The following is a 57,671-nucleotide window of genomic DNA, read 5'->3' as shown; positions in this document are numbered from 1 at the left end:
CTATTATTATCAAAATAATATAAGAATTGATTAGTTTACTTTATGGAATTTAGACTAAGAGGGAAGTACATAAGTAAATATAATAATTCGGATTATTTATTATATATTTCATAAATATAAAAACTTTAAAATAAAACAAAGTTAAATTAATAAGTTATATTTATATCTTCATTAATTAAATAAGATAAAATAACCCTGATTAATCGCTATAATCTATTATGGGTAAAATAATGATAGGTTGAGAGAAGGATCACAATTTGAGTAAATGGATTATTCACCAGATAAACAAAAGGGAGCGGTTGCTCCCTTTTGGTCATAGTAATTGACTGCCGTTAACTATTCCGCTTTCGCTGGCAACCCTTTCTTTTCGTGTACCATCATCAGTGCTTGTTCAACACTGCGCTCGATGATAGGGCGACGTTGGTCATTCTCTGGCAGTAGTTTTAACATCATTTGCCAAGCAGAAATGGCTTCAGCGTAGCGTTCTTGCTCAAACGCATTGAATGCAAAAATGCTCAACGCTTTCACATTGGTACGGTCTTCTGCAATCAGCTTTTTAAGTAGTTCCGCACCTTGACGGTTATCTTCTGGGTCAGAAGAGCGCGTCAAAACTTCCGCATAGCCCATCACTACATTTTCATTTTTAGGTGCTAGGCGATAAGCACGGCCATAGGCATCGGTTGCCATGGTCGCATTCCCCAACACCATACCAATACGGCCTAGCATTTCCCACGCTTCTACATTTTGCGGGTCTTCTTGAAGGCGAGTACGTAGACCTAAGGCGAGGTGTTCCATTTCCGCATTATTAAGTGGCGGCTCTGACGGGTCTAGCGCTCTATCTAGCAAGGCCGGAGCTTGTTGGTAGGCATTATTCCAATCCGCCACTTTCTCGTAGCTACCTACCTGATAATAAGCACCACCCGCAACACCTAATGCAATGATAAAACCGGGTAAATAAACCCAATTGCTAGTGCGAGAGGCCTCAGGTAATGATTCTTCATCACCCTGCTCAACCTGTTTTAATCTAACGCGTTTTTTAGAACGGGCAAAAATGATCCAACCGCCTACCGCTATCGCAACAAACGGTAATCCCCACAGCATAACCGTTAGCGGTGTCAGCGGTGGGTTATAAGTGACGAAGTAACCATAACGGGCAACCATGTAATCAACAATTTCATCACGGTTCTTGCCTTCTTTCATTAACTCATACACTTTTTGGCGCAAGTCCAGTGCAATCATTGAGTTAGAATCTGCAATGCTGTTGTTTTGGCATTTAGGACAGCGCAGTTCCTCGGTTAATTTACGGAATTGCTGCTCTTGTTGTTCATTATCGAAAGTAAAGACTTCTGTCGATGCATATGTCACCGTTGCACTTAACGTTAACATCAATAAACCCAGTAAATACCTCATTGGTTCGCCTCCTGATTATAGCGCTCCCAAAGGGGTTTAAACTCTTTTTCCCAAACGCGCTCGTCCATTGCCCCTGCGTGACGATAACGGATCACACCATTACCATCAATTAAGAACGTTTCAGGTGCCCCATATACCCCTAGGTCAAGGCCTAACATCCCTTCACCATCAAATAAGCTTAAGGCATAAGGGTTGCCCAACTCACGCAACCACACAATGGCTTTATCCCGTTTATCTTTATAGTTCAACCCAACCACACGAACACCCTGTGCAGACAACTTATTCAAATATTGATGTTCTGCTCGGCATGTTGGGCACCATGTTGCCCAAACATTCAATAAGATAGGTTGCCCTTGTGTTAATACATCAGATTCGTAGTGCTGCCCCGGGTTTTCTAATGACTCAAGACGAAAAACAGGCACTGGCTTACCAATTAAAGCAGATTCTAATAAACGAGGGTCATCCCCTTCTGCATTACGCATCAATTGCCATAACAGAACCGCGGCAATTCCTGCAAAAATAATAAAAGGAATTAAGAAGACTTTGCGGTTCATGCTGTTTCCCCTTGTAATTTACGACGACGATAACGTGGGTCAAACAAGCAGAATAACGCACCAATAGCCATTAATACGCCACCAGACCAGATCCAACGAACAAACGGTTTATAATACAAACGCATAGTCCATGTATCTTTAGCAATTTCCTCACCCAATGCAGCATATAAATCGCGAGTAAAACCACCATCTATCGCCGCTTCAGTCATAACAGCTCGACTAACACTATAAAAACGTTTTTCTGGCATTAAAACACCGATGACTTTGTCTTTTTCCTTCACTGAAATACTGCCAATGACACCTTGGTAGTTAGGGCCATCAGCTTCTCGTACTCCATTAAATACAAAGGTATAAGCACGAATTGAAATGCTATCACCCGGCTTCATTTTCACGTCACGCTCAATACTGTAATTTTGGCTAAAGGCAATACCGACGATAGTTACCGCCAAACCTAAGTGCGCCAGTACCATTCCCCAGTAACTTGGTGTGAGCTTGATTTTCTTACTGATGCGGACTCGCATTTCTGCGAAGGCAAGAATAGCAATCCAGCACGCCATCATTAAGCCGACAACCGTTAGGGCTTCTACCCTATCTTCCATCAATAATGGCAGAGCAAATGAGAGAATAACGGTTAAAACAGTTGCAATGATTAATAACTTTTTAATCGCCGCAGGGCGGTCACGCCCCCAACGTACGAGTGGCCCAATTCCCAGTAACAAGGCAAATGGCACCATCAACGCGATAAACATGGTATTAAAGAACGGTTCACCAATGGAAATCGTACCTAGACCAATTTGTTTATGAACCAACGGTAGCAAAGTACCGAGTAACACGACTAACATCGCGGCTGTTAGGATAACGTTATTGCCCAATAACATGGATTCACGGGACCATAGCGCATTGTTAACTCTTGAGCGTACTTTGTGCCCACGCAGTGCAAACACTAATAAAGAGCCGCCAATCACTAACACCATGAAGGCTAAGATGAATAACCCTCGAGATGGGTCTGAGGCGAAGGCGTGTACGGAAACCAGTACCCCCGAGCGGACTAAGAAAGTCCCGAGCAAACACAATGAGAAAGCAAAAATCGACAATAATAGTGACCATGCTTTAAAAGTGGCTCGCTGCTCAGTCACGGAGAGTGAGTGGATCAATGCTGTTCCCACTAACCATGGCATAAAGGAAGCATTTTCCACCGGGTCCCAGAACCACCAGCCCCCCCAACCTAATTCATAATAAGCCCATGCGGAACCTAACATGATCCCTAGCGTTAAAAAGAACCATGCTGCCATCGTCCAAGGGCGAGCAAAACGCGTGAAAGAGCTATCTAACCGGCCACTTAACAATGCAGCAATCGCAAAGGCGAATGCCACTGAAAAACCGACATATCCCATGTATAACAATGGTGGGTGGAAAATCAGCCCTGGATCTTGCAGTAATGGATTGAGGTCACGCCCTTCAATCGGAAAGGCGGGTAGCGTACGCGAAAACGGATTTGAAGTGAAGATGATAAACAGCAAAAAACCAACGCTAACCATCCCCATAACAGCTAAAACACGAGCAACAATATCGAGAGGCATGCGATAACTACAAATTGCCACCGCAAATGTCCAGCCACTCATTAATAATACCCAAAGTAATAATGAGCCTTCGTGAGCTCCCCATGTTGCCGCAACACGATACCAAATAGGTAATTGCGTATTCGAGTTATTGGCAACATAAGTGACTGAGAAATCATTAACAACAAAGGCATTCACTAATACTAGGAATGCCCCTGTTACACAAAGAAAAAGTAACCATGCTAATGGACGTGATGATGCCATTAAGCGTGCATCATTGCGCGCCACTCCCCATAGCGGGTAGAAAGACAGCAAAACGGCGAGACCTAATGCCAAGCACAGTAAAACGCTACCAATTTCAGGGATCATGATGCATTGTCCTTATAGGCAGCAGCTGGCCTGCGATGGTTTTCTTGCATCGCTTTTTCAACCTCTGGTGGCGTATAGTTTTCATCATGTTTCGCAAGCACTTCTTTCGCTAAAATATGATTATTCTCTTGTAATTCCCCTTGAACAACGACACCTTGCCCTTCTTTGAATAAGTCGGGCAAAATTCCATGATAACTTACGTTAACCTCACCTTCGGCATCATAAACAGTGAAAGTGATATTGACAGCGTTAGAGACAGGGTCAGAATCACGTACTACACTACCTGGCATGACCATGCCACCGACACGTAAGCGTTGCCCAACTTCAGGGATTTGCTGAGTTTCTCGCTTACCATAAATGATTTCACCGGGGGTATAAAACAAGTCAATGCTTGAGCGTAATGCATAGAGAATTAATGCGAGGGTTAGCCCCACACCAACCAATATGGAACAGATCAGCCAAAGTCGGTTACGACGACGAATATTCACACTCCCTCCCTACGCGCTCTTGCTGCTTTTTGCCTGACTTCACGAGCTTGCTGTTGAATAATTGCATTTATTATCATTTTTCTTTGTATATACGTATGCAAACAGAGTAACAAAATAGGTATTAATGTCAGCGCAACCGCCAGCCATACATAAAAACCATAGCCGCCCATCGCCCAAAATTCACTCCAAGATGCAAATGCGCTAGTCATGATTGACGTCCTTTTTTATTCACAATATCTAATACCCATGGACGGTTACGTTCTAACATCAATAATTGGCTACGTAAACGGATTAACGTTAATGAGATAAAAAGAAATAGGTAACCAAGGATAGCTAAACGAAGTGGTGTACGCATAGCAGGGTTGATGCTTTCTTGCATGCGAGTCGAAGGTTGGTGCAAGGTTTGCCACCATTCAACTGAATAATGAATGATAGGTAAGTTAATCACACCAATTAATACTAAAATTGCAGCGGCCTTTCCTGCGGTGCGACGGTCATCAAACGCATGCCATAAAGCAATAATCCCCACATACAGAAAAAATAGAATTAATTCAGAGGTTAAACGTGCATCCCATACCCACCATGCACCCCACATTGGTTTACCCCATGTCGCACCTGTAACTAATGCAATAAAGGTAAATACCGCCCCTATTGGTGCCATCGCCGCTATCGCCAATTCCGAGACTTTCATTTGCCAGACTAGCCCAACAAAAGCAGTAATGGCCATCGTGGCATAAATTCCCATCGACCACATTGCGGCAGGAACATGAATATACATAATACGATAGCTTTGGCTTTGAACTTTATCGGTTGGCGCAAAACCAAATCCCCAAATCCATCCCACCGCTAAACAAATTACACTCAATATAATAAACCACGGTATTAGACGCCCACATAACCGATAAAGGTTGACTGGGATGGCTAGTTGATGAAGCTTTTTCCACATAGTTTAATTACCCTGATTTATTATATTGTTAGTAAATGCTGCGTGACAGCATCATACAATACACATTAAAAAAGCAAATATATTGATTTAACACAAATATAACTTAGGCTGATCATACTCAAACGCATAACCAGCCTATTTATTGATCATTACTTATAATTCATCTATGTAACTCATCATAAAATGATTACCTTGAATTAAAAGCCAGGTTCAACTTCACGCATGTCCGGCAACTTATGGGCGATCCCTTTATGGCAGTCAATGCAGGTTTTACCATCCGTGATGGCTTGGTCATGCATTTTGGCTGCAACTCCTTTTTGTGCTGTAAAGTCCATATACTCAAAGTTATGGCAGTTACGACACTCTTGTGAGTCGTTATTTTTCATTCGTCGCCACTCACTTTGCGCCATCGCTAACCGATGGTCTTCAAATTTTTGTGGCGTATCAATGATGCCAAAAATTTTTCCGTATAACTCTTTACTCGCTTGAATTTTACGCACCATTTTGGGACCAAACTCATGCGGTACGTGACAATCAGGGCAAGTTGCGCGGACACCACTACGGTTAGTATAGTGAATAGTATCCATATATTCTTCATAGACATTCTCACGCATTTCATGGCAGCTAATACAGAACTCTTCCGTATTGGCCATTTCCATACCGGTATTGAAGCCGCCCCAGAAAATAACACCACTCACGAAACCAATCAGCAATAAGGTTCCTAATGCTAATCGGCTTGGCCTACGCCACCAGCGCCATACTCGGCCGATTAACCCAAACAAGCCCTTTTTCTTCGGCTTGTCATCATTTGTTTGCTTATCATTGTTATTTGACATAATTCCCCCTTATTTCCCAAAACCTTTGGATGGGGTAAATGTGTTATCAACAATCGGTGCTGTGTCTGACTGAGGCACGTGGCACTGTAAACAGAAGTAGCGATTTGGTGCAACTTCGCCAAGGACTTTGCCTGTTGCATCCATAAAGTGCGTTGGGCTGACTCTTGGTGCCCCTGTCGTGCGGTAATTTTCCACACCATGGCATTGCAAGCAACGATTAGTATTGGTGGTAATTTGATAACCTTCAACACTATGAGGGATCATTGGTGGTTGATTCACATAGTTTAATGCCATTCTTTCTTGCTCTTTCGGAATATGAATGCTTCCTTCTGACGTACCGGATACTTCTGGTGATTGGGTCAGGTCTACACCATTAGCAGCCCAAACAAGACTGCTTACAACAAAGGCCATTCCAGCCACCCAACGGCTGATCGTCTTTTTCAGGACAGGATTTTTCATGATTTTGCTCCCGAACTCCATCTTAGTGTTATTTTAAAAACATCCTCAGAACAAACATCGATGCAACGACCGCAAGTGATGCAATCTTTATCGGATATCTGCGCTGGAGCTTGTTTATCTAGGACCGGTGCGCGCAGAACTTGCGGCTCCGGACAAATATGGAAACAGTCCATACAACGGCTACAGTTTTCTTTATTTTCCGCTGTAACAACCAATGCGCCCTTGCACCCTGCCACGCCATATAGCGCACCTAATGGGCAAAGGTGACCGCACCAACCATGTTCCACAACTAATAAATCGAATAAAAACAGTGCAACTAAAACCAATGCACCGCTGCCAAAACCAAAAATTAAACTGCGCCCCATTAATGAAACTGGATTAAGCCATTCCCAAAGTAAGGTACCTGTAATAGCAGAACCGATCAGGATCACGACCAGCAATACATAGCGAATATTGCGCGGTATTGTTGCGGATTGGTTAAAATCAAATTTACGTCTTAACCACGCCGCCGCATCCGTCACTGGGTTTACAGGACAGACCCAACTACAGAAAATGCGCTTACCCAGCAGTGCATAAACCCCGAATACGATAGCAGCCCCAACTAATGCTGAGATCCCCGGTAAGTAACCACTTGCTAAGCTCTCTAAGGTGATTAATGGGTCAGTCAAAGGTACGGTGTCTAACAATAAGCTACTGCTGTAGTTACCATGTAAAATCCATACCCCAAACCATGGCCCACTCAAGAACATCACTAACACCAGCAATTGGCTTATACGTCTAAACACCAACCATTTGTGGCTCTGCCACCAGCCTTTTTTTGCCTGAGCTTCACGTCCGGCATCACGTTTACGATTCGCCATTGTTACCCTCCAGCCAACCAAAGCGGTAATGGTGTCCTAACTCACCTTTCGCCAGCGACCTTGGTAATACCTTGATAGCTGCCTCTTCCAATACACATGCCTGTTCACATTTACCGCATCCCGTGCAGTAGTTGCTATTGACGGTGGGTAAGAAGCGCGCGTGCTTACCTGTTCGGTGGTTTTGTTCAAGTTCCAATGTGATGGCTTCATCAATCAGTGGACATACGCGGTAACATACATCACACCTTAGCCCTTGAAAGTTCAGGCAGTTTTCCTGATCGAGTAAAACGGCTAACCCCATGCGTGCATCGTTAATCGACTCAATGTCTTTATCCAATGCACCACTTGGGCAAACCTTGGCGCAAGGAATGTCCTCACACATTTCACACGGATTTTCTCGGGCGATGAAGTATGGCGTTCCAGAAGCCAAACCGGATGCCAATGTCGCTAATTTCAACATGTCATACGGGCAGGCTTGAACGCATTGTCCACAGCGGACACATGCACTGGCAAATGCTTTTTCATCAAGGGCTCCCGGCGGACGAAGCTTGACGCCACTCGCACGGGAAGTTTGTTGCTGAAGCCCCAGCACCACACCAACAGCCGCCAACCCACCCGCAGTACGGGCGACATCGCGTAAAAAGCGACGACGACTATTCTGGGACTTAGCCTGTTGAGACTTAGCTTTCTGGGGCATGAGCAATTACACCTTTTCCAGTTTAACGGCACATTTTTTGTAATCCGTTTCTTTTGAAAGCGGATCGGTTGCATCCAGTGTTAAGTTATTCACTAGCTGCGCAGCATCGAAGAACGCCATGTAAACTAAGCCTTTTGGTGGTCTATTACGGCCACGTGTTTCGACAATCGTGGTCACATCACCACGGCGTGAAACCACTTTGACTTTATCACCACGGCGTAAACCTCTCTCTTTCGCATCGATTGGATGTATAAACACAAGAGATTCAGGGAAAGCACGGTGCAGTTCAGGAACACGGCGTGTCATACTACCGGTATGCCAATGTTCTAATACACGGCCTGTTGATAACCATAAGTCATATTCTTTATCTGGCGATTCCGCAGCAGGCTCAAATGGCAGAGCAAAAATCACCGCTTTACCATCTGGTTTACCGTAGAATTGATAACCCGCGCCAGCCTTAACGTAAGGGTCATTTCCTTCGCTATAACGCCACTGAGTTTCTTTGCCATCAACCACTGGCCAACGGATACCGCGCGCTTTGTGGTAGTCATCAAAATCAGCCAAATCATGACCATGACCGCGACCAAAGCCAGCGTATTCCTCGAACAGCCCTTTTTGTAAGTAAAAACCTAATTCACGAGACTCATCATTAAGTTGGTCTTCTGCTAACTCGCTCACAGGGAACTTCGTTACAGCTTGGTTAGCGAATAACACGTCATATAGGGTTTTACCGCGTAATTCAGGTTTTTTCGCGAGTAACTCTTCAGGCCACACTTCATCCGTTGTAAAGCGTTTAGAAAACAGTACCATCTGCATTAAGTCAGATTTTGCTTCGCCTGGTGCCTTAACTTGCTGGCGCCAAAATTGGGTACGACGTTCCGCATTACCGTAAGCCCCTTCTTTTTCTACCCACATGGCTGTCGGTAAAATTAAGTCGGCAGCCAATGCGCTGACCGTTGGGTATGGGTCAGATACCACGATAAAGTTACGTGGGTCGCGCCAACCAGGCATACGCTCTTGGTTGATATTCGGGCCCGCTTGCATGTTGTTGTTACACATTACCCAGTAGAAATTCAATTTACCGTCTTTTAAAGCACGGTCTTGGGCAACGGCGTGTAAACCCACTTTTTCAGGGATCGTCCCAGCAGGTAACCCCCACACACCTTCTACTTTTTCACGGTGTTTTTCATTGGTAACCACCATATCCGCAGGTAAACGGTGTGAGAACGTACCGACTTCACGAGCAGTACCACACGCTGATGGCTGGCCTGTTAATGAGAACGGCCCACAACCCGGTTGAGAAATTTTTCCTGTCAGTAAGTGCAAGTTATACGCTAAGTTATTCGCCCAAACACCGCGAGTGTGCTGGTTAAAGCCCATGGTCCAATAAGAAACCACTTTCGTTTTAGGGTCTGCGTAAAGTTTAGCGAGTTCTTCTAACTGATCTTTTGGAACCCCGGTCATTTCTGCGGTTTTGTCTAACGTATATTCTGCAACAAAGGCTTTATACTCGTCCCATGTCATTGGCTCAGACGCATCAGAACCTGCATTTTTCGCATTTTGTTCGAGTGGGTGAGTTGGGCGTAATCCATAACCGATATCTGTTGCACCACGACGTAAATTCACGTGTTTATCGAGGAATTCCTGATTAACTGCGTTGTTTTGAATGATATAGTTTGCAATATAGTTCAGGATCACCAAGTCAGATTGTGGTGTAAAGACGATGCCGTTATCCGCTAATTCAAAGCTACGATGTTTGAAAGTCGATAACACCGCAACACGCACGTCAGGGTTAGACAGACGACGGTTGGTGATACGAGACCACAAGATTGGGTGCATTTCTGCCATGTTTGAACCCCAAAGGACAAACGCGTCAGCATGTTCAATGTCATCATAACAACCCATTGGTTCATCCATACCGAAAGTACGCATGAAGCCCACTACCGCAGAAGCCATACAGTGGCGTGCATTAGGGTCTAAGTTATTAGAACGGAAACCACCTTTGAACAGTTTTGATGCCGCATAGCCCTCCCAAACTGTCCACTGGCCCGAACCGAACATACCAATCCCTTCAGGACCTTTTTCTTTTAATGTGGTTTTGACTTTTTCTTCCATAACATCAAAGGCTTGCTCCCACGTAATCGGTGTGAACTCCCCATTTTTGTCATATTCGCCGTCTTTCATACGCAACATTGGCTGCGTTAAACGGTCTTTTCCGTACATAATTTTTGGTAAGAAATACCCTTTGATACAGTTTAGACCACGGTTTACAGGGGCTTCTGGGTCACCTTGGCTGGCCACAATACGACCATTTTGAGTGCCCACCAGTACCCCACAGCCTGTACCACAAAAACGACAAGGGGCTTTGTCCCATTTAATACTTTCTTGTTGACCAACCACTGCTTTCGCAATGCTCGGTGCGCCAATACCTGCCGCCGCAGCAGCGGCCGCTATCGCATTGGCTTTCATAAAGCTACGACGACTGAGTTTCATAATCTTCCTCACCTTGCTCTTCCTGCTGATGGTAAACCAGCGAAACATCTAGTACGCCGTCAATATCGCGTACTAAATCAATAGTATCTAACAACGTTCTACTACCTTGCCCTTCAACAACCACAATCAGTTTTCCGTTTTCCGGGGCGCTTAGCGCCACTTCACAATGGGAAAGTTGATTAATTTCTTCGGCCACAGTAGACAGTCGCTCACTTTTTACTTGTACTATTAAACTGCACACTTGATAGTTACTGTGCATGTTCATGCTCCACGGTAATGGCTGAAACTGGGCAACCTGCGACGCAAGCACCACAGCCTGTACAACCTGGTGTTTCTACTTTTGGCTGGTATATACCGGCCATTGACGGACGAAAAGAGATGACTTCAGGCTCACAACTGTCTTGGCAACGACGACATTCAATCGAAAGATAAGCAAGACAATTTTGGCCAATCGAAATTGAGATATCCCAAGGTTGGGAATGTTTTGGTAGGAAAATAGGTTCTGGACATGCTGTTGCACATGCATAGCAAAATGTACATTCACCACGCTTAAAATCAACAACAGGGTAGCCCCCTGCTCCTGGTTGGATAATTGCCGTTTCGCAACTTTCAACACAGGCATTGCAACGGGTACACAATTCGATAAATTGCGTTTCACTACCACTCCATGGCGGCCGAACCACTGGGGCTGCACTACGCCACGCACCAGTTAATACTCCCCGACGGGTGAGATCAACCATGTTTTTTTCCTTTACATTGCCAACAAAAAAACTAAAACGTATTGATAAACCGCATTTTTTATATGTGTATTTATGAGAAATATTAACGATAGAGGTTATAAAAATACATACTACCAAGTGGGTAAAAGAGGTAATTACCCGTATACGACTAGAAATGACAACATTTACGTTATTTACTCACCATTAGCTAAAAGTAGCACCAAAATGATAACCAAGTAGGCCTTTTTAATTATTTATTAACATTTTTTTAATATGTATTATTAATTTAAACTCAAGTTTTAATTTTTTAAATTATAATTCCAGCTCAAAACTACTACTAAAGTGGTATGTGCAATGTCATTTAGCAAAAAAATATCTGTATTTTTTTTGATATTAAACAACTTTCATTTCTAACTTTATTTTAAAAACAGCACTCAAATATTTAAAATAAAAAAATTATTTTAAAATCAATAAAATAAAATCAGATAACGCCAAATATCAAAATAAGAATCATTACTAATTAATTATTAAAAGTAACAGTTTAAAACTACAGAAAAATAACTATATCAATTTCAATAATACCTATTTTTTATTATTTCCTCACATTCTATTTCCTTATTACAAATTATCTTTTGATCAAAAACAATATTTTTAGTGTGGTTTTTTGTTACACATATAAATTGGCAATGTCTTGGTAGCAGATGAAAGCTTGCTATCAAACCTAAATAACAAAAAGATACCCAAAATAGTTCGAGTCACAGGTCACATTACAACAACAACTCGAAAAATGAAGGGATGACTGGCTAAAATTACTCGAGGCCCTTTTTATGGCAAACATAAGAAATAATGCACTATGCTTATTGAGTCTGGTTGCAGGAATATTTCTCTTTACCTCTGTTCATGCTCAAACTCCGACTAAAGATAGTACATCTACCATCAACGCTCGAAATGAAACTTTCGAAGCTGCTCACCCTGATCAATACCACTCTTGGCGAGCAACATCCGAGCAATCAAACCGAGAAGACGCATTAGCGGAAGACCCTCGCTTAGTCGTTCTCTGGGCTGGATACCCATTCTCACGCGACTACAACAAACCTCGTGGTCACGCCTATGCCATCATCGACGTCCGTGAAACCTTACGAACTGGTGCTCCGAAAGATGCCCAAGATGGCCCGCTTCCGATGGCATGTTGGAGCTGTAAAAGTCCCGATGTGGCTAGGCTTATCCAAGAACATGGCGAAGATGGCTATTTCGAAGGTAAGTGGGCAAAAGGTGGCCCAGAAGTGGTGAATGTCTTAGGTTGCGCAGATTGCCATAAAACCGACTCAGAAGATTTTGCAAAAGGTAAACCAGAGCTAACACTTTCTCGCCCTTATGCAGAGCGTGCAATGGAAGCGATTGGCAAACCGTTTGATAAAGCCAGCCGGTTCGACCAACAGTCCATGGTATGTGGCCAATGCCACGTAGAATATTATTTCTCTGGTGATAAAAAAGCCGTGAAATTCCCATGGGATAACGGCACCAAAGTGGAAGATATGGAAGTCTACTACGACAACATTGGTTTCTCTGACTGGACCAACTCACTGTCGAAAGCTCCAATGCTAAAAGCCCAACACCCAGAATATGAAACTTGGAGTGCGGGTATTCATGGCAAAAATAACGTGACCTGTATTGATTGCCATATGCCAAAACTGCAAAACGAAAAAGGCGAACTGTATACCAGCCATAAAATTGGTAATCCATTCGACAATTTCGAACAAACCTGTAGCACTTGCCATACCCAAAGCAAACAACAACTGCAAGATGTGGTTGCTGAACGTAAAGTCGCTATCCAAGAGATGAAAATCAAAGCGGAAGATCAATTGGTTCGCGCTCACTTTGAAGCGAAAGCCGCATGGGATGCAGGCGCAACAGAAGATGAAATGAAACCAATTTTAACCGATATTCGCCATGCACAATGGCGCTGGGATTTAGCTATCGCCTCCCACGGTATTCATATGCACGCACCAGATGAAGGCCTACGTATGTTAGGTGGTTCGATGGATAAAGCGGCAGATGCACGTACCAAACTCGCTCGCCTGTTAGGCTCTAAAGGCATCACCCATGAAATTGCCATTCCAGATATTTCAACCAAGGAAAAAGCACAACAAGCCATTGGTTTAGATATGCAAAAAATCAATGCGGAGAAACAAGAGTTCTTAAAAACTGTCGTTCCGCAATGGGATGACCAAGCTCGTAAAAATGACCTATTAGCCAAATAACCATGATTTGCCCCAAATAATGGGGCAATACAACCAATGGAGTGAATATGAGCGTACTACGTTCGTTATTAACTGCTGGGGTGCTGGCAACAGGCTTATTATGGGCAACAGCCGCATCCGCAACCCCACAAATGGCACAAGAAAATGCAGAAGGCCGTTGGGTTGTCACGCAGCAACGCAGTGCTGACAGCGCCTGCTTAGACTGTCATAAACCAGACCAAGAAGGCATGCATGGCACTCACGCAGAAGTGATTAACCCTAACAATAATTTACCCGTGACTTGTACCAACTGCCACGGTAACCCAGGGCCTGATCACCGTGAAGGCGTCAAAGATGTCATGCGCTTTAACAACCCAATGTATAACGTTGAACAACAAAACAGTGTCTGTCTGTCATGTCACTTACCAGAGCAACTACAAAAAGCGTTCTGGCCTCATGATGTCCACGTCACCAAAGTGGCCTGTGCCAGTTGCCATGACCTTCATCCGAAACAAGATACGATGAAGGTACTGACTGATAAGGGCAAAGTAAAAATATGTGTCGACTGTCACTCAGATCAACGCAATAACCCTGATTTCAATCCAGCAGCGGTGAAATTGCGTAAGGAGCAGCCATGAGTTGTTCTCGTCGTCAATTCATTATCTACACAGGAGCACTGGCGGCGGTAGGAGGGGTTGCTAGCCATACGCTAGCTAACACCATGAAAATAGATGGCGTTCGCTACGGCATGGTGCACGATGAAAATCTGTGCATCGGCTGTACGGCGTGTATGGATGCGTGCCGAGAGGTTAACCAAGTACCGGAAGGTGTTTCACGGTTAACCATCATCCGTAGTGAGCCCATAGGCCAATTTCCTGATGTTAAATACCGTTTTTTTCGCCATTCCTGTCAACATTGTGAAAGTGCGCCTTGTGTTGATGTTTGCCCTACTGGTGCCTCTTTTATCGACAAAACAACGGGGATTGTTGATGTAAACCCTGACTTATGTGTCGGCTGCCAATACTGTATTGCTGCCTGCCCTTATCGTGTCAGATTCATTCACCCTATCAATAAAACTGCGGATAAATGTGATTTTTGTCGTAAAACGAATCTAAAAAAGGGTAAGCAACCAGCTTGTGTCGAGTCTTGCCCGACCAAAGCATTAACCTTTGGTAATTTAGATGATCCTAAGAGCGATATTTCGTTGATGCTAAAAGAAAAACCGACTTATCGATTCAAGATTGCACTCGGTACTCACCCCAAAATGTATCGAGTCCCGTTCAAATATGGGGAGGTTAGCCAATGACAACAGCTTCTGCTTTCCATTTTGAATCCTTAGTGTGGGACTGGCCCATTGCCGTTTACTTATTCTTAATTGGTATTTCAGCTGGGATCGTGGTACTTGCGGTACTTATGCGCCAGTATTATCCCACTGCGGCTGGCAGTGATAGCACTCTCATGCGCACAACACTGATTTTAGCTCCGACAACAATCATCTTTGGGTTATTGATCTTAATTCTCCATTTGACGCGTCCATGGACATTCTGGAAATTAATGTTTCATTACAGCCCAACTTCGGTGATGTCGATGGGGGTAATGTTATTCCAAGTGTATATGGCTGTACTTGTTATTTGGCTTGCTAAAATTTATGAAAAAGAGCTCATGGTTTTACAGCAAAAATGGCTGCCTAAGTTTACGCTTATCCCAAGAATATTAACCCTGCTAAATCGTGCGATGCGTTCTCTGGATATTGTAATGCTAGTCTTGGCTGTTTTGCTTGGGGCTTATACCGGATTTTTACTTTCAGCATTAAAATCTTATCCATTCTTAAACAATCCATTATTACCAGCTTTATTCCTATTTTCAGGAATATCGTCAGGTATCGCGGTATCATTAATGGCAATAGCATTACGCTACCGTAAAAATATCCATAACGACGAAACCGCATTTTTACACCGTATCGAAGGCTTTGTTATTTGGCTCGAGATATTCCTATTAGCAGCCTTTTTTGTCGGGCTAGCGTTAGGGGATGACGGGAAAATTCGTTCATTAATTGCCGCATTAGGCGGTGGTTTCTGGACTTGGTGGTTTTGGATTGGCGTTGTCGGGTGTGGTTTTATTATTCCTCTGCTATTCAAAAAATGGATGGATAAAGGACAAGGTGCAGCAAGAGTATTGATTATCAGTGGTGCAAGCTTACTGGGTGTCTTCTGCTTACGCTTCTTTGTGTTATACGCTGGGCAGTTGACCGTCGCATAACTCACTCAAAAATAAGGGTAATCATTGGAACTAATACTCCCAGAAATTGGCTTTCTCTGCCTCGCATTGGCACTCTGTATTGCCTGTTTCCAAGCATTGTTTGGAGTTATTGGTTTCTTCCGCCATATTCCGAGGCAAATGCCTCGGAATATTCTTTGGACCTACTTACAGTTTCTTTTCTTGCTCGTTGCCTATGTTTGTTTAACTCTCAGCTTTATTCAAAGTGATTTTTCAGTCGTGTATGTGGCGCAACATAGCCACCGGCTATCGCCGCTATATATTAAAATTGCCGCAGTATGGGGAGGCCATGAAGGCTCAATATTTCTTTGGCTACTGTTTATCTCTGCTTGGAGTTGCCTATTTGCATGGTGTTATCGTCGGCAAACTCACCCCGTATTTCCTCTCACATTAACCCTACTCGCTATTATTAGTACCGCATTATTACTGTTTATCGTCTTTTATTCGGACCCCTTTGTTCGCATTTTCCCTCCTGCTATTGAAGGGCGAGATCTCAACCCAATGCTGCAACATTGGGGGTTGATATTACACCCTCCACTACTTTATTTAGGTTATAGCGGGTTAATGGTCGTGACCGCCTTAGCACTTGCATCCACGCTGTGCACGCAATTTAACCAAACAGTTGCAAGGCTCTGTTGGCGCTTTGTCGTTCCTAGTTGGTGCATACTCACTTTGGGTATCACACTGGGTTCATGGTGGGCATACAGTGAACTTGGTTGGGGGGGATGGTGGTTTTGGGACCCAGTTGAAAATGCATCACTGTTACCATGGCTAAGTGCAACTGCGTTATTCCATAGCCTTACCATTTCATACAAAACGGGTCATTATCGTCATTGGTCAATATTACTGGCGATCCTCACGTTTATTTTATCTCTATTGGGCACGTTGATTGTACGCTCAGGTATTTTAATGTCTGTCCATGCGTTTGCTTTAGATAACGTTAGGGCTGTCCCCCTCTTTTTACTATTCAGTTTCCTGAGTTTCGGTGCTTTATGTATATATGGTTGGAAAGCTAAAAACATTGATAATTTACCAACCAAAACTAATCGCCGTCAGCTTTATTTATTACTCACTTTAATCCTATTTTCTACTGTATTATTCATTGTCCTGACGGGCACACTTTACCCGATGATTTACACGTTATTTGGTTGGGGAAAAATATCGGTTGGGGCACCTTATTTTAACCAAGCATTACTACCATTTGGTATTTTGATGCTAATCATAATGGCGGTAAGTGCCATTTATCCGCTTAACAAAACTCGGATTAAAGCCCAATGGCGTATTCTTTTCATTATACCTCTCAGTGTATTAGTAAGCTTATCTCTTTGGTCTAAAGGGATTATTATCGCTCTTTCTTGTGGTTTTTTATTTGCTATTTTACTTATCTTTTGGCTACGACCCATCGATGCTATTCGTCAACAATTCCCTTCCCTTATCGCTCATACAGGGGTTGTGATTTTTGCGGCTGGCATTGCCTTATCCATTGGTAGTCACCATGAAACCAGTGTTAGTCTTTCTGTTGGGCAATCTATCTCACTCGCAGATTATCAATTTCAATTCAACGAGTTGCAACTTGAAGCTAAATCTAATTACACTACCGAAAAAGCCATTATACAAATTAGCAAAGCTAACCAACCATTACACCAGCTAATCACCGAGCGCCGCTTTTATACTGCTCGCCAGCAATTAATGATTGAACCCGGTATATATTGGGGGTGGCTACGTAATTGGTATGCGGTATTAGGTGAGAAAACGGGAACAAATAGCTATGCAATACGCCTTTACGTACAAGATGGCATTCAATGGATTTGGAGCGGTGCGTTTGTAATGTGTTTTGGCCTATTAATAAGCTGGATAAAAGGGAGGATAAAAAATGCTTAAAACCCTATTAGCACTATTTTTCCTATGTTGCTCTTTTATATCCAATGCTCAGATTGTTGATGTGTGGCAATTTAATTCTATTGAAGAACAAGAATATTCTTTGCAAATAGCCTCACAATTACGTTGTCCGCAGTGCCAAAACCAAAACTTACTCGAATCCAATGCACCCACTGCAGTAAGTATGCGCCACCAAGTTTTTAAAATGGTTGCAGAGGGGAAAGATAAAGCGCAAATCATGCATTATATGACCGAGCGATATGGCGATTTCGTGCTGTATAACCCTCCCTTGACTATTGGCACCGCACTGCTTTGGGGATTACCGGGCATTGCTCTAGTTGGCATTTTTTATTTCATTTTCAAATTTTATCGCTCACAAAAACAGCCGATTTTAGAGAACAATTTTCACCATCAGCAGGTATTCGAGCAATTATTGTCAGATGATGTAACAGCGCCATCAGTTGCAAAGCAATGGCATATTAATAAATTACTCGCCATATTAATGGTGTCAGTTGTTATTGGTTACTTTTTTTCGCCTCGGTTTGAATTAGCCTACCAGGAATACCAACGTATTTCAGATCCTCTACTCTCATTCACACCATTACAGCAAGAACAAAATGATTTATTCCGCTTGCAAGATGATATTCGCCAATCTCCTAAAAATAGTGAGCTTTGGGCTACACTAGGTGAATACTATCTCTATCAAAATAGTTATGATAACGCATTAATTGCTTATCATAGAGCGTTAAAATATGGAGGAGAAAATGCTCAGATATACTCAGCGATTGCAACCGTTTTATATTACCAAGCAGGTCAACAACTAACAGAAGATGTCAGAGCGGTAATCAACAAAGCATTAAACCTTGATAAACAAGAAATTACTGCTTTAATGCTAGTCGCTTCAGATGCTTTTATGAATGCAAATTATGAACAAGCAATTGATATTTGGCAAAAATTATTAGATAGTAATAGTTCTCGTATTAATCGTTCTCAACTCATTGAAGCTATTCATATGGCAAAAATAATGAAGAACAAAAAATAATAATCTTATTCTATATATTTTCGTTACTCTAGGGATTAATACATACTGAATTATCACAATAGTGATAAAGTATCCTTTTATGAAATGTCTATTTATTTAAATGTGTAATTTTTCGTTTCTTATTGGTTACCATTGTTTCCCTTCTATATTACTTCAAATAATCTTATGTTAGATTGGTAACCGTTAATTATCCCAAATGTAATCCAAGTATATCTCCGTAAGTGAAATCACCAATTAAAAGTTAGCCTATGGCAATGAATTTTTATTCAATTTTTATATTTTGGCATTCATTGGGAGATTCAAAACTAATAACATAAGAAATAAATACTATGAAAAATAAAATATTTTCATTTTTAGTCGTTGGCCTAATTGCAGGCGCTTCCTTTATAGGAGGCGTTGTAAGTAACTATACACCTGATTTAGATATTGTAGAAAAATCTCAAAAAGCGGTTGAGGATTTTTTAGCATTCCCCAAAACGGCCGAGTATAAAAATGTTAAATATCATGAGATAAGAGAAACCTTAGACCATGGTATGCTAGGTTATGTATGCGGTGAAGTGCTTATTTTCACTAGCCAAAACTCATATTCATTTAAACGTTTTGTGGTCAAAACCTATCTTCATAATGACGGCCGTAATGTTGTTTCTATTCCATTAATTGATAGAGATGATAAAGAATTTCCTAATAATGATTTTAATGTAATTTGGAATAAGTATTGTAATAGTTAAAAATATATAAAACCTAACTGTTTAAATAAGATATTTCCGAGAACCTCTTTAACATTACATTAAAATGTTAAAGAGGAGGAAAAATAAAATATTACATCACAAACCCCATTCTATATAAAAATAGCTTTAAATAACCTTAATATTATCGATAGGTATTTTTATTTATCCACCTTAAGCTAAATTAATTACGCCCTTTTTATGAACATCAATAAATCAATCTTTCAATAATGCTTGCATTTTGTTATAGAGCCTCTGTGCTTTCAGAGCATCTAGACAACATGCAATCAATTCAAGCTATCTCCTTTTGAGTTTTCCCCTTCATATCGAACTATTTTTTCGATAGTAATTCATTCCTGCTTGATATAAAGTCTCTGCCTTTTTTCAAAGTCGTTACTCTTGGAGGCGAAATGTTTATTGGTTTTGATTACGGCACATCTAACTGTGCTGTCGCAGTCATGAAAAGCGGGGTACCCACACTATTACCATTAGAAGGCGATAGCGTTTATATTCCATCAACCTTATGTGCGCCAACAAGAGAATCAGTTTCTGAGCATTTATTTCGCCATTGTAAAATATCCCCCTCGAATGAAATCGGACAACAAATTTTAAAAAGATCTATCGCGTTTAACCGTGATGAAGGGGTCGATTTACTACCCGAGGACATTGTATTTGGGCAAGCTGCTTTAGATTTATATCTGAGCGACCCTAGAGATGTTTATTATGTAAAATCCCCAAAATCTTTTTTAGGGGCTTCAGGCTTACATGATACTCAAATTAGTTTTTTTGAAGACCTTGTCTGCGCGATGATGAAAAATATAAAGGATACTGCAGAACATTCTTTACAGCAGGTTATTGATGACACAGTCATTGGCCGGCCAATTAACTTTCATGGGCGTGGCGGGGAACTTTCAAATCAACAAGCAGAATCCATACTCTATCGTGCGGCAAAACGCGCAGGTTTTAATCATATTGCTTTCCAGTTCGAACCTGTTGCTGCCGGGCTTGAATATGAATCCACATTAAGTAAAGACCAGATCATCTTAGTCGTTGATATTGGCGGTGGAACAACAGACTGTTCATTAATTCAAATGGGACCGACTTATCGAGGTGCACAAGACAGAACACAATCCTTACTTGCACATAGTGGCCAACGAGTGGGTGGAAACGACCTTGATATTTACCTAGCATTAAAACAATTGATGCCACTTTTTGGGATGGAAAGCCAATCTTTATCGGGCATTAAAATGCCATTTCTACAATTTTGGAACCCGATTGCTATCAATAATGTTGAAGCGCAAAAAGAATTTTACTCACGACAAAATTTGACGGCGTTAACACGCTTAAAGCAAGATGCAAAAGAACCTCAAATAATATCTCGATTGTTAGAAGTTTATAATGAAACATTAGGTTATAGCTTAGTACGTAAAGCTGAAGAAGCTAAAATTGCTTTATCGGACACTTCCAGTTATTTAGCTCAAATTAAATTAATTTCTGAAAAACTAGAAGTGAATATTCCACATGAACAAATGGTGGAATCAATTGAATCACCAAAAAGTAAAATGATTGAATTAGTTAAAGAGGCTGTCAATCAAGGTGGGGTCAAACCTGATGCGATTTACGTTACAGGTGGGAGTGCTCGCTCACCAATATTACACCAAGCAATTAGCCAAGAATTACCTAATATTCCTATAGTACGTGGAGACGATTTTGGTTCCGTTACTGCTGGACTAACGCGCTGGGCAGAAACCTGTTTTAAATAAAGCTACAATAGAGCAATAATGCCGCAGAATAAATTACTCAATCAATGAGCTTTATATCTAGACTGCGGCATTGGTTTAAATGTTATTTTTTAACTTTATGGACAATATCAAAGTACTTATCTTTGCTATCTTGCTCTGGATAAATACGATACGTATATTCTTCAGGTGTTACTGTCACATTTTCAACAACACGAGTAAATAAAACTTTACCGTCATCATCTTTCGCTGTTAATGAACGGCTTTTGCCATTTTCATCAAATGACCAGTCACCTTTCATTTTGGGTTTGCCATCGAACGTGGTCATATTAAAAGTCCCGTCTGGATAATATTCGGCAACCCCAAAGAAGTTTGCAACTTGTTTATCTTCTGCATTAACTTCTTTTTTATCTTGATCTAAAGCTTCTGTCGTTACCCAGACTTTGCCTACCATAATTTCTTCGTAAGCATTTAATTTATGTTCTGCCTTCTGTGATTGGCTTGCTGCTGGAGTTGTAGCTGCATTAACAGCAAATGACATAGTAGATACAACAGCAAAAAGTGTAGGTACTAATAATTTTTTCATTTTTATCCTCTAATAAATTAACTCAAACAACAACTTGATTAAGTTTAGATTAGCGATATAAAGCCAACTTTAAAAATTATATTACGTTTATTTACAAGATAACATCTTATTACATTTAATATAGACTGTTTTACAAAATAAAATATAGCACAAACACATTGATTTTAAAATTAATCTCCTTAAATTTAGCTATTAAGTAATTTATTAATCAGCCAGTAACCCGCTTTTCCCGGTGGATTATTCTTAGACCAAACTAAATCCACATCAATTTTACGTGGCCATAAATCATAATTAATACTCACTAAACGGTTATGGCCAAATTGCTTAACTAACCATGTCGGTAATATTGCCCATCCAGCTCCTTGTTCTGCCATTTCTAATAATAGTAAATAATTTGGCGCAAACCAGTTCTTTTCACTATTAATAATAATTTGGCTACTACTGCTTAGCCGTAGTTGGCGTGTCATTGTTAAATGCTGATAAGTAATCTTTTTCTCTTTAGCTAATGGATGGCTATTTAATACATATAAACCTAATTCACCTTGAATAGGTAAACGAGAAAAAGAAATATCTGCAGGATATTCTGTTCGAGATTCCATCATACCAACATGAGCCTGTTGGTTTTGGATCATTTCAATAACGGCATTATTTTCTGCAATTAAAAACTCGAACTCAAGATGCGGAAATTGTCTATCTAATGTCGTTACAATATGTTCAGCATGAGGGGGCTGATAAATATCTGAAAAAGCGCAGCTTAATCTTGGTTCTATATCTGGTAGCAGTTCAACTCGAAGCGCTTGAAGACGCTCATCTGCCGATAAAATATCCTCAACTAAACTCAAAACTTTTCTACCTGCAAAAGTTAATGTTGATTCACGTCCCTGCCTATCGAATAACAAAAAGCCCAAGTCGTCTTCAAAACCACTGATTGTCGTACTCACAGTTGATTGGCTTTTATTTAATTTACGAGCCGCAGCAGAGAATGACCTTAGGGATGCCGCCTCCACAAAGGTACGCAATGTTTCTATAGAATAATTCATAAGGTATCGCTTTTTCCGATGGCTGCCATTTTGTATATATATAAAAAAAAGCAAATAATTGCACCCGATTTTTACCCAAAAAATAATTTTCCATATCTTTGAGGTAGTTATGAGCAAGTATACAAAAACATTAACTGAACGAATTTTTCATGCAGTTTCATTTGAAGTCATCGCGATCGCGATAACTGCACCGGTCAGTGCGTGGCTTTTAGGACGCTCAATTTTCCAAATGGGAACAGTCGCTATTGTCTTGTCGACACTGGCAATGCTATTAAACTTATTTTATAACATGGTCTTTGATCGTTATTGGCCCTTATCCAAAGGGCCTCGCCCAGCCAAAGTACGCATTTTTCACGCCGTTGGATTTGAATTGAGCTTTGTGATCATGGGTGTACCAATGCTGGCGTTTTTACTTAAAATGTCATTCTTAGACGCATTCTTACTTGAAATCGGCTTTTTTGCCTTTTTCTTATTTTATACTTATGCGTTTAATCTTGGATATGACATCTTACGTGAGCGTTGGTTTGCGAATAAAGAAAATGCAATACGCGTCTCAGAAACAGCGGTTAAACGTTCTTAATTTTAATTAAATATTCAAACACCGTGTAGCTTATCTATACGGTGTTATTTATGTATCATAAATACGATAAACACGCCGAAATAATTCTCTCTTTTTTTTTTGCAAAATGATGAATGCGTTTTATGCACTCATCATATGCATAGATGTCAATTTCATCATTGAACATGATCACCTATATTGACGCCATCGTCATGATGAGTTCTACGATAACTTTATAAAAATACTACTTAGATGCGTTTATCTATCAATAACAGACCTAAGTTCGAGTGCAGTAAATAGAAGTTAAACATTAAATTCCTTCATTTTTTAGAACTCATTTATATAAAGTTATCCATTATTTTGTCCAAAGTTTAGGCAATGTTATTTAAAGGTATTCAGATGAACAAACTATTTATTTCTTCTGCACTTTTTCTGGTATTTAATTTAAGTGCTCAAGCAGACGTAACCACCCATAAAAATGCCATTATTTCACTCAGTTTTATTGAAAATAATACCGCTTATGCAAACCAAATCGCTATTGCTAACCATGCAAAAGCCGCTAATTTATCACCTAATGGTATCCAAGGTATTACGAAATCTTTTGCACAGATGAATTCGCATGAAAAAGCCGCTACTGCATTAAGTTTTAATGAAAATAATATGTCCGCAGCGAACCAAGCAGCCATTAATTCACATCTAAAAGCTGGTAATTTAGCAACAGATAAAATTAATGGTATCAGCAAAAGTTTTTTAGCAATGGATGGACATGAAAAAGCCGCAGTCGCGTTGAGTTTTACCGAAAACAACCAATCCCCTTCTATCAAATACGCTGTACAGCAACACTTAAGCAGGAGCCAGACAAAATAATAAAATAGAGAATGATATTTAACTGATTTATCACACAATTAATCTTATTAAGGCTTGGTGACTCACCAAGCCTTTTTCATTTTAAAATTATATTATTAAAAATCAATGCATTAATAGTAAATAACATATACCCATCAAAGTTGATAATAACTATCATTTGCAATTGATAATTATTAACATATAATTCGAATCGTTATTTTATCTTATGAGTTATAACTCAAGCATAACTACTTAAGACCTGTTTTGGTCTACCCTCTTTAGGTTCAACAAGAAAGAATATTGAGGTCTTATGATGAGTCGAAAATTAATCACTTTTACGCTATCCATAACCCTGCATATTCTTGTTATTGGGTACTTAACCTATGTTACGGCTCAATCATTATCCTTAAAAAACCAAGCACAACAGGATGCGCCGATTATATCGATCGCATTAACTCAAGCGGTTAACGTTGCAGAACCTGAAGAGCTCCTTCAACCGATAGAACTCCCTAGTGAGGTAAAAATAGAACCCAGCCCAATTATTGAAAATGCCGCCGTTGTTGTGCCTAAAAAGCAAAAAAAGGTGATCAAAACACAAAAAGAACCCGTAAAACCCAAAGAACTCACTAAAAGAACTGAAAACCCCAGCAAACAAGCTGATTCCGAAATTAAAAATGATTTGCCAATCGCACAACAACAAAAAGCCGGTGACCTTGTTTCTTCTCAATCAGCAGGAATTAAAGGCCCCAAAAACCAACATGCGACTAGTGACACTAATAGCCAACTAATTAATGCCTATCGAGAAAAACTGCGCCAAGAAGTTGAGCGAAACAAGCAATACCCTCGCCGCGCAAAAAAAATGAAAAACCGTGGTATCGCAACTATTCAATTTCAATTAAGCCAAACCGGAGAAATTAGTTTAATTCGCTTAGCAAGCAGTTCAGGAAATGATTTATTAGATCAAGCCGCTTTACTTGCAGTACAAAAAAGCCGCTCTGTCGGTAAGCCACCAGCAGGTTTTGCTCAATCTATCACTCTCAATATTGAATTTAATTAACCAACACTGATAATAACAATTATTTTCAATAAAAAAGTACACCTTAATTGGATATTAGATGTTCACTTTATAGTTAGTTATTCTGTATTTATTTTTCATTCCAAAAAATAATAATAAATTTTATTGTTTTTTCAGAGCAATCAATGATCCTAGAGAAATTTATTATTATTTTCCAACTATATGACTAAAAGTCTTCTCCCTATTTTCCGAAAATGGCCTTACCGAGAGAAATATTTTCTCTACAAAACTCAATATTAACATTTCTAAATTTTTAGACACGAGCAATAAAAATAAAACCTGTTTTTATTCATAATGTTATAATGATATCAATTATCATTAATATTTATTTATTATAAAAAAGTTACCAGTTTTGCAAATATAACTTCGTTGATATGGCGCAAAAAAAACTAAATATGTCAGAGTAAGATAGCCCCTGAATAACACTATATTTAATATGGTCATAAAGGCTAATATCAATGAATACAAAAAATAAATTATTAAATAGCCCTATCTCAAGGCGCAATGTCGTGAAATCTGGCGCTGCTGGCGGTTTATTTGCTGCAGTTGGCGGTTTATCACTTCCTTTTAATGCAAAAGCAATCGATACCTCTCAAAACTCAACATCCCCTGAAGAAAAAGCCGTTTGGAGTTCATGTACCGTTAATTGTGGTAGCCGTTGCCTATTACGCCTCCATGTGCGTGACGATGAGGTATATTGGGTTGAATCTGATACCACGGGAAAAGATGAATATGGTAATCATCAAGTCAGAGCTTGCCTGCGTGGTCGCTCAATCCGCAGAAGAATGAATCATCCAGATAGATTGAAATACCCAATGAAACGTGTGGGTAAACGTGGTGAAGGCAAATTTGTCCGAATTTCATGGGAAGAAGCCCTTGATACTGTTGGTAATAGCTTACGCGATATTCTAAAAAATTATGGTAATGAAGCCGCTCACGTTTTATATGGTACTGGCGTTGATGGCGGTAATATCACCAACTCAAATGTTCCTTATCGCTTAATGAATTCATGTGGTGGTTTCCTGAGCCGCTACGGCAGTTATAGTACTGCACAAATTCGTGCAGGTATGAATTACCTATACGGCTCCCAAGAAGCAAATAGCCCCGATGATATTGCAAATACAAAACTAGTTGTGATGTTTGGTAATAACCCTGCCGAAACTCGTATGAGTGGCGGAGGTGTCACTTATTATGTCGAACAAGCGCGCGAACGTTCAAATGCGCGCATGATAGTCATTGACCCTCGTTATAATGACACTGCTTCTGGTAGAGAAGATGAATGGTTACCTATTCGTCCTGGTACTGATGGTGCACTTGCTGCCGCATTGGCTTACGTGATTATTACTGAGGATATGGTCGACCAAGAATTTGTCGATAAATACTGTATCGGCTATGACGAAAAAACCTTGCCAGCTTCGGCACCTAAAAATGGTCACTATAAAGCGTATATTTTAGGCCAAGGTGCTGATGGTATAGCTAAAACACCACAGTGGGCCGCTAAAATTACAGGTATCCCAGCAGATAAAATCATTAAGTTAGCCCGTGAAATAGGCCAAGCAAAACCCGCTTATATTGTTCAAGGTTGGGGTCCTCAACGTCATTCAAATGGTGAACAAACCGTTCGAGCAATTGCCATGTTAGCCATTATTACTGGTAATGTTGGCATTAGTGGTGGAAATTCAGGCTGTCGTGAAAGTACTTATGATTCCGGTGTTGAATGGTTCCCGATGCTCGATAACCCAGTAAAAACTCAGATTTCTGTTTTCACATGGACTGATGCCATCGAACGCGGTACCGAAATGACAGCTATTCATGATGGTATCAAAGGGAAAGATAAATTAGATGTTCCCATTAAATTTTTATGGTGCTATGCCAGTAATACATTGATAAATCAGCATAGTGATATCGCTCGCACCCATGAAATTTTACAAGATGACAGCAAATGCGAAATGATTGTCGGCATCGACCACTTCATGACGGCCTCTGCAAAATATTGCGATATTTTACTACCTGATTTAATGCCTACCGAACAAGAAGATCTTATTCCTAGCGAGTCCGCAGGAAACATGTCGTACATGATCTTAGGCCAACCAGCCACTAGCGCTAAATTTGAGCGTAAGCCCATCTATGAAATTTTGTCAGAAATAGCTAAACGCTTAGGCCCTGATGTCGAACAGAAATTTACCGAAGGCCGCACCCAACACGAATGGGTTAAATATTTATGTGAAAAAAGCCGCGAGCGCTTCCCTGATATGCCAACTTATGAAGAAATGAAAACCGTGGGTATTTTCAAGCACAAATGCCCAGATGAGCATGTCATTGGATTTAAAGCCTTCCGAGATAACCCTCAAGCTAATCCACTGAAGACGCCTTCAGGAAAAATAGAAATTTACTCAGAAAGCCTAGCTGAAATAGCAAAAACATGGCAATTAGCACCAGATGATGTGATTGACCCGCTGCCAATTTATACCGAAGGCTTTGAAAGCCATACCGATAGTCTTAATAAAAAATACCCATTACAAATGACAGGGTTTCACTATAAAGCCAGAACACACTCAAGTTATGGCAACATTGATATCTTAAAACAAGCTTGTCGCCAAGAAATATGGATTAACCCTATAGATGCCAAAGCACGTGGTATTAAACAGGGTGATATGGTCAAGGTTTTCAATGACCGAGGTGAAGTTCATATTCCAGCGAAAGTGACACCACGGATCATGCCAGGCGTGACTGCTATGGGCCAAGGGGCTTGGTTAGATGCCGATATGTTTGGCAAAAAAGTAGACCAAGGCGGGTGTATTAATGTCCTCACGACTCAACGCCCTTCACCGCTTGCTAAGGGGAACCCTCAGCATACTAACTTAGTTGAAATTGCAAAACTATAAGGAGCCCGGTATGTCACAACAATATGGTTTTTATATTGATACACAACGCTGTACGGGCTGCAAAACGTGCGAACTCGCCTGTAAAGATTTTAAAAACTTATCCGCTGATGTTCATTTCCGTCGTATTTATGAATATGCAGGCGGCGACTGGACAGAGCAAGATGGTGCATGGCATCAAAATGTATTCTCTTATTATCTTTCCATTTCATGCAACCATTGTGAGGACCCTGCTTGCGTTAAAGTTTGTCCAAGTGGCGCGATGCACAAACGTGAGGACGGCTTTGTCATTGTCGATGAAAGTGTTTGTATTGGTTGCCGTTATTGCCATATGGCATGTCCTTATAGTGCACCTCAGTTTGATGCAGTTAAAGGGCATATGACTAAATGTGATGGCTGCTATGAACGTGTGGCTGAAGGCAAAAAACCCATTTGTGTTGAGTCTTGCCCGCTACGTGCATTAGATTTTGGGCCCATTGAAGAGCTACGTGCAAAATACGGCACAATCAATGAGATAGCACCTCTACCCGCTGCACATTATACCAAACCCAATATTGTGTTAAATCTCAATGCAAATTGCCGTCCTGTTGGTGACACCACAGGTTATTTAGCGAATCCGGAGGAAGTTTAAAATGGGCGCAGGCTTACATGAATATCCGTTAATCTTCTTCACCGTTATAGGTCAAAGTGTTGCCGGTGCATTTATTCTCATGGCTCTGGTATTGTTAATGAAACCCTTGCAAGAGCAGCATCATAAAATAGTGATGAGCATGTTTGGTTTATGGGCGTTAATGGGAATTGGCTTTTTACTATCCATGCTGCATATGGGCTCGCCGATGCGTGCATTCAATTCAATGATACGTGTTGGTCATTCCGCTCTTAGTAACGAAATAGTTAGTGGTTCAATATTCTTCGCCTTAGGTGGGGTATATTGGTTACTGTCATTATTGAAAAAAATGCCTAAGTCTATTGGTACTATTTGGTTAATTATCACTATCATTTTTGCGGCAATATTTATTTATGCCATATCCCGCGTTTACCAAATTGATACCGTCCCAACTTGGTTTAATCACTATGGTAGTTTGCAATTTATCCTAACCAGCTTTATTGCAGGGCCTGTTCTTGCCGCATTTTTATTACGCATAGCAAGCTATGATATCAATAACGTCCGTTTCTTTACATTAATCAGTATTGTTGCAGTGGTTGCGAGTAGTATTTTGGTGACGGCACAGGGGTTTGAATTAGGCTCTATCCAAAGCTCTGTACAGAAAGCATCAGAGCTTGTTCCAGATTATGCTTCACTGATGGGTTGGCGTACTGTTTGCTTAACATTAGGGCTAGCTTTCTGGATTTACCCACATGTTAAAATGAAAAACCCTTCAATTATCGGGCTATTAGTCGCCGTATTATTGGTGATTTTTGGTGAATTGATTGGTAGAGGCATTTTCTACGGGCTACATATGACGGTAGGTATGGCTATCGCCGGATAACGACTATTCCATTGTTTTTACGATGATAAGGGGGCTAATTACCTTCTTATCATCGACAACAATCGCATGTTTCGCTACGATCGCACCAAAGCGTCATCATCAACATAGCAAGTGGACAAATATGGAACAAAAATTATTGGCCGATTTTTCGCTTTGCGCGCAAACTTTGGGGGCATTATTTTATTATGACCCTTCTGATGCACGCGTAAATAAACTAATTGATTTATTTACGACGAGCGAATGGTTAGCTGAGTGGCCATTTACTCAGGATTATGATTGCCAACGTATTGATAAACTTTTTCAAGATAGTCTTTCTGAATCAGAAACTTTACAAGAAGCCTACCAGCGCTTATTTATTGGCCCTTATGCATTACCTGCACCACCTTGGGGTTCTGTTTATCTTGATAAAGAAAATGTTATTTTTGGTATTTCGACACTTGAATTAAGAGCATGGCTTCGTAATAACCAAATCAATATTGAATTAAATCAAAAAGAACCCGAAGATCATGTGGGGCTAATATTTCTTCTCACTGCCTGGGTGATTGAAAATAAACCAGAACTGTTACGTGAATTACTAGAAATACATTTTTTACCTTGGGTATATCGCTATTTAGAAAAAATGCAATTGCAAAGCGGGAATGCTTTTTATGAAGCCACTGCGCTGCTGGCGACAGAAACTTTAAGACATATCCAACAAAGCGCTCAATTAACCCCAGCGAATAAAGAGCTTTGTCTTTAGTTTTATATCGTTCAAATAAGCATTTTGTGAAGTAAAAACCCTCTAAATAAATCAGACTATTTAGAGGGCTTAAAATATTATGGGCGTTTTTTAGGTGTGTGGTAGGTATCACTCAGAAGTAAAAATGCGTTACTAATGGCCTAATTACTGTACCTGCGATAAAGCAAAATCGGCATCAGCGAGTAAATCATCTATATCTTCACAGCCCAATGAGAACCGCAATAATCCATCCGTTACGCCTTGCAGTAATCTTTCCTCTTCAGGGATACACGCATGAGACATCATTTTAGGGTAGGAAATAATTGATTCAATTCCCCCTAAGCTGACCGCAACGAGTGGAATACGAATTGCTTCTAAAAATTGTTTTACATTGTCATAGCTACCCAAATCAAAGGAAACCACCATTCCGCCATTTTTGGACTGTTGCATATGAATCATATGGTTTGGGTGTGAAGCTAACCCCGGATAAAAAACGCGTTGTACTTTTGGGTGCTCATTCAGATATTCTGCAAGCTTTTGCGCATTTTCACTAGCTCGTTCAACTCGCATTGCCATTGATTTTAAACCACGCATCGTCAGCCAGCTATCAAATGGAGCTGCAATACTGCCAATAGCCACCGCAGACTTATGTAACCACCTCGCATATTCAGGGTTATTCGTTGCTACTGTCCCCAAGATCACATCACTATGGCCATTTATAAATTTAGTCGCACTATTAATAGAAAAATCAATTCCAAGAGAGATAACATCTGATAACAATGGCGTCATAAAGGTATTGTCACAGATGGTAATAATATTATGCTGTTGCGCAATTTCAATAACAGATTTTAAATCAGTCACTTGTAATGTGGGGTTAGATGGCGTTTCAATATAAAACGCTTTGGTATTCTCCGTTATTGCTTGCTGATAGTTCATTGGGTTAGTCGCATCAACAAATGTCACTGAAATGCCATAACGAGGCAGAAATTCAGTCATTAACTGGAAAGAACCACCGTAAATATTTTTGCAAGCAACAATATGGTCACCCTGGCTAAAATTAAGTAATACTGCGCTTATTGCTGCCATTCCTGATGAAAAAATCTCAGCAAATTTCGCGTTTTCAATCGCGCAAATTGCCTCACTTAATGCATCTCTTGTTGGATTGGAAAAACGCGAATAAATATGGTCGTAACTTTCCTCAATATTGGCTTGTGAAAATGTGGATGATTGATATAACGGAATAGAAGAACTTCCGGTATATTTATCTGTCATGGGGTAACCATGAATAACCTTGGTATTAATTTTCATAAGTAAATCGCATTATCAAAAGTCTATTTAATCGTTGCTACATTGATTTCAGAATAAGCAAAAATAGCGGGTGCTCCGCCAGTATGAATAAAAAGTAATGGCTGATTGCCATCAATACTTTCTTTTAAAATATGATCAACTAAACCCGCCATGGCTTTACCGGTATACACAGGGTCAAGTAGTATTCCTTCTTTTTGAGCTAATAGCTCAATGGCTTGTTGGCCCTTGTTATTCGGCTGACCATAGCAAGGTGAAAAATACTGATCCCACAGATTCACTTTAGGAAAATCTGTCAGGTTTAATAATTTACCAATTTCCTGCTGTAAGGTTTCTACCTTAGGTTGTTGCTGCGCAACTGTTCTTGAAACGGTAACACCTATCACTGGAGTTTGAGGAAATACCGATTGTAATCCCATAGCTAGCCCTGCATGCGTTCCTGCGCTACCAGAAGCAACAATAACTGCGGAAAATTCAATATCTTTAGGAGTCTGCTCGGCAACTTCTAATGCACAATTAACATAACCTAATGACCCTAAAGCATTAGAACCACCAATAGGTACAATATAAGCATCTTGCAATCTAAGGGATTCAACTAACGCTTGCATTTGTAAGCTTGGGTCGGTTAACTCATCACAAAAATAACAGCGGGCATTAAATAAATCTGTCAGTTGTTTATTACCATTTGTTAAAAATAATGAATTCAAACTCTGTAATGGGTTTTCTAATAATGCGACACATTCCAGACCATACATTGATGCTATTGCAGCTGTTTGGCGAACATGGTTTGATTGAATAGCCCCTGCCGTAACAATCACCTTAGACTTTTTTTGTATCGCATCTGCAATAATATATTCCAATTTTCGCAGTTTATTGCCCCCCATTGCTAGGGGGGTCATATCGTCACGCTTAATATAAATATCACGGCCTAAATATTCTGAAAGATTATTTAATTTTGCTAACGGTGTTGGTCCTCGAAGTAGATCTATTTTATTTATTGCAGCTAATCGTTGTCTAATGCTCATTATATTATTCACCTTATTAATATGTGAAACCTAAATAGAGATAAACCATCAGCGCAAAAGCGGCAGTCACCGTGGCATAAGGCATTTGGGTACGAATATGCTCAATATGGTCACAATCTGTTGCCATAGAGGCCACAATCGCATCACTGGAAATGGGTGATGTCATATCCCCATAAATTGAACCTGCTATTGCGGCACCAATCATATATTCAACAGGCATTCCGACTGAAAGCCCTAATTGCACACCGATTGGGATCATAATCGCAAATGTCCCCCACGATGTTCCAGTTGCTAATGACATCACCGCACTAATTAAAAATATAAAACCGATTGAGAAAGCCGGTGAAATGACACCAGAGGTAATTTCAGCTATATAAGCACCAGTGTTTAAATCTGAAGAAACGGTTCCCATTAAAAAAGCGAGGATCATCACTGAACTAATTTTTACCATGCTGGCATAGCCGATGTATAACTCTTTAAAGAAAGTCTCAATATTAAGCACACGACGCGCTAAGAACCACACAAAAGAGACTAAAGTTCCAAACATGACTCCCCAATATACCGATGTTGAGCCACTACCTTTACTAAAATCACCATTACCAGTGATATAAAGCGCAATAGGTACCATTAATACTGTTGATAAAATTGGAATAAAAAAGTTAAGAGAGGTATGGCAATTAGGATGCTCAATAATATCTTCATCATCCTGCTCAGTTTCTTCAGCAGACAATAAAGTTAAAGCTTGCTGCTCTGCGCGTAAATCCGCTTTTTTCATTGGTCCCCAAGAAACATTGGAGAAAATATAAAATAATACTGAAGCTAAAGAAAACCACGCCATGATATTAAATACCATTGAGCCTGCTAAAATTTCAAATGGCTCTCCAGTAATTAAACCTTTAGATATTTGTACACCAATAACACCCATCATTGCCGCTCCCCAGCCGTTAATCATGGCTGATGAACAAACTGATACGCAGGAAGTTTGTACAATATAGGACATTTTTTCTGGCGAAACACCGTATTTCTTCGCTAATGTTTTTGTTGATGCTCCAGCAATTAATTGGTTAATTGAACTTTCAATAAAAATTAATGATGTAATAATCATCGCCATTAATTGAACAGCTTTTTTATTTTTAATTAGCCTTGTTTTATTTGTTAATAATTTAACTAATGATCGCACACCACCAGTAACAACGACTAGCCGCATAATACCGCCAATCATTACCATAAATAGAATAGTTTTTGTATTTCCCGGTGATGCAAACGTATTAATAATACCATCGAGCGTTCCGTTTATACCCAATAATATATTATGGTCATATATAACGGTAAAACAAACTAGAATCCCCAGCAATAACGATAATATAACTTGTCGTGTAAAAATGGCTAAAAGTATCGTCACCATTGGCGTGACGATGGTCCAAATTCCATAATCATTCATTAGATGCTCTCTTATTATATTTTAATTTTATTTTGATTTTAATAAATTAAGATAGTGCGTTTTCTAAATCATTTAATAAGTCAGTGATATCTTCAATACCTACAGATAAACGTAATGTGGTGTCATATACATGGATACTTTCCCTTTCTTCTTTTGTCATCGACCCATGTGACATGGTTGCCGAATGGTTTACCATGCTTTCAACACCACCCAATGATTCGGCTAATACAAAGTAATTAACTTTAGATAAAAACGTTTTAGTATCTTCAATATCCCCTTTCAATTTAATTGTCACAACTGCTCCACCTGTACGCATTTGCTTTTTACATAATTCATATTGAGGATGTGAAGCTAATCCTGGGTAATAAACCTGTTCCACTTTCGGGTGCGTAGACAAATAGCTAGCAACTTGCGCTGCATTGCTGCATTGTGCCGCCATACGTAACGCTAATGTTTTTAATCCACGTAAAGCAAGGTAGGCGTCAAAAGGAGAAGCAATTGCTCCTAAAGTCGTTTTTAGAAAATCAAGGCGGCTGGCTAAGTCTTCCCTTTGGGTGATCACAGCACCACCAATTAAATCGGAATGACCGCCAATATATTTACTTGCCGATAGCATCACTAAATCAGCACCTAATTCTAACGGCTTTTGGTTCCAAGCTGTTGCAAATGTATTATCAACACAAGTCAAAATATTATGTTTTTTTGCAAGTGAACAAATCGCATTGATATCAACTAACTCCAATAATGGATTAGTTGGGCTTTCAATCCAAATTAAACGCGTATTCTCTTTTATTTTTGTTTTAACTTCATCAAGGTTATTCAAATCTACATAATCTATTTGATGACCGCTATTAATGGTTGAAACTCGTTCAAATAACCTAAATGTTCCACCATAAACACCTTTCATCGCAATAATATGCGAGTCTTTTGGTAATAAATTTAAGACTAAACTTGAAGCCGCCACACCGGATGAGGTTGCTGTTGCATAACTTCCACCTTCAATTTCTGCTAATAAGGTTTCATATGCATAACGCGTTGGGTTGCTGCAACGTGAATAACAATATTCACCATGCTCTGTTAAACTTTGCTGAACAAAAGTACTGGCTGTTGTAATAGCAGGGAAAATAGCATGATTAACGGTATCTTGCTGCTTTCCACCATGAATTAAAATTGTAGCAATATTCTTAGTCATAATCTAAAACCCAATATAGTAAAATAAAAGTGATATCTTTATATTTGTTGCTAAAAAGAATATGCCATAGGGAAATAGAAAATTTTTTCTAAAAATTGGTGTCTTTATTCAAATTAAGAGAAAAATTTTCTATTAAAGAATTAATTTCCTTTTAATTCATAATGTTGATGCGTTTCCCATAAATGAGCGAGCCGTCACAATATTATTATTTTGTTTATCTTCCACAACCGACCAATCCATAAAAAATACATAACCCACTAAAACAAAACAATAAATGTTTTATTAAAGTTAAATATATCATCACGCAATGTAATTATTTAGTAGATATTCTGCCGTTGATTTAACATGAACCCTAGTACTCATACCTATTTTCCCTCTTCTCATACTGCACAATAGGCATATAAGAGAAAGTTATTCTCTTTTACTTTATTTCTTATAATGAGCTATATCACTTAAAAGCTATAACAATTCGATTAATGCAAATCAACACGCAAAAGAATGGCTATCAAGCAACAATATGCTCAAGGACTATTTATAAGATAGGCACAGAGACTAAATTTGATTGAGTTATTTTTAATTTAATCACCCCAATTTTTTGTTTAAAAAAAGCACAATAACTATTACAAACTATGATAAATGAAATGCTACCGCTATTTAAATTATTAGAAAAATGCATGACCACTATATATTTTATAAATTATTCTAATCACTTTTTCTTAAAGAATCTCAATTTAGCCTAGTGCAGAACTATTCATTATAAATTCAAATTTGCTCGAACAAATTCAGTAATGTATTCCATATTACATATCTTCGTAAAATTACTCTCTATATGAGTTTAATTTTTTAGTGAAGAATCATCTTGTATACAAATTATTTATTATGATACAGTCAAAAAATGCCTATGATTCAAGCATCAAGTATCGATATTGGTTATATCCTTTACTGTGATATGACTCGCTTTAGCATAAAAATTTGGGGCATTAGTTTTCCACAATACAAACAATGAGAATCAAAAAAAAACACAATTATTATTAGTAAATTTGAATTTTATCTTTTGTTCTTATCTTTAATAAAAGCCACGTTTTATTTAGCGAAAATCTGAATTATATAAATTTAACTTAATATAAACTCTGTTTTTATATTACCTAAAATTAAATTTACCACAATAAAAACAACTTAATTTTGTAGTAGAGACAATATAAGGAAACAATTATGAATAATAACTTTTCAGTGCATGAAGCCAGTATGCTTGCGCTACTTAAACAAGTAGTCAATATTGAATCAGGTTCTTATGACAAAGAAGGTGTAGATAACCACGCTGCTGTCTGGTGTGAAAAATATCGCGAAATGGGGTTCGAAGTCGAAATCATTGAAAATGAATCACTCGGTAATAATTATCGAATTTATCACCCATCAACAAAGGCTGATATATTAATTTTATTGCATTTAGATACCGTTTTTCCTAAAGGTACCGTTACTGAACGTCCTTTTAGCATTGAAGGTGACCGCGCTTATGGCCCTGGCGTGATTGATATGAAAGGCAGTCATGTCATGGTATATCAAGTCATGAAGCAACTTTATGATAATCAAGACATTCGCTATAAAAATATTGAGATTCTCCTCAATTGTGACGAAGAAATTGGTTCTATTTCATCTCGCGGTGTCATTGAACAATGTGCTTTAGGAAAACGCTACGCACTTGTGATGGAACCTGCGCGTGCCAATGGCGCGATAGTGAGTGCTCGCCGTGGTGTTGGGACTTATGTGTTAAATATTGAAGGGAAAGCCTCACATTCAGGTATCGCACCTGAAGCAGGTATTAGTGCAATTCAGGAACTATCATATAAAATTCAAAGCCTACACGCACTCTCAGCTCATGATAAAGGCCTATCCGTTAACGTTGGTTTAATTTCTGGCGGAACCTCCGTTAATACTGTCGCACCGAATGCCAGAGCAGAAATCGATGTTCGTATCTCGTCTGAAGAACAGGGTATTGAAATCGATAAAAAAGTCAGGGAAGTGTGTAGTACACCAATATTAGACGGTATCAAACTCACCTTAACCGGCGGAATTAATCGCCCACCTATGGCTAAAACGGATGAAAGCACCGTTCTTATCAACATCATTAAAGAAGAAGCTGCACAACTAAATATTGATTTACTCGATGTTTCTACTGGCGGTGGCTCTGATGCCTCTTTTACTGCGGGTGTCGGAACTGCCACTGTAGATGGGTTAGGCCCGATTGGTGGTTACCAGCACAGTGATAAAGAATATTTAGAAATACCGTCGCTCACAGAGCGTGCTCAACTATTTTTCAATGTATTACAACGCATTACACAATAAAAAATAATCCAATAGGAAACTCTATGACAACGATGTCAACAAACACAACAACACCACCTAAAAAACGTTCTGAAGGCTTAAATCCTTATGTGCTTTTGTTTTTTATCTTAGTATTGGCAGGCATTGCGACGTGGATCGTTCCCGCGGGGCAATATGCATCAGAAACAAAAGTCATCACCATGGTAAAAGATGGTATAGAAACAAAAGTATCTAGTTCTTACACCATTCCCGGTAGTTATGAGCGCTTACCTGAACAACACGGCATTTTGCCAGGACAAATTTTCACCTCAATTGCCGATGGTCTAATCAAAGCAGCTCCTATTATCTTTTTGATTATTTTCACTGGAGGTGCTTTACATCTTCTTGAAGAAACTGGGGCTATCAAAAAAGTACTCAATAATATCTCGCGCAGTAAAAGGCTTAATGACTTTTTACTAATCAGTATATTCTTTGTCGTTTTTTCTATTTTAGGAACAACAGGAATTGTCGTTAACTCAATTATTGCATTTGTTCCTATCGGTCTTTTAGTTGCTAAATCCGTGGGAATGGACGATAAATTTGGTGCCGCTTTAGTCTATGTCGCGGCTTATTCGGGCTTTAACGCCTCAATCATGGCACCAATGACAGTTGGCCTATCTCAAGGTTTAGCCGACGTCCCGTTGTTATCCGGTCTCGGTTTTAGAATGGCAATTTATATTGCATTTGTTATCGCGGGTATTTTATTTTTAACGATTTATACCAAAAAATGCCGTAACAAAGGTATGGTTCGACCTGATATTGAAATTAATACTGACGAACACCAAACCTCTAAAATTTCAGCTTTGCATGTCATCACCCTTTCCTATAGCGCATTCTGCTTAATCGGATTTATTTTCGGTGCCGTTGAGTGGGGCTGGGGAGAAAAAGAGATGATGGCAATGTTTATCATTTTAGGCGTTGGCGTGGGTATTTTAAACCGTATGTCACCTAATACCATTGCCACTGGTTTCTTAAAAGGTTGTGCAGGAATGGTAGGCGGCGCGTTTATCGTTGGTATGGCTCGTGCGATTGCTATCGTATTATCTGATGGCATGATTCTGGATACCATCGTTAATGCCATTATTTCAATGATGGACGGTTTACCGAAGACTTTATCTGCCCTTTCCATGTTCGCAACCGCAGCAATTATGCACTTCTTTATTTCATCTGGTTCTGGTGAAGCGGCAGTGCTTGTACCTATTTTCACGCCAATGGGAGATTTATTAGAAATTACTCGCCAAACGACGGTGCAAACTGTATTACTTGGAGAAGGTGTTGTTAACTGTATTAACCCAACATCTGGAATTTTAATGGCTGTACTTGCAACGGCAAAAATTCCTTATACACAATGGGTGAGATTTATTTGGCCATTAGTCTTCACATGGATAGCCATTTCTATTGTCGCTCTCATATATGCAGTAATGACAAATTTAGGTCCTATCTAAAATATCAATATTGAATAATCCACTCTTCTTAGCACCGCTTTTTAGTGGTGCTAAGGGTTGTTGATACAAAATAGAGTAAAAAGGTGTTTTTCTCGTCTTGTGTTATCAACCGCTGTTGTAAATTTTCCATTTCATCACTTCCTGTTGATTTAATTTTGAACTATATCAGTGATAACCAGGTTCTACATTAATAACGAATTAAAAACAGACAGAGTAAGGTAGGAATAGTATTATTAGCCCCATTATGCCTTTTATTCTATTTGAGATTGTATTGTGACTTCATTTGCTGACCTAAATGCGCTTTCTGCGGAACAACTCGCTAACTTGCAAGAGTTAGGCTACCTAAACATGACGCAGATCCAAGCTGCCGCTCTTCCTCCGATCCTTGCTGGTAAAGACGTTCGAGCACAGGCTAAAACTGGCAGCGGCAAAACTGCTGCTTTTGGTCTGGGCTTATTACAACATATTGATGCCAAGTTATTTAAAACTCAGTCATTAGTTTTATGCCCAACTCGCGAACTGGCAGATCAAGTCGCCAATGAATTGCGCCGTTTAGCTCGCGCTATCCCTAATATCAAAATTTTAACACTCTGCGGTGGTGTACCTTTTAGCGTACAACGCGACTCCCTTGCTCATGCAGCACATATCATTGTTGCTACACCGGGGCGCTTACTTGATCATCTAAATCGTGAAACAGTACAACTTGATGCCTTGCAAACATTGGTTTTAGACGAAGCAGACCGAATGCTCGATATGGGCTTTATGCCAGATATTGAAACCATCATTGACTACGCACCAATTAATAGGCAAACATTATTATTTTCAGCTACTTGGCCAGATGAAATTGCACGAATTAGCCAGCAAATTCAAAATAATCCACAAACCATTGAAATCAATAGTGTTGATGAACTTCCCGCGGTTGAGCAGCAATTTTATGAAGTTGCGCGTCACGAAAAAATTACATTATTACAAAAGCTCTTGAGCCGTGAACAGCCCGCTTCTTGCGTCGTTTTCTGTAATACTAAAAAAGATTGCCAAGCTGTTTATGATGCCTTAACTGCAAGCAAACAAAGTGTCCTAGTGCTTCATGGTGATATGGAACAGCGTGAGCGTGACCAAACTCTTGTGCGTTTTGCTAATGGAAGTAGCCGTGTATTAGTGGCTACGGATGTCGCATCCCGCGGGTTAGATATTAAAGCCCTCGAAATGGTGATTAACTATGAATTATCATGGGATCCTGAAGTGCATGTTCACCGCATCGGCCGAACTGCACGCGCCGGTGAAAGCGGTTTAGCAATTAGTTTATGTGCACCAGAAGAAGCCCAGCGGGCCAATGCTCTAGAAGAAATGTTAAACATGAAGCTTAATTGGCAAGCCGAACCAACAGGTTTACGAGTCACTCCATTAGAAGCGACGATGGTGACCTTATGCCTTGATGGCGGTAAAAAAGCCAAAATACGCCCCGGCGACATTTTAGGTGCCTTGACCGGAGAAGTTGGCCTCAATGGCGACGATATTGGCAAGATTGTGATCCACCCTACCCATGCCTATGTGGCACTCAAACGTGAGGTTGCCGAACATGCTCGCAAGCATTTACAGCAGGGGAAAATTAAAGGGAAATCCGTTAAGGCTAGGTTATTAAAATAATCGGTGTGATTCGTGTTTCCTTCTGCACAATGTTAGTACGCAAGGAAACACGATAATTTTCTTACTTTTTTATGATGTGGCGTTATTCTCTTGCGGTAAGGCAGATTTAGGCAATCCAAAAATCTTATCAAAGGCCCAATTAAAAAAGAAAGTATAAATTGGGATAAAAATAATTAAGGCGAAGTCGAGTATTAACGCCTGTAAAAGACTAATTGATAACCACCATGCAATTAAAGGAATTAAAAAAATCACTAACGTTAATTGAAATAATATAGCGTGTACAAACCGGCGCCTAAAGGTTCTAATGCGTGATTTTTGTTTTGATTCCCAATATTCAAATGCAGTATTGAAAATAAAGTTCCAGCTCACTGCAATAGTCGTTATGACTAAAGCTAATGGGCCTGTTGTTTCCGCTGAATTACCGGAAAGAAAAGCCAATGCCAACGCTGAAATTAACCAGCCAATAACCTCATAAGCCGTTACAAAAACAATTTTACGTTTAATCCCCTGCATTTTCCCACCTCCAAAAATATCATTATCAACAAGGTGGTAAAATAAATATTATTCAATGATAATAAAAGTCAGCTTCTATCAATTTTATTGAAAGGTCAATCATGCCATTTAATAGCGATAACCTAACGATTTTTCTCACCGTGTTAGATAAAGGCTCATTTTCTGCAGCGGCTAGGGCATTAAAACGCGTGCCATCTGCGGTCAGTATGGCAGTCGCTAATCTAGAAGCTGAACTTGGATTTGAACTATTTGATAGACACTCTCGGGAGCCTAAACCCACTGAAAAAGCGCTTTCATTAGCCCCCTATGCACGACATATTGTCGCTAACTTATCGCAGCTCAATACGTTTTCTTTAGAATTGACTCAAGGCGTTGAAAGCACGCTGACTATTGGTATTGCGGCAGGTATTAATGCCAATTTACTCTTTGACGCTCTACATATTTTAAGCCAGCGTTACCCTTTACTGCATATTGAGCTGATTACCGCACCTCAAGATGATCTTTTACCGTTACTACATGAACAACAAATTCATCTCGCGATTGTCTTTGGCGGTTTAAATGTTAATTCCCAAGAGCAATTTCATTACATTGGCGAAGAATCAATTATTGCCACCATTTCGGCTAAACATCCCTCTTTGCAAAATAAAACGTCACTCTATATCGAAGACCTTGTTGAAAGCCGCCAAATAATTATTGCAAGTCGTCAACGTGAATTGAGTGATATACGCATTCTAGTTTCTAGTAATTATTGGAAAACAGACAGTTTTTCTTTAGCTCTCGGTTTAGTCGAAAGTGGTATGGGATGGGGAAATTTTCCTTTATCACTTATTAAAGATAAATTGCACGATGGTTCACTAAAACCCCTTGAGTTTAAAAATACCCCAAATGGCTTCAAACTGCCTATTCATGTGGTATGTTTGCAAGGTCATGCGCTTAAACGTGGTGCACAAAAATGCATTGAATTACTGAAAAATAAGGTAATTTAAACCCTCAATTATTTATTTTTCCTATTTTTAATTCCATAAATTAAATTATTTCTGGACACATTAATTCTTTTAAACCATCAACGAAAACGTTTGCTTTTTATTTTGATGGCTATAAAATGCGTCGGATTTTTTTGGCCTGAGAAAAATAACTGGAGACAATCGTGCCTGACGATAAAAATTATAGCCATGGCCCCGTGCCCATATCCGCGCGGAAAGGCGGACTAGCATTAACCTTTGTGATGCTAGGTTTAACGTTCTTTTCCGCCAGTATGTGGACCGGAGGCGCTCTCGGTACCGGTCTTGATTTTCATGATTTCTTCCTCGCAGTTCTTATCGGTAATCTTCTTCTTGGTATCTACACCGCATTTCTTGGTTTTATTGGTTCTAAAACAGGCTTAACTACCCACCTTCTTGCTCGTTATTCCTTTGGTATTAAAGGCTCATGGCTCCCCTCTTTCCTATTAGGTGGCACACAAGTCGGCTGGTTTGGTGTCGGTGTTGCGATGTTTGCCATTCCTGTTGGTAAAGCCACGGGTTGGGATATCAACTGGTTGATTGGTATTTCAGGGGTCTTAATGACCGTTACGGTTTTTTTCGGTATTTCTGCTCTAACTATACTGTCAATCGTTGCAGTTCCTGCCATTGCGATACTCGGCAGTTATTCCGTCTACCTTGCTATCACTGACATGGGTGGAATGAGTGCATTGCAGGCAGTCGTCCCCGCAAAACCTATCGATTTTAACCTTGCCTTAGCCATGGTAGTGGGGTCTTTTGTGAGTGCTGGAACATTAACAGCTGATTTTGTGCGTTTCGGACGAAAACCTAAGATTGCGGTGCTTGTCGCCATTATTGCTTTTTTCCTTGGTAATTCATTGATGTTTATCTTTGGAGCTGCTGGTGCGGCATCATTAGGTATGGCAGATATCTCAGATGTGATGATTGCCCAAGGTTTACTATTACCCGCAATTATCGTTTTGGGTTTAAATATTTGGACAACTAACGATAACGCCCTATATGCGTCAGGTTTAGGGTTTGCCAATATCACCGGCTTATCCAGCAAAACCTTATCCATTGTCAATGGACTGGTTGGAACGCTATGTGCGCTGTGGTTATATAATAATTTTGTTGGCTGGCTAACTTTCTTATCTGCGGCTATTCCCCCTATTGGCGGAATTATCATCGCCGACTACCTCATGTACCGCCACCGCTACGAAACCTTTGATCGCAGTAAAATGCGTGATGTCAACATCAGTGCATTAATCGCCGTTGCCGCTGGGGTTATCGCAGGTAACTGGTTACCAGGTATTGTTCCTGTCAATGCCGTGTTGGGCGGTGCATTATGTTACGCTATCCTTAACCCATTATTAAATCGCCGCCATACTACTGATTCGGAGATGACCCGTGCTTAACCAAACTATCAAACATATCCATAATGTCCGTTTACCTGAGCGTGATGGCCTGTGGCGTATTGATATTGACAATCAAAAAATTCAAGCCATTCTTCCACAACCTCAAGGTGAAGTATTACCAGACAGCTTAGACGGTGAAGGTGGATTAGTTACGGCTCCCTTCGTTGAGCCACACATTCACTTGGATACCACTCAAACCGCGGGGCAACCAAGCTGGAACCAGTCAGGAACACTCTTTGAAGGCATCGAACGTTGGGCAGAGCGTAAAGCGATGCTCACCCACGATGATGTTAAAAATCGAGCGTGGCAAACCCTTAAATGGCAAATTGCCAATGGTATTCAACATGTTCGTACTCATGTGGATGTGTCAGATCCGACATTAACCGCACTGAAAGCGATGTTAGAGGTAAAACAAGAAATCGCACCTTGGGTTGATGTGCAAATTGTGGCTTTTCCACAAGAAGGTATTTTGTCTTATCCAAATGGCGAAGCCCTGTTAGAAGAAGCGTTACGCCTAGGAGCCGACGTCGTTGGTGCCATTCCACATTTTGAATTTACTCGTGAGTATGGCGTGGAATCACTCCATAAAACATTTGCTTTAGCACAAAAATATGACCGCTTGATTGATGTCCACTGTGATGAAATCGATGATGAGCAATCCCGTTTTGTTGAAACAGTCGCAGCGTTAGCACATGCACAAGGGATGGGTTCTCGCGTCACGGCAAGCCATACCACCGCAATGCATTCATACAATGGCGCTTATACTTCCCGTTTATTTCGCCTACTAAAAATGTCTGGAATTAACTTTGTCGCTAACCCACTAGTAAATATTCACTTACAAGGCCGCTTTGATACTTATCCAAAACGCCGTGGAATTACGCGAGTGAAAGAGATGCTAGCCGCGGATATTAATGTGTGCTTTGGTCACGACGATGTATTTGACCCATGGTACCCATTAGGTACAGCCAATATGTTGCAAGTACTGCATATGGGGTTACATGTCTGCCAATTAATGGGTTACCAGCAAATCAATGATGGGCTGAAACTGATTAGTGAATACAGCGCACGTACATTGAACTTGCAAGATTATGGTGTGAGTGAAGGAAACCGAGCTAGTTTATTAATTTTACCTGCAGAAAATGGCTTTGATGCCGTGCGTCGTCAAGTCCCTGTTCGTTATTCTGTTCGCGATGGCCAAGTTATCGCTAATACCCAACCCGCAGTAACCCAAATTCATTTAGAACAAACAGAAGCAATCCATTATGGATATTCTCCAAAAATCTAATCATTGAATTTTTATTCCTAAATGGCTCTCTATAATCATAGGTGAGCCATTTGCTCTACGCCTCATCATTAATTTCAATAAAATCAGCCCAAAAAACCAATCTTAATCAGATAAAAAGCAACAAATAACGTTTTTTTTCACACAAATGTCATTTCTATATACTAGACTTATTCCAATACTCATTGAAGAGCTTGAAAAGCTTTGATGAGCAAATAATTGTCTTATAAGAACTCTTTTTTTGGTTATAAGTGCCATTTCTAAGTATTAAGTGCAATTTCTATTGAAATTCAATATGAACGTTTTATATTTTTTATAGAGTTATCTGAAACTGGATTTGAGCTTTATTTATAGCAACAATAACGCTAATACACTGACTGTCGTGCAGCGGTGGTCAATATTCCTGTTTTGCTGTACCACGAATACGTCACAAATAAAGTTCTCTGAATCCCACTTTGATAAAAATTGGAGATCAGATGAGTACTGAACAAGTCGTTAACCAAAAAACCACTATCGACTCTTGGCAACGCATTGCTACTGAATTATTGAGTGAAGCTGGCATTAAAATTAATGGCTCCCGCCCTTTCGATATCCAGGTACACAACCCCCATTTCTTTAAACGAGTGCTACAACACGGCTCAATAGGATTAGGTGAAAGCTATATGGATGGTTGGTGGGATTGCGAGCGTTTAGATATATTTTTCCAATATGTCTTACGCCATAAACTCGATAAAAAAATACCTCACAATTTCAGTGATACACTGAAAATTGCTGTCGCACGTGTTCGCAATTTACAAACCCTAAAACGTGCTCGTATTGTTGGAAAAGAACATTACGACCTCGGAAATGACTTGTTTTCCCTGATGCTCGACCCTTATATGCAATATTCTTGTGGCTACTGGAAAGGTTTAGAAACGGTTCCTGAAAACCTTCCTCTCGCGCAAGAACAAAAATTAAATTTAATCTGCGAAAAACTGCAATTAAAACCCGGTATGCGATTACTTGATATCGGCTGTGGCTGGGGGGGACTCGCTGCCTATGCAGCAAAAAACTTTGGGGTTTCTGTTACGGGTGTCACTATTTCCGCTGAGCAACAAAAATATGCTCAAGCTCGCTGTGCAGGCTTAGATGTTGATATTAAATTAGAAGATTATCGGAATCTTAACGACCAATTTGACCGTATTGTCTCTGTAGGTATGTTTGAGCATGTCGGCCCTAAAAATTATGCGACTTACTTTGATGTTATTCAACGCAACCTAAAAGCTAACGGTTTGTTTTTACTTCACACCATTGGTTCTAATCAAAATAAAGTGAATGTTGACCCATGGACTAATAAATATATTTTTCCAAACGGCTGCCTACCTTCTGTGCAAAATATTGGCGAAGCCAGCGAAGGCAAACTGGTCATGGAGGATTGGCATAATTTTGGTGCTGATTATGACCATACTCTCATGGCATGGTATTCCCGTTTTCAAGCCGCTTGGCCTGAGCTCGAACATAATTATACGCCTCGTTTCAAACGCATGTTTTCTTATTATTTAAATGCTTGCGCTGGTGCATTTAGAGCACGAGATATCCAATTATGGCAAATACTGTGGAGCCCACAAGGTGTGAGCGGTGGCCTGCGTGTTGCGCGCTAAATCTTAGCCCTGAACATGGTCTTCAACAGATAAAAAGCAGCTAAATGAACCTTACTGGCTATTTGAAGAATCAATGCGCTCTATTCAACCATTGCTCAATAGCCTGTAAGCCTTGCTGTATATCATTTTTCAGTTGAGTATCCGCCATTGGCTGCTGCTCTAATAATGCACAGCTTTGTACTGCACTTTGCATTCCTAAACTAGCACAACTGCTTTTTAACTGGTGAGCAAGGCGTTTTATTTGTTCTGTGTTATTTTCTGCTCGTGCAATATCAATTTGGTCGATTAGCGGCAGGGAATGCTGTTTAAAAATACTCACCCATTCACGAATTTTTGAGAGCCCCATTAATTCAGCATCACTAATAAGCTGTTGCAAATCTACAAATTTTTCCTGAACACTAGAATCGGACAACGTATACTCACCGCCTGAAATATATTTAACGATCAACTGGTTTAACCTATCTCTTGGTACTGGTTTTTGAATGATACCGCGAAAAACTTGACTCGTCCGTTGGTGCAATGTTTCATCAATCACATGAGCACTAAAACCAATCAAAACCAATGCGGGGTAGGCTTTCGCTATTTGTTTAGCCAAGGTGATCCCATCGATATCAGGTAAACCAAAATCCACCAATGCTGCCGTAAATTTTTGCCCAGTTTGTAAAGCAGCTAATGCTTCGGCCGCAGAACCAACGATGGTTACCTGTGCCCCACTGCGGGTTAACATTTCTCCACTTATTTTCTGAGTCAATGGGTTGTCTTCTATGAGTAATAAATGTACGCCTCGCATGTCTGATGGTAGATCCGCCGATTTACTAACTGGATGCGAGGCGATAGATAACGGTAATGTTAAACGAAAACAGCTTCCACTCCCTAACTGGCTACTAACCGTCAGTTCACCGCCCATCGCTTGTGCTAAACTTGCACTAATTGTCAGCCCAAGCCCTGTTCCACCCCGCTGGCTATCGACTTGCACAAATGGCTTAAAAATATCAGTAAATCGCGAGTTATCAATGCCACACCCGGTGTCTTCCACTTCAATAAACCAATATTTGCCATAACGGCAACTACGCAAAGTAATCCGCCCCTGCTGAGTGAAACGTAGTGCATTACTGAGTAAATTCGTGATAATTTGCCGGATCCGGAGCGGGTCCCCTTGTAAGGCAGTAGGTAAATCATCTGCAATATCAGCAACTAACTGAATGGCATGATTTTTATTACTGGCATTCATTAAATACAAGGTACTTTCCAATAATGGCTTGGGCTCGAAAGGTTCCTCATTGATAGAAACATTTTGTCCCCCTGCTTCAATAGCAGAGTAATCCAAAATGTCATTTAAAATAGCTAATAAGGATTCACCTGAATCCGTAATTGCATATAAATCATCATGATATTGATTAAGCGCTTTATTTTCTAATAGCAATTGCGCTGTCCCCAAAATTCCATAAAGTGGCGTGCGAATTTCATGGCTCATTGCCGCCAAAAATGCCGATTTTGCCTGATTGGCTTTTTCTGCTTCAGCGCGAGCTTTGCGGTGCTCAACAACCATCACCCGCAGTTCTGCCGTTCTCACTTTGACTTGGTCCGCTAGTTGTTCACGCTGATTATTTAAAGCATGGACACTCGCACGAAATGCATCCATTAAACGGCCAATCGTATCAAGCTCTTTCACGCCTGCGGTTTCAGGAAATGCAGAGTCAATATCGCCCTCAAGCAAGCGCTGAAGCGCTTGGGTTTGCTGTGCCAACGGCTTTGTCACTAAGCGGTAAACCACTCGCCAAAGGATCAAAATCAATGAGAGTAATGAAACAATACTTAATGCTAACAACCAATTTTGCCCCCGTTCACTGGCTTGTTTAAGTTGCCCCAATGCGGTTTGGTTACGAAGTTCAATGATGTCAACTAATTGAGCTACTTCACTACTAAAACGTGCAAATTGGTCAATATTATTTTGCGATAAAATCTGTAAACGAGTTGTGATGTCGTTATCTTGGCGATACAACGTAATTAACTCGGTATAACGCTTAACGCTATTTAAGGCATTTTCTACCTGGCTTCTCACGGCAGGGTCTTCAATATATTTTTGCCGACGTTGTAAGATTTTGACTGCAGAATTCAGCTGATTTTCTAATTCTGCCATATTACGATTGGGTTGGTTTGAACCTAAATTAAGTACCATTTGCTGTACGCGCATAGCGCTTAATCGCAGCTCATTCATTTGGCTAGCATATTCAAGATCAATATCAATAAGTTGATCAAGGGCTTGCTGTGCTTGTTCCCCTTGTTTTCGCTCGATTAGGTCATAAATACTCACCTGCGTTGCACCAGCGGAGGTCGCTGCATTATTGGCTTGGCCATGCGCTTTTTGGGCGATATCACCCGCCGCAGCGATGATATGTTGCCTTAACTGTTGTTGCTCAGTGCGCAGTTTTAACCGCTGGCCAACTAATTCACCTTGTTGGCTTAATGATTGAGCGATTTCTTTTTCTTGTTGTTCTATATCTTGTGTGTTGAAGCCTTGTTCCCGTAATGTTTTCAGCAAATTAGTGATTTTAAGGCTTTGTGCCGTTAACATCCGTCCTTGCGCTAACCAAATACTTTCGCTATCTGCATTGGTGAGATTCTGCGCAGAAAATAGCTCCCAAGCACTTGCTTCACTCAATTGCCTTGCCATATTCATGGTTGGAATCAAAGCCTCGGTATTGGCCTGTTCAACTTGGCTAACAAAACGTAAGTTGTACCACCCCACAAGGGTGCTGATAAAGGTCAATACTGCCATCAGCGCAAAGCCCATCCACAATCGTCTAGTTAGTGATAAATTCACGGTTTAGTTAGCCTAAAAATTAAAATGGTTGAGTTAACTGCAAGAAAGCATTTAGGATAAAGGTTTCTGGTTTGTGAGGCTATCATGCGTGTATTGATTTTACTACTGTTCACATTTTACTCATTACTGAGCCTAGCAATGGCGCAGAATAGTTCACTCATTCAGTGGAGTGATACACTACACTTTACCTCCCAACCACATAATCCCATTACCGCTACAAAAACATGGAAATTGTGTGCGCTTTATCCTAGCTTAAAAGATTCTTATTGGTTATCAATTAATTATGGTATGCAAAAAGCAGCCAAAAGCTATAGTATTGACCTAAATGTATTAGAAGCTGGCGGATATAACCAGCTAGCCACTCAGCAAAAGCAAATTACGCAATGCCAACAGTGGGGAGCAGATGCCATTTTACTGGGCAGTAGCACTACAGCCTTTCCAAACCTGAGCCAACTGGTAGGAAATACGCCTGTCATTGAAGTCATCAACGCGACACACGATAAAACAGTTAAAACCCGCGTGGGTGTACCTTGGTTTCAAATGGGCTATCAGCCGGGACGCTATTTAGTGCAATGGAGCCAAGGTAAGCCATTGAAAGTGTTACTTATGCCTGGGCCATTAAATGCTGGCGGTAGCCTTGAAATGGAACAAGGATTCAGAGAGGCTATTGCGGGTAGCCATGTACAAATTGTGGATGTTGCACAAGGGGATAACGACATTGAAGTTCAACGCAATTTATTACATGAAATGCTAGAGCGTAGCCCAGATATTGATGTCGTCGTTGGCACAGCTATCGCCGCTGAAGCCGCAATGGGTGAAGGCCGTAACTTAACAAAACCATTGAATATTGTTTCTTTTTACTTATCACATCAAGTCTATCGCGGCTTAAAAAGAGGCCGAATAATTATGGCAGCTAGCGACCAAATGGTTTGGCAAGGTGAGCTAGTCATTGAACAAGCCATCAAAGTATTACAAAAGCAGCCAGTTCCAAACAATATAAGCCCGCCAATTTTAGTGCTTACTCAACAAAATGCAGATAGTGAACACTTACGTAATTCATTATCTCCAGGAGGATTTAGGCCCGTATATCAGTATACATCGGCGGCTAAAAAATAACCTTCACCATGCTGAGTCACTAATAAATCAGCATTAATCTTGTGGCGTAAACGGCGAATAAGTACATCTACCGTGCGTAAATCAGGGTGATCAACTCGACGGGCTGATAACATACGTAAAAGACGTTCTCGGGTTAGAATCTCCCGTGGGTTTGTAACAAAAGCCACTAGCATTTCATATTCAGCACGAGTGAGTTTGATTGCTTGATGCTTAAATTCGAGCGTATGCATCGAAACATTTAGGCAATAGCCAGCGAACTGATAGCAATTATCTTGAGAAACAACCTGGGTTTGTGATGGTTTAGCAAGATCAATTCGCCAAAGTAAATTTTTGACACGAACAACGAGCTCCCTGAGTTCCAAAGGTTTAGTAACGTAATCATCTGCTCCCATTTCTAAACCCACAATACGGTCAATTTGGTCACAACGGCCTGTGACTAAAATAATTCCTACTGTAAAACGCTCACGTAGCGCCCTTGTTAACATTAACCCATTTTCATCCGGTAAATTAATATCCAACAGAATCAAGTCAACTACTTGCTGATCCATAATTTCGCGTAAACCTGCACCATTCCCCGTAACAGAAACACGATATCCTTCTTGCTCAAAGTAAGCCTGTAAACGCGCCTGAGTAACGGGTTCGTCTTCAACAACCACAATATGATGTGATGTCATTGATATACTCTCTTCTGTTCATATCTGTTCATATTTACCCATATCTTGCCGTAAGCTGTTCATCCTGACTAGTACCGCTATTCATATTAACTCAATAAGATCGCCTGTATTAAACCATATAATTACAGGGGCTATTATGCGGAAACTCTGGAGAGCGTTGCGAAAACCAAGTGCTCGTTGGTCAATGCTTACGTTAATCGTTGTCGGGATTGCAGTGGGTGTTGCGTTAATCGTTGTACCCCATGTTGGGATGAAAGTGACTAGCACCACCGAGTTTTGTGTCAGTTGCCATAGCATGGAACCCGTTTACGAAGAATATAAGCAATCCGTGCATTTCCAAAATGCCTCTGGGGTACGTGCAGAATGCCATGACTGCCATATTCCCTCCGACCTTCCAGGCATGATTAAACGGAAACTCGAAGCAAGCAATGATATTTATCAAACATTTATTGCTCATTCGATAGATACCCCTGAAAAATTTGAAGCCAAACGCGCCGAACTTGCAGAACGTGAATGGGCTCGCATGAAAGAGAACAATTCGGCCACTTGCCGCTCTTGTCATGATTACGACTCGATGGATCACGCCAAGCAAAATCCAGAAGCGGCTCGCCAGATGCAAATCGCTGCGAAAGAGAATCAATCCTGCATTGACTGCCACAAAGGAATTGCCCACCAATTACCTGATATGAGCAGCGGTTTTCGTAAACAATTCGATGAGCTGCGCGCGAAAGCAAATAGTGATTCAGATATTCTGTATTCACTTGATATTAAACCTATTTATGCAAATAAAGGGGATAAAGACCCTGCTGGTTCGTTACTTCCTGCCTCAGAGGTGAAAGTCCTAAAACGTGATGGCGATTGGCTACAAGTTGAAATCACTGGGTGGACAGAAACTGATGGCCGCCAACGAGTCCTATCCGAATTCCCTGGTAAACGAATTTTCGTTGCTTCTATACGCGGTGATGTTCAAGAAAATGTGAAAAATTTAGAGAGTACCGTCGTCGCTGCAACAGATACCTCATGGAGCAAATTGCAAGCGACCGCCTGGATGCAGCAAGGCGATATGGTCAATGATATCAAACCGATATGGGCTTATGCAGACTCTTTATATAACGGCTCCTGTAATCAATGCCATGGCGCGCCAGATATTGCTCACTTTGATGCTAACGGTTGGATAGGCACATTAAACGGTATGATTGGCTTTACCAGTTTAGATAAGCGAGAAGAGCGCACCTTACTGAAATACTTACAAATGAATGCATCTGATACCGCAGGATCTTCACACGGTGATAACGGAGTACAGAATGAAAAATAATCCAACTTTTCAAGCTTCTCGTCGACGCTTTTTGTTCCAGCTTGGCGGGCTCACTGTTGCGGGTATGTTAGGCCCTTCCCTCTTAACACCACGTAAGGCTAGCGCTGCAACGGCTGGTGAACAAACTGCGGTGGTACAAGAAGGCATTCTGACAGGGTCGCACTGGGGTGCAATCCGCGCTACTGTGGTTGATGGTCGCTTTATCGAAGCCAAGCCCTTTGAACACGATAAATTTCCATCCAAAATGATTGCAGGGTTACCTGACCATGTTCATGGTACTGCCCGTATTCGTTATCCAATGGTACGTGTTGATTGGCTACGTAAACGCCATTTAAGTGATACCTCACAACGAGGTGATAACCGCTTCGTACGTGTTTCTTGGGATGAAGCCCTTGATTTGTTCTATCAAGAATTAGAACGTGTTCAAACAACCTATGGACCAAGTGGATTACTCACTGCAAATGGTTGGCAATCGACAGGGATGCTTCACAACGCTTCAGGTATGTTAGCTCGCGCCATTGCGCTGCATGGCAATAGTGTCAGTACTGGCGGAGATTACTCAACAGGGGCTGCACAAGTAATTTTACCTCGAGTTGTTGGGTCGATGGAGGTTTATGAACAACAAACCTCTTGGCCGTTAGTCCTCAAAAATAGTAAAACCATTGTGTTGTGGGGCTCTGACCTGATTAAAAATCAACAAGCTAACTGGTGGTGCCCTGATCATGACGTTTATGAATATTATGAACAATTGAAAGAAAAAGCCGCTAACGGTGAGATAAAAGTCATCAGTATTGACCCTATAATCACCTCAACGCATGATTACCTTGGGCGTGCCAATGTTCAACATATTGCGATTAACCCGCAAGCGGATGTACCACTACAATTAGCCATCGCCCACACGCTTTACATTGAAGACTTACATGATAAAACCTTCTTAAAAGAATATTGTGTCGGTTTCGAGCAATTTGTTCCCTACTTAATGGGAAAAACGGATGGGCAACCCAAAGATGCACAATGGGCAGCTGAAATTTGTGGTATTGATGCCGATACAATCCAAGCTTTAGCTCGCCAAATGGCAGCAGATCGCACCCAAATCATTGCAGGTTGGTGCGTTCAACGCATGCAACATGGTGAACAATGGTCATGGATGATTGTTGTTTTAGCTGCGATGTTAGGTCAAATTGGCTTACCGGGTGGAGGATTTGGCTTCGGTTGGCACTACAATGGAGCAGGAACCCCTAGCCGTCAGGGAATTATTTTAAGTGGTTTTTCTGGCTCAACTAAAGTGCCCCCCATTCATGATAACAATGACTACAAAGGCTACAGCAGCACCATTCCTATTGCTCGTTTTATTGATGCGATTTTAGAGCCCGGAAAAACAATCAACTGGAATGGTAAAGCGGTTAAATTACCGCCACTAAAAATGTGCGTATTTGCCGGAACCAATCCATTCCACCGCCACCAACAAATTAACCGTATTATTGAAGGTTGGCGCAAGCTTGAAACGGTTGTTTCTATCGATAATCAATGGACATCCACTTGCCGCTTTGCCGATATCGTATTACCGGCAACCACGCAATTTGAACGTAATGACCTTGACCAATACGGTAACCATTCAAATCGTGGCATTATTGCAATGAAACAACTCGTTGAACCGCAATTTGAGTCACGCAATGACTTCGATATTTTACGCGACCTATGCCGCCGTTTTGGTCGTGAAGAAGCCTTTACTGAAGGTTTGGACGAAATGGGCTGGCTAAAACGTATTTGGCAAGAAGGCAGCCAGCAGGGGAAAGGCCGTGGTATTCATCTACCCTCCTTCGATGTCTTCTGGGAAAAAGACGGTTATGTAGAATTTGAGCATCCACAAATGTTTGTTCGTCATCAAGCATTTAGAGAAGATCCCGACTTAGAACCATTAGGAACACCGAGTGGTTTAATTGAAATTTACTCAAAAACTATTGCCGACATGCAATATGATGATTGCCAAGGCCACCCAATGTGGTTCGAAAAAGCAGAACGCTCTCATGGTGGTCCAGGTTCAAAAAAATGGCCATTACATTTGCAATCTGCACATCCCGATTTTCGCTTACACTCACAACTGTGCGAGTCCCCTGTATTACGTCAATATTATTCCGTTAGTGGCAAAGAACCGGTCTTTATTAGTCCTCAAGATGCGAAAGCTAGGGGTATACAAAATGGTGATATCGTTCGCGTTTTCAACGACCGAGGGCAAGTGTTAGCGGGAGCCGTGGTTTCAGACCTATACACAAAAGGCGTTGCCCGTATCCATGAGGGAGCTTGGTATGACCCGACTAAGGGCGGAGAAATCAATGCGCTGTGCAAATACGGAAACCCAAACGTATTGACGCTTGATATTGGAACCTCTCAATTAGCGCAAGCCACCAGCGCACATACAACCTTAGTAGAGATAGAAAAATATACAGGACAAGTGGATAACGTGAATGCATTCGATGGGCCAATTGAAATGGTTGCTCAGTGTGAATATGTTCCTGCATCACAGGTGAATAAATGACAAAACAAAGCACTTTTGCACCAGAACGAATAGCGTGTATTTATGCATGGCTAGCACAATTGTTCTCACGTGAACTAGATAGTGCAACATTAGTGCAACTTCAATCTAGCGAGATGATGGATTGGTTTACGACTGTCGAGCAGGAACCCGTTCTAACTTTGCCAATTCAAGCAGTTAAAACAAAAGTCCAAGCGCTAATAATGCGAAATGATGCACAACTCGAATTAGCCGCCGACTTCTGTAGCTTATTTTTAATGTCTGATAAGCAATCAGCTTTACCTTACGCCTCAGTTTATCCAAACTGTGAGCAAGGTAATGAACAAATTAAGTACTTATTAGCCGAGGCTGGAATGGAAACTAATGAGGCATTTAGAGAGCCTTCTGATCATATTTCAATTTTTTTAGAGCTATTAAGTCACTTACATTTTTCATTAAATGAAGCCCATTTGGACCAAGAAAAAGTAAGGCAATTGCGCCTAAAAACCTTGTCACTTTTACTGCAATGGCTACCAATATTTAGCCAAAATTGCCAACGGTATGATGAGTTTGGTTTTTATGCCGCTTTGAGTCAACTGTCGTTAGCACTAGTTCAATGGGATAAGCAAACCTAGTAGATGCCATTTAAATAATTTATATATTATTCAACTATTATTAAATAAAGGGATATTGATAAATAATATCCCTTTTAAATCTGAGTCATAACACCTGAGTTACTGTAAAGAAATAAGTTTTTCACGGCTCAACCCAGTGCTTTTCATTATTATCTCGATACTAACTCCTTGCTCCAAAAGATTCCGTGCAGTTGCTATATTTGCCTCTTCTTTGCCTTTTTTAAATCCCTCTTGCAACCCTTCTTGCCGTCCTTTATCTTGCAATCGTTGCGCAATATTCATGATTGTCTCCTTATGCTTTTCTGTTTGTTCACCTAAAACTTGAATAACTTGTTCAAAATTATGGGAGTCCAAGGCAATAAACAAATAATTTAGGATAGTTATGATGTCGTTATCACTATTATAATGTTTATTGAGTGCCTTCGCCAAGAGAGGGAGTACTTGTTGGAATTCATCCCGAAGACGAGTAATCCAGTACTGAAAGGTTAGGTGCTAATATAGTACCTAACCTTTGTTTTCAATGTATTATGTGAATGTTCATGTGCTGATGGTAAATCAAGGGGCACCAATGGCACATGTACATTTCATGTATATTTCATGTAATTCTCGTGGTTATTATATTTGGCAAAAGTCATATGTAGGAAAGCTAATTCGATTTGACTTGAGAACTAGAGATCTACAGATCGCTCATAAACGTTCAAAAATTCTACTTAGTACTTTTCATCGATTAAAAAAAGAATGTATTGATTTTGATGAGATAAGGGGACATTTAATGAATGAGCGAGATATGTTCATCGAAGAAGAGATCCATTTAGAGGCAAACTACATTTATTGGATTAATAGCGGGAATTTGCCTAATAGACAGCAGAATGATAGCCGCTTTCAAGCTAAAGGACATAAAATTAGCCAAATTGCTGATGAATGGTATACCGAAATGAAATCTGAATGGAGGCCATTAACATTTAAAAGTAATAAAGCAGCGGTTGATTACTTAATTAGCCTATATGGTGATACTGATATTGAGTCATTTGACAAATCAAAGGTAGCTAGTTTTAAAAATTCCTTAAAGAATAAGTATAATTCTGAATTTTCTAGTCAATCCATGTTTAAAAAAGTATCAGCTCTTTTTAGCTTTGCTGCCGGTAAAAGAGATTATATTTCTAAAAATCCTTTTAGTGGTATGGGATATAAAAAAATTAAAAAAGTTAACCCAAAAATCTCAGTTTCTTGTGAATCACACAAAAAAGCACTTGAGCTTATAGAACATAAATCTCATTTTTGGTGGCTTTTGCAGGTACTATATTATACAGGTATGAGGGTGACAGAATGTATACAGCTAACAGAACTAGATTATATATACATTATAGATAAGGAGAAAAAGATTGCTTGTATAAGTGTAAATGATAAGAATAGTAAGAGAATTAAAAATTCAAGTAGTATAAGAAATATACCAATTCATAAAGATTTACTTCAAAATGGAATTATGGATGTTAAACCTGTATTTCCATGGAAAGTTCATAATTCAGTATCAAATGCTGTAGCAAATCTATTTAAAAAGATTAATGAAAAACATAGTCCACATGATTATCGATATGCCATGAGTGATAGGCTAAGAGATATATCAGACCTTCCAGATCATGTGAGGTTTAATATATTAGGGCATAGTAGTAAAACTATTACTGATAGAATATATCGAGGGAAAGAGCCTATTTTACTGATGAAAGAAGCAATTGACCGAACTTAGCCATGTTGTTCCAACATAGCTAAGTTTTTACCATCAGCACATGAACATTCACATAATACATTGAAAACAAAGGTTAGGTACTATATTAGCACCTAACCTTTCAGTACTGGATTACTCG

Annotated in this window: 50 protein-coding genes; 27 read left to right on the top strand and 23 right to left on the bottom strand. The window is 40.2% G+C overall.

What is annotated here, in order from left to right; genetic code table 11:
- Positions 1 to 336: 336 nt before the first annotated feature.
- The 13 genes from ACU696_RS08070 to napF all read right to left on the bottom strand — a co-directional run bounded on the left by ACU696_RS08070 (position 337) and on the right by napF (position 11,411).
- Positions 337 to 1,410 (bottom strand): cytochrome c-type biogenesis protein CcmH, encoded by a 1,074-nt coding sequence (locus ACU696_RS08070; RefSeq protein ID WP_109912714.1) that lies wholly within the window; start codon positions 1,408 to 1,410, stop codon positions 337 to 339.
- On the bottom strand, positions 1,407 to 1,964 hold the full coding sequence (dsbE, locus tag ACU696_RS08065) for a thiol:disulfide interchange protein DsbE (protein ID WP_004262204.1): 558 nt from the start codon (positions 1,962 to 1,964) through the stop codon (positions 1,407 to 1,409). Before dsbE ends, ACU696_RS08070 begins: the two co-directional genes overlap by 4 nt.
- On the bottom strand, positions 1,961 to 3,892 hold the full coding sequence (locus ACU696_RS08060) for a heme lyase CcmF/NrfE family subunit (RefSeq protein ID WP_004913344.1): 1,932 nt from the start codon (positions 3,890 to 3,892) through the stop codon (positions 1,961 to 1,963). The genes dsbE and ACU696_RS08060 overlap by 4 nt, the downstream gene beginning before the upstream one ends.
- A complete protein-coding gene (ccmE, locus tag ACU696_RS08055) occupies positions 3,889 to 4,380 on the bottom strand; it encodes a cytochrome c maturation protein CcmE (protein ID WP_004913345.1) in 492 nt (163 codons plus the stop codon). The genes ACU696_RS08060 and ccmE overlap by 4 nt, the downstream gene beginning before the upstream one ends.
- Positions 4,377 to 4,589: a heme exporter protein CcmD gene (gene ccmD / locus ACU696_RS08050; protein ID WP_004262214.1), complete on the bottom strand. Its 213-nt coding sequence runs from the start codon at positions 4,587 to 4,589 to the stop codon at positions 4,377 to 4,379. Before ccmD ends, ccmE begins: the two co-directional genes overlap by 4 nt.
- Positions 4,586 to 5,326 (bottom strand): heme ABC transporter permease, encoded by a 741-nt coding sequence (locus tag ACU696_RS08045; RefSeq protein ID WP_004913347.1) that lies wholly within the window; start codon positions 5,324 to 5,326, stop codon positions 4,586 to 4,588. The genes ccmD and ACU696_RS08045 overlap by 4 nt, the downstream gene beginning before the upstream one ends.
- A gap of 197 nt (positions 5,327 to 5,523) precedes the next feature.
- A complete protein-coding gene (gene napC, locus ACU696_RS08040; RefSeq protein WP_109912715.1) occupies positions 5,524 to 6,162 on the bottom strand; it encodes a cytochrome c-type protein NapC in 639 nt (212 codons plus the stop codon).
- Between the two features lie 9 nt (positions 6,163 to 6,171).
- Positions 6,172 to 6,621, bottom strand: a complete 450-nt coding sequence (gene napB, locus ACU696_RS08035) for a nitrate reductase cytochrome c-type subunit (RefSeq protein WP_004913351.1) — start codon at positions 6,619 to 6,621, stop codon at positions 6,172 to 6,174.
- Positions 6,618 to 7,481 carry a quinol dehydrogenase ferredoxin subunit NapH gene (napH, locus tag ACU696_RS08030; RefSeq protein ID WP_209101921.1) on the bottom strand — a complete coding sequence of 288 codons (864 nt, stop codon included), beginning with the start codon at positions 7,479 to 7,481 and terminating at the stop codon, positions 6,618 to 6,620. Before napH ends, napB begins: the two co-directional genes overlap by 4 nt.
- Entirely contained in the window at positions 7,468 to 8,178 is a 711-nt protein-coding gene (gene napG / locus ACU696_RS08025; RefSeq protein ID WP_004262231.1) for a ferredoxin-type protein NapG, read from the bottom strand. Before napG ends, napH begins: the two co-directional genes overlap by 14 nt.
- 6 nt (positions 8,179 to 8,184) lie before the next feature.
- Positions 8,185 to 10,671 carry a nitrate reductase catalytic subunit NapA gene (napA, locus tag ACU696_RS08020; protein ID WP_004913361.1) on the bottom strand — a complete coding sequence of 829 codons (2,487 nt, stop codon included), beginning with the start codon at positions 10,669 to 10,671 and terminating at the stop codon, positions 8,185 to 8,187.
- On the bottom strand, positions 10,652 to 10,930 hold the full coding sequence (gene napD / locus ACU696_RS08015) for a chaperone NapD (protein WP_004913364.1): 279 nt from the start codon (positions 10,928 to 10,930) through the stop codon (positions 10,652 to 10,654). The genes napA and napD overlap by 20 nt, the downstream gene beginning before the upstream one ends.
- Positions 10,920 to 11,411 carry a ferredoxin-type protein NapF gene (napF, locus tag ACU696_RS08010; protein WP_004262238.1) on the bottom strand — a complete coding sequence of 164 codons (492 nt, stop codon included), beginning with the start codon at positions 11,409 to 11,411 and terminating at the stop codon, positions 10,920 to 10,922. Before napF ends, napD begins: the two co-directional genes overlap by 11 nt.
- A gap of 806 nt (positions 11,412 to 12,217) precedes the next feature.
- Between napF and nrfA the strand changes: the two genes are divergently transcribed.
- From nrfA to yegD, 8 genes are all read left to right on the top strand, one after another.
- Positions 12,218 to 13,651, top strand: a complete 1,434-nt coding sequence (nrfA, locus tag ACU696_RS08005; protein ID WP_109912716.1) for an ammonia-forming nitrite reductase cytochrome c552 subunit — start codon at positions 12,218 to 12,220, stop codon at positions 13,649 to 13,651.
- 47 nt (positions 13,652 to 13,698) lie between these two features.
- Complete coding sequence (gene nrfB, locus ACU696_RS08000) at positions 13,699 to 14,268, top strand: cytochrome c nitrite reductase pentaheme subunit (RefSeq protein ID WP_004913368.1); 570 nt, start codon at positions 13,699 to 13,701, stop codon at positions 14,266 to 14,268.
- Positions 14,265 to 14,936, top strand: coding sequence for a cytochrome c nitrite reductase Fe-S protein (gene nrfC / locus ACU696_RS07995; protein ID WP_004913371.1), 672 nt, complete (start codon positions 14,265 to 14,267; stop codon positions 14,934 to 14,936). The genes nrfB and nrfC overlap by 4 nt, the downstream gene beginning before the upstream one ends.
- Positions 14,933 to 15,889, top strand: a complete 957-nt coding sequence (nrfD, locus tag ACU696_RS07990; RefSeq protein WP_117162787.1) for a cytochrome c nitrite reductase subunit NrfD — start codon at positions 14,933 to 14,935, stop codon at positions 15,887 to 15,889. The genes nrfC and nrfD overlap by 4 nt, the downstream gene beginning before the upstream one ends.
- A 24-nt stretch (positions 15,890 to 15,913) precedes the next feature.
- On the top strand, positions 15,914 to 17,788 hold the full coding sequence (locus ACU696_RS07985) for a heme lyase CcmF/NrfE family subunit (protein ID WP_123382332.1): 1,875 nt from the start codon (positions 15,914 to 15,916) through the stop codon (positions 17,786 to 17,788).
- Positions 17,781 to 18,827, top strand: a complete 1,047-nt coding sequence (gene nrfF, locus ACU696_RS07980) for a heme lyase NrfEFG subunit NrfF (RefSeq protein WP_123382333.1) — start codon at positions 17,781 to 17,783, stop codon at positions 18,825 to 18,827. Before ACU696_RS07985 ends, nrfF begins: the two co-directional genes overlap by 8 nt.
- Positions 18,828 to 19,156: 329 nt before the next feature.
- On the top strand, positions 19,157 to 19,555 hold the full coding sequence (locus tag ACU696_RS07975) for a hypothetical protein (RefSeq protein ID WP_196723728.1): 399 nt from the start codon (positions 19,157 to 19,159) through the stop codon (positions 19,553 to 19,555).
- A gap of 407 nt (positions 19,556 to 19,962) precedes the next feature.
- Positions 19,963 to 21,315, top strand: a complete 1,353-nt coding sequence (gene yegD, locus ACU696_RS07970) for a molecular chaperone (protein WP_164528531.1) — start codon at positions 19,963 to 19,965, stop codon at positions 21,313 to 21,315.
- 82 nt (positions 21,316 to 21,397) lie between these two features.
- On the opposite strand, the gene ACU696_RS07965 is transcribed toward yegD, so the two are convergent.
- On the bottom strand, positions 21,398 to 21,877 hold the full coding sequence (locus tag ACU696_RS07965) for a DUF4822 domain-containing protein (RefSeq protein WP_004913390.1): 480 nt from the start codon (positions 21,875 to 21,877) through the stop codon (positions 21,398 to 21,400).
- Between the two features lie 185 nt (positions 21,878 to 22,062).
- Positions 22,063 to 22,917 carry a LysR family transcriptional regulator gene (locus ACU696_RS07960; RefSeq protein WP_109912720.1) on the bottom strand — a complete coding sequence of 285 codons (855 nt, stop codon included), beginning with the start codon at positions 22,915 to 22,917 and terminating at the stop codon, positions 22,063 to 22,065.
- 109 nt (positions 22,918 to 23,026) lie between these two features.
- On the opposite strand from ACU696_RS07960, the gene ACU696_RS07955 reads away from it, so the two are divergent.
- The 7 genes from ACU696_RS07955 to dmsD all read left to right on the top strand — a co-directional run bounded on the left by ACU696_RS07955 (position 23,027) and on the right by dmsD (position 30,508).
- The gene (locus ACU696_RS07955; protein WP_164528530.1) at positions 23,027 to 23,497 is read left to right on the top strand and encodes a multidrug/biocide efflux PACE transporter; all 471 of its coding nucleotides are present in this window, start codon (positions 23,027 to 23,029) and stop codon (positions 23,495 to 23,497) included.
- Positions 23,498 to 23,875: 378 nt separating this feature from the next.
- Positions 23,876 to 24,343 (top strand): hypothetical protein, encoded by a 468-nt coding sequence (locus ACU696_RS07950; protein WP_164528529.1) that lies wholly within the window; start codon positions 23,876 to 23,878, stop codon positions 24,341 to 24,343.
- 289 nt (positions 24,344 to 24,632) lie between these two features.
- On the top strand, positions 24,633 to 25,379 hold the full coding sequence (locus ACU696_RS07945) for an energy transducer TonB (protein ID WP_109912723.1): 747 nt from the start codon (positions 24,633 to 24,635) through the stop codon (positions 25,377 to 25,379).
- A gap of 476 nt (positions 25,380 to 25,855) precedes the next feature.
- Positions 25,856 to 28,282, top strand: coding sequence for a selenate/tellurate reductase subunit YnfF (gene ynfF / locus ACU696_RS07940; RefSeq protein WP_421667218.1), 2,427 nt, complete (start codon positions 25,856 to 25,858; stop codon positions 28,280 to 28,282).
- Positions 28,283 to 28,292: 10 nt separating this feature from the next.
- Entirely contained in the window at positions 28,293 to 28,910 is a 618-nt protein-coding gene (locus tag ACU696_RS07935; protein ID WP_004913401.1) for a DMSO/selenate family reductase complex B subunit, read from the top strand.
- Position 28,911: 1 nt separating this feature from the next.
- Positions 28,912 to 29,769, top strand: a complete 858-nt coding sequence (locus ACU696_RS07930; RefSeq protein ID WP_109912725.1) for a DmsC/YnfH family molybdoenzyme membrane anchor subunit — start codon at positions 28,912 to 28,914, stop codon at positions 29,767 to 29,769.
- Between the two features lie 121 nt (positions 29,770 to 29,890).
- On the top strand, positions 29,891 to 30,508 hold the full coding sequence (dmsD, locus tag ACU696_RS07925; RefSeq protein ID WP_004913405.1) for a Tat proofreading chaperone DmsD: 618 nt from the start codon (positions 29,891 to 29,893) through the stop codon (positions 30,506 to 30,508).
- Between the two features lie 144 nt (positions 30,509 to 30,652).
- Here dmsD and ACU696_RS07920 read toward each other — a convergent pair whose 3' ends face one another.
- From ACU696_RS07920 to ACU696_RS07905, 4 genes are read right to left on the bottom strand one after another with little or no spacing between them, the layout of a single operon-like run.
- Complete coding sequence (locus ACU696_RS07920; RefSeq protein ID WP_004913408.1) at positions 30,653 to 31,795, bottom strand: trans-sulfuration enzyme family protein; 1,143 nt, start codon at positions 31,793 to 31,795, stop codon at positions 30,653 to 30,655.
- A gap of 23 nt (positions 31,796 to 31,818) precedes the next feature.
- Complete coding sequence (locus tag ACU696_RS07915; protein WP_123382339.1) at positions 31,819 to 32,817, bottom strand: D-cysteine desulfhydrase; 999 nt, start codon at positions 32,815 to 32,817, stop codon at positions 31,819 to 31,821.
- A gap of 16 nt (positions 32,818 to 32,833) precedes the next feature.
- Positions 32,834 to 34,258, bottom strand: coding sequence for a Na+/H+ antiporter NhaC family protein (locus tag ACU696_RS07910; protein ID WP_447343059.1), 1,425 nt, complete (start codon positions 34,256 to 34,258; stop codon positions 32,834 to 32,836).
- A 46-nt stretch (positions 34,259 to 34,304) separates the two neighbouring features.
- Positions 34,305 to 35,450 (bottom strand): trans-sulfuration enzyme family protein, encoded by a 1,146-nt coding sequence (locus ACU696_RS07905; protein ID WP_109912728.1) that lies wholly within the window; start codon positions 35,448 to 35,450, stop codon positions 34,305 to 34,307.
- A 1,212-nt stretch (positions 35,451 to 36,662) separates the two neighbouring features.
- Here ACU696_RS07905 and ACU696_RS07900 point away from each other — a divergent pair.
- The 3 genes from ACU696_RS07900 to dbpA all read left to right on the top strand — a co-directional run bounded on the left by ACU696_RS07900 (position 36,663) and on the right by dbpA (position 40,903).
- Entirely contained in the window at positions 36,663 to 37,793 is a 1,131-nt protein-coding gene (locus tag ACU696_RS07900) for a M20 family metallopeptidase (protein ID WP_004913419.1), read from the top strand.
- A gap of 23 nt (positions 37,794 to 37,816) precedes the next feature.
- Positions 37,817 to 39,256, top strand: coding sequence for a YfcC family protein (locus ACU696_RS07895; RefSeq protein ID WP_004913421.1), 1,440 nt, complete (start codon positions 37,817 to 37,819; stop codon positions 39,254 to 39,256).
- Between the two features lie 273 nt (positions 39,257 to 39,529).
- A complete protein-coding gene (gene dbpA, locus ACU696_RS07890) occupies positions 39,530 to 40,903 on the top strand; it encodes an ATP-dependent RNA helicase DbpA (protein WP_110732119.1) in 1,374 nt (457 codons plus the stop codon).
- 69 nt (positions 40,904 to 40,972) lie between these two features.
- Here the strand turns inward: dbpA and ACU696_RS07885 are convergent, their stop codons facing one another.
- Positions 40,973 to 41,416, bottom strand: a complete 444-nt coding sequence (locus tag ACU696_RS07885; protein WP_004262335.1) for a PACE efflux transporter — start codon at positions 41,414 to 41,416, stop codon at positions 40,973 to 40,975.
- 101 nt (positions 41,417 to 41,517) lie between these two features.
- Here ACU696_RS07885 and ACU696_RS07880 point away from each other — a divergent pair, with 101 nt between their 5' ends.
- The 4 genes from ACU696_RS07880 to cfa all read left to right on the top strand — a co-directional run bounded on the left by ACU696_RS07880 (position 41,518) and on the right by cfa (position 46,733).
- Positions 41,518 to 42,402 carry a LysR family transcriptional regulator gene (locus tag ACU696_RS07880; RefSeq protein ID WP_198635029.1) on the top strand — a complete coding sequence of 295 codons (885 nt, stop codon included), beginning with the start codon at positions 41,518 to 41,520 and terminating at the stop codon, positions 42,400 to 42,402.
- A gap of 161 nt (positions 42,403 to 42,563) precedes the next feature.
- Positions 42,564 to 43,811 (top strand): cytosine permease, encoded by a 1,248-nt coding sequence (gene codB, locus ACU696_RS07875; RefSeq protein ID WP_109912731.1) that lies wholly within the window; start codon positions 42,564 to 42,566, stop codon positions 43,809 to 43,811.
- Positions 43,804 to 45,096, top strand: a complete 1,293-nt coding sequence (locus ACU696_RS07870; protein WP_004913433.1) for a cytosine deaminase — start codon at positions 43,804 to 43,806, stop codon at positions 45,094 to 45,096. Before codB ends, ACU696_RS07870 begins: the two co-directional genes overlap by 8 nt.
- Before the next feature lie 473 nt (positions 45,097 to 45,569).
- On the top strand, positions 45,570 to 46,733 hold the full coding sequence (gene cfa, locus ACU696_RS07865; protein ID WP_109912732.1) for a cyclopropane fatty acyl phospholipid synthase: 1,164 nt from the start codon (positions 45,570 to 45,572) through the stop codon (positions 46,731 to 46,733).
- Between the two features lie 70 nt (positions 46,734 to 46,803).
- On the opposite strand, the gene torS is transcribed toward cfa, so the two are convergent.
- Positions 46,804 to 49,557: a TMAO reductase system sensor histidine kinase/response regulator TorS gene (torS, locus tag ACU696_RS07860; protein WP_196723735.1), complete on the bottom strand. Its 2,754-nt coding sequence runs from the start codon at positions 49,555 to 49,557 to the stop codon at positions 46,804 to 46,806.
- 93 nt (positions 49,558 to 49,650) lie between these two features.
- Here torS and torT point away from each other — a divergent pair, with 93 nt between their 5' ends.
- The gene (gene torT / locus ACU696_RS07855) at positions 49,651 to 50,673 is read left to right on the top strand and encodes a TMAO reductase system periplasmic protein TorT (RefSeq protein ID WP_414602275.1); all 1,023 of its coding nucleotides are present in this window, start codon (positions 49,651 to 49,653) and stop codon (positions 50,671 to 50,673) included.
- On the opposite strand, the gene torR is transcribed toward torT, so the two are convergent.
- The gene (torR, locus tag ACU696_RS07850; protein WP_004913440.1) at positions 50,646 to 51,347 is read right to left on the bottom strand and encodes a two-component system response regulator TorR; all 702 of its coding nucleotides are present in this window, start codon (positions 51,345 to 51,347) and stop codon (positions 50,646 to 50,648) included. The genes torT and torR overlap by 28 nt on opposite strands.
- 136 nt (positions 51,348 to 51,483) lie before the next feature.
- On the opposite strand from torR, the gene torC reads away from it, so the two are divergent.
- From torC to torD, 3 genes are read left to right on the top strand one after another with little or no spacing between them, the layout of a single operon-like run.
- Positions 51,484 to 52,662, top strand: coding sequence for a pentaheme c-type cytochrome TorC (torC, locus tag ACU696_RS07845; protein ID WP_036958495.1), 1,179 nt, complete (start codon positions 51,484 to 51,486; stop codon positions 52,660 to 52,662).
- Entirely contained in the window at positions 52,652 to 55,198 is a 2,547-nt protein-coding gene (gene torA, locus ACU696_RS07840) for a trimethylamine-N-oxide reductase TorA (protein ID WP_109912735.1), read from the top strand. The genes torC and torA overlap by 11 nt, the downstream gene beginning before the upstream one ends.
- The gene (gene torD / locus ACU696_RS07835; protein ID WP_196723736.1) at positions 55,195 to 55,809 is read left to right on the top strand and encodes a molecular chaperone TorD; all 615 of its coding nucleotides are present in this window, start codon (positions 55,195 to 55,197) and stop codon (positions 55,807 to 55,809) included. Before torA ends, torD begins: the two co-directional genes overlap by 4 nt.
- A gap of 99 nt (positions 55,810 to 55,908) precedes the next feature.
- Here the strand turns inward: torD and ACU696_RS07830 are convergent, their stop codons facing one another.
- Positions 55,909 to 56,091 carry a hypothetical protein gene (locus ACU696_RS07830; protein ID WP_245211128.1) on the bottom strand — a complete coding sequence of 61 codons (183 nt, stop codon included), beginning with the start codon at positions 56,089 to 56,091 and terminating at the stop codon, positions 55,909 to 55,911.
- Between the two features lie 286 nt (positions 56,092 to 56,377).
- On the opposite strand from ACU696_RS07830, the gene ACU696_RS07825 reads away from it, so the two are divergent.
- Positions 56,378 to 57,553, top strand: coding sequence for a tyrosine-type recombinase/integrase (locus tag ACU696_RS07825; RefSeq protein ID WP_209101917.1), 1,176 nt, complete (start codon positions 56,378 to 56,380; stop codon positions 57,551 to 57,553).
- Positions 57,554 to 57,671 lie beyond the last annotated feature (118 nt).

Source organism: Providencia sp. PROV_01 (genome assembly GCF_053098325.1).
This window is presented reverse-complemented; position numbering and strand designations above follow the sequence as displayed.

Coding starts and splice junctions, on each gene's coding strand:
- ACU696_RS08070 (WP_109912714.1), bottom strand. CDS start 1,410: ATGAGGTATTTACTGGGTTTATTGATGTTAACGTTAAGTGCAACGGTG.
- dsbE (WP_004262204.1), bottom strand. CDS start 1,964: ATGAACCGCAAAGTCTTCTTAATTCCTTTTATTATTTTTGCAGGAATT.
- ACU696_RS08060 (WP_004913344.1), bottom strand. CDS start 3,892: ATGATCCCTGAAATTGGTAGCGTTTTACTGTGCTTGGCATTAGGTCTC.
- ccmD (WP_004262214.1), bottom strand. CDS start 4,589: ATGACTAGCGCATTTGCATCTTGGAGTGAATTTTGGGCGATGGGCGGC.
- ACU696_RS08045 (WP_004913347.1), bottom strand. CDS start 5,326: ATGTGGAAAAAGCTTCATCAACTAGCCATCCCAGTCAACCTTTATCGG.
- napC (WP_109912715.1), bottom strand. CDS start 6,162: ATGTCAAATAACAATGATAAGCAAACAAATGATGACAAGCCGAAGAAA.
- napB (WP_004913351.1), bottom strand. CDS start 6,621: ATGAAAAATCCTGTCCTGAAAAAGACGATCAGCCGTTGGGTGGCTGGA.
- napH (WP_209101921.1), bottom strand. CDS start 7,481: ATGGCGAATCGTAAACGTGATGCCGGACGTGAAGCTCAGGCAAAAAAA.
- napG (WP_004262231.1), bottom strand. CDS start 8,178: ATGCCCCAGAAAGCTAAGTCTCAACAGGCTAAGTCCCAGAATAGTCGT.
- napA (WP_004913361.1), bottom strand. CDS start 10,671: ATGAAACTCAGTCGTCGTAGCTTTATGAAAGCCAATGCGATAGCGGCC.
- napD (WP_004913364.1), bottom strand. CDS start 10,930: ATGCACAGTAACTATCAAGTGTGCAGTTTAATAGTACAAGTAAAAAGT.
- napF (WP_004262238.1), bottom strand. CDS start 11,411: ATGGTTGATCTCACCCGTCGGGGAGTATTAACTGGTGCGTGGCGTAGT.
- nrfA (WP_109912716.1), top strand. CDS start 12,218: ATGGCAAACATAAGAAATAATGCACTATGCTTATTGAGTCTGGTTGCA.
- nrfB (WP_004913368.1), top strand. CDS start 13,699: ATGAGCGTACTACGTTCGTTATTAACTGCTGGGGTGCTGGCAACAGGC.
- nrfC (WP_004913371.1), top strand. CDS start 14,265: ATGAGTTGTTCTCGTCGTCAATTCATTATCTACACAGGAGCACTGGCG.
- nrfD (WP_117162787.1), top strand. CDS start 14,933: ATGACAACAGCTTCTGCTTTCCATTTTGAATCCTTAGTGTGGGACTGG.
- nrfF (WP_123382333.1), top strand. CDS start 17,781: ATGCTTAAAACCCTATTAGCACTATTTTTCCTATGTTGCTCTTTTATA.
- ACU696_RS07975 (WP_196723728.1), top strand. CDS start 19,157: ATGAAAAATAAAATATTTTCATTTTTAGTCGTTGGCCTAATTGCAGGC.
- yegD (WP_164528531.1), top strand. CDS start 19,963: ATGTTTATTGGTTTTGATTACGGCACATCTAACTGTGCTGTCGCAGTC.
- ACU696_RS07965 (WP_004913390.1), bottom strand. CDS start 21,877: ATGAAAAAATTATTAGTACCTACACTTTTTGCTGTTGTATCTACTATG.
- ACU696_RS07960 (WP_109912720.1), bottom strand. CDS start 22,917: ATGAATTATTCTATAGAAACATTGCGTACCTTTGTGGAGGCGGCATCC.
- ACU696_RS07955 (WP_164528530.1), top strand. CDS start 23,027: ATGAGCAAGTATACAAAAACATTAACTGAACGAATTTTTCATGCAGTT.
- ACU696_RS07950 (WP_164528529.1), top strand. CDS start 23,876: ATGAACAAACTATTTATTTCTTCTGCACTTTTTCTGGTATTTAATTTA.
- ACU696_RS07945 (WP_109912723.1), top strand. CDS start 24,633: ATGATGAGTCGAAAATTAATCACTTTTACGCTATCCATAACCCTGCAT.
- ynfF (WP_421667218.1), top strand. CDS start 25,856: ATGAATACAAAAAATAAATTATTAAATAGCCCTATCTCAAGGCGCAAT.
- ACU696_RS07935 (WP_004913401.1), top strand. CDS start 28,293: ATGTCACAACAATATGGTTTTTATATTGATACACAACGCTGTACGGGC.
- ACU696_RS07930 (WP_109912725.1), top strand. CDS start 28,912: ATGGGCGCAGGCTTACATGAATATCCGTTAATCTTCTTCACCGTTATA.
- dmsD (WP_004913405.1), top strand. CDS start 29,891: ATGGAACAAAAATTATTGGCCGATTTTTCGCTTTGCGCGCAAACTTTG.
- ACU696_RS07920 (WP_004913408.1), bottom strand. CDS start 31,795: ATGAAAATTAATACCAAGGTTATTCATGGTTACCCCATGACAGATAAA.
- ACU696_RS07915 (WP_123382339.1), bottom strand. CDS start 32,817: ATGAGCATTAGACAACGATTAGCTGCAATAAATAAAATAGATCTACTT.
- ACU696_RS07910 (WP_447343059.1), bottom strand. CDS start 34,258: ATGAATGATTATGGAATTTGGACCATCGTCACGCCAATGGTGACGATA.
- ACU696_RS07905 (WP_109912728.1), bottom strand. CDS start 35,450: ATGACTAAGAATATTGCTACAATTTTAATTCATGGTGGAAAGCAGCAA.
- ACU696_RS07900 (WP_004913419.1), top strand. CDS start 36,663: ATGAATAATAACTTTTCAGTGCATGAAGCCAGTATGCTTGCGCTACTT.
- ACU696_RS07895 (WP_004913421.1), top strand. CDS start 37,817: ATGACAACGATGTCAACAAACACAACAACACCACCTAAAAAACGTTCT.
- ACU696_RS07885 (WP_004262335.1), bottom strand. CDS start 41,416: ATGCAGGGGATTAAACGTAAAATTGTTTTTGTAACGGCTTATGAGGTT.
- ACU696_RS07880 (WP_198635029.1), top strand. CDS start 41,518: ATGCCATTTAATAGCGATAACCTAACGATTTTTCTCACCGTGTTAGAT.
- cfa (WP_109912732.1), top strand. CDS start 45,570: ATGAGTACTGAACAAGTCGTTAACCAAAAAACCACTATCGACTCTTGG.
- torR (WP_004913440.1), bottom strand. CDS start 51,347: ATGACATCACATCATATTGTGGTTGTTGAAGACGAACCCGTTACTCAG.
- torC (WP_036958495.1), top strand. CDS start 51,484: ATGCGGAAACTCTGGAGAGCGTTGCGAAAACCAAGTGCTCGTTGGTCA.
- torA (WP_109912735.1), top strand. CDS start 52,652: ATGAAAAATAATCCAACTTTTCAAGCTTCTCGTCGACGCTTTTTGTTC.
- torD (WP_196723736.1), top strand. CDS start 55,195: ATGACAAAACAAAGCACTTTTGCACCAGAACGAATAGCGTGTATTTAT.
- ACU696_RS07830 (WP_245211128.1), bottom strand. CDS start 56,091: ATGAATATTGCGCAACGATTGCAAGATAAAGGACGGCAAGAAGGGTTG.
- ACU696_RS07825 (WP_209101917.1), top strand. CDS start 56,378: ATGGCACATGTACATTTCATGTATATTTCATGTAATTCTCGTGGTTAT.